General features: G+C 46.0%; 51 protein-coding genes (1 of these 51 running past the window's edge). 24 read left to right on the forward strand and 27 right to left on the reverse strand.

The genetic code is table 11. The annotated features are described in order from the left end of the window. The 12 genes from B9N89_RS18480 to B9N89_RS18535 form a co-directional block, all read left to right on the forward strand. A partial coding sequence (locus tag B9N89_RS18480; protein WP_143478215.1) for a phage tail tape measure protein occupies window positions 1-1,605 on the forward strand: 1,605 nt, incomplete at its 5' end. After that, a complete protein-coding gene (locus tag B9N89_RS18485; RefSeq protein ID WP_132319604.1) occupies window positions 1,560-1,760 on the forward strand; it encodes a hypothetical protein in 201 nt (66 codons plus the stop codon). The genes B9N89_RS18480 and B9N89_RS18485, both read left to right, overlap by 46 nt. After that, window positions 1,761-2,171, forward strand: a complete 411-nt coding sequence (locus B9N89_RS18490; protein ID WP_132319606.1) for a phage tail protein — start codon at window positions 1,761-1,763, stop codon at window positions 2,169-2,171. After that, on the forward strand, window positions 2,164-2,391 hold the full coding sequence (locus B9N89_RS18495; RefSeq protein WP_159455474.1) for a tail protein X: 228 nt from the start codon (window positions 2,164-2,166) through the stop codon (window positions 2,389-2,391). Before B9N89_RS18490 ends, B9N89_RS18495 begins: the two co-directional genes overlap by 8 nt. After that, entirely contained in the window at window positions 2,388-3,347 is a 960-nt protein-coding gene (locus B9N89_RS18500; RefSeq protein ID WP_132319610.1) for a phage late control D family protein, read from the forward strand. Before B9N89_RS18495 ends, B9N89_RS18500 begins: the two co-directional genes overlap by 4 nt. Then, entirely contained in the window at window positions 3,344-4,348 is a 1,005-nt protein-coding gene (locus B9N89_RS18505; RefSeq protein WP_132319612.1) for a collagen-like domain-containing protein, read from the forward strand. Before B9N89_RS18500 ends, B9N89_RS18505 begins: the two co-directional genes overlap by 4 nt. 330 nt (window positions 4,349-4,678) lie before the next feature. Beyond that, window positions 4,679-5,062, forward strand: coding sequence for a YcbK family protein (locus B9N89_RS18510; protein ID WP_268808819.1), 384 nt, complete (start codon window positions 4,679-4,681; stop codon window positions 5,060-5,062). 194 nt (window positions 5,063-5,256) lie between these two features. Then, a complete protein-coding gene (locus B9N89_RS18515) occupies window positions 5,257-7,548 on the forward strand; it encodes a TonB-dependent receptor plug domain-containing protein (RefSeq protein ID WP_132319616.1) in 2,292 nt (763 codons plus the stop codon). 217 nt (window positions 7,549-7,765) lie between these two features. Next, window positions 7,766-10,600, forward strand: a complete 2,835-nt coding sequence (locus B9N89_RS18520; protein WP_132319618.1) for a 7TM diverse intracellular signaling domain-containing protein — start codon at window positions 7,766-7,768, stop codon at window positions 10,598-10,600. Between the two features lie 378 nt (window positions 10,601-10,978). After that, window positions 10,979-11,278, forward strand: a complete 300-nt coding sequence (locus B9N89_RS18525; RefSeq protein WP_132319620.1) for a TonB-dependent receptor — start codon at window positions 10,979-10,981, stop codon at window positions 11,276-11,278. Window positions 11,279-11,551: 273 nt separating this feature from the next. After that, window positions 11,552-13,165: a protein-arginine deiminase family protein gene (locus B9N89_RS18530; protein WP_159455475.1), complete on the forward strand. Its 1,614-nt coding sequence runs from the start codon at window positions 11,552-11,554 to the stop codon at window positions 13,163-13,165. Window positions 13,166-13,224: 59 nt separating this feature from the next. Further along, window positions 13,225-14,142 (forward strand): HEAT repeat domain-containing protein, encoded by a 918-nt coding sequence (locus B9N89_RS18535; RefSeq protein WP_132319624.1) that lies wholly within the window; start codon window positions 13,225-13,227, stop codon window positions 14,140-14,142. A gap of 475 nt (window positions 14,143-14,617) precedes the next feature. Here B9N89_RS18535 and B9N89_RS18540 read toward each other — a convergent pair whose 3' ends face one another. Further along, window positions 14,618-15,016, reverse strand: coding sequence for a BP74-related protein (locus tag B9N89_RS18540; RefSeq protein ID WP_200820748.1), 399 nt, complete (start codon window positions 15,014-15,016; stop codon window positions 14,618-14,620). Between the two features lie 562 nt (window positions 15,017-15,578). On the opposite strand from B9N89_RS18540, the gene B9N89_RS18545 reads away from it, so the two are divergent. From B9N89_RS18545 to B9N89_RS18555, 3 genes are all read left to right on the forward strand, one after another. Next, on the forward strand, window positions 15,579-15,986 hold the full coding sequence (locus B9N89_RS18545) for a type II secretion system protein GspG (RefSeq protein ID WP_132319626.1): 408 nt from the start codon (window positions 15,579-15,581) through the stop codon (window positions 15,984-15,986). Window positions 15,987-16,153: 167 nt separating this feature from the next. Next, on the forward strand, window positions 16,154-16,813 hold the full coding sequence (locus B9N89_RS18550) for a hypothetical protein (protein WP_132319628.1): 660 nt from the start codon (window positions 16,154-16,156) through the stop codon (window positions 16,811-16,813). 24 nt (window positions 16,814-16,837) lie between these two features. After that, window positions 16,838-17,665: a hypothetical protein gene (locus B9N89_RS18555; protein ID WP_132319630.1), complete on the forward strand. Its 828-nt coding sequence runs from the start codon at window positions 16,838-16,840 to the stop codon at window positions 17,663-17,665. A 62-nt stretch (window positions 17,666-17,727) separates the two neighbouring features. On the opposite strand, the gene B9N89_RS18560 is transcribed toward B9N89_RS18555, so the two are convergent. The 10 genes from B9N89_RS18560 to B9N89_RS18600 form a co-directional block, all read right to left on the reverse strand. Continuing rightward, window positions 17,728-18,087 carry a hypothetical protein gene (locus tag B9N89_RS18560; RefSeq protein WP_132319632.1) on the reverse strand — a complete coding sequence of 120 codons (360 nt, stop codon included), beginning with the start codon at window positions 18,085-18,087 and terminating at the stop codon, window positions 17,728-17,730. A 648-nt stretch (window positions 18,088-18,735) separates the two neighbouring features. Continuing rightward, window positions 18,736-19,605: a hypothetical protein gene (locus B9N89_RS18565; RefSeq protein ID WP_132319634.1), complete on the reverse strand. Its 870-nt coding sequence runs from the start codon at window positions 19,603-19,605 to the stop codon at window positions 18,736-18,738. A gap of 518 nt (window positions 19,606-20,123) precedes the next feature. Beyond that, window positions 20,124-20,429, reverse strand: a complete 306-nt coding sequence (locus B9N89_RS18570) for a hypothetical protein (RefSeq protein ID WP_132319636.1) — start codon at window positions 20,427-20,429, stop codon at window positions 20,124-20,126. A gap of 34 nt (window positions 20,430-20,463) precedes the next feature. Then, the gene (locus tag B9N89_RS18575; RefSeq protein WP_159455476.1) at window positions 20,464-21,309 is read right to left on the reverse strand and encodes an IS1096 element passenger TnpR family protein; all 846 of its coding nucleotides are present in this window, start codon (window positions 21,307-21,309) and stop codon (window positions 20,464-20,466) included. Beyond that, on the reverse strand, window positions 21,287-21,553 hold the full coding sequence (locus B9N89_RS31445; RefSeq protein WP_159455477.1) for a hypothetical protein: 267 nt from the start codon (window positions 21,551-21,553) through the stop codon (window positions 21,287-21,289). The genes B9N89_RS18575 and B9N89_RS31445 overlap by 23 nt, the downstream gene beginning before the upstream one ends. Before the next feature lie 610 nt (window positions 21,554-22,163). After that, window positions 22,164-23,915: a hypothetical protein gene (locus B9N89_RS18580; RefSeq protein WP_132319640.1), complete on the reverse strand. Its 1,752-nt coding sequence runs from the start codon at window positions 23,913-23,915 to the stop codon at window positions 22,164-22,166. 99 nt (window positions 23,916-24,014) lie between these two features. Then, the gene (locus B9N89_RS18585; protein WP_132319642.1) at window positions 24,015-24,857 is read right to left on the reverse strand and encodes a hypothetical protein; all 843 of its coding nucleotides are present in this window, start codon (window positions 24,855-24,857) and stop codon (window positions 24,015-24,017) included. Window positions 24,858-25,008: 151 nt separating this feature from the next. Next, on the reverse strand, window positions 25,009-27,792 hold the full coding sequence (locus B9N89_RS18590; protein WP_132319644.1) for an alpha-amylase family glycosyl hydrolase: 2,784 nt from the start codon (window positions 27,790-27,792) through the stop codon (window positions 25,009-25,011). A gap of 335 nt (window positions 27,793-28,127) precedes the next feature. Continuing rightward, entirely contained in the window at window positions 28,128-29,198 is a 1,071-nt protein-coding gene (locus B9N89_RS18595) for a tRNA-queuosine alpha-mannosyltransferase domain-containing protein (RefSeq protein WP_132319646.1), read from the reverse strand. Window positions 29,199-29,255: 57 nt separating this feature from the next. Next, window positions 29,256-29,603, reverse strand: coding sequence for a hypothetical protein (locus B9N89_RS18600; RefSeq protein ID WP_132319648.1), 348 nt, complete (start codon window positions 29,601-29,603; stop codon window positions 29,256-29,258). Window positions 29,604-29,958: 355 nt separating this feature from the next. Here B9N89_RS18600 and B9N89_RS18605 point away from each other — a divergent pair, with 355 nt between their 5' ends. After that, window positions 29,959-30,555: an adenine nucleotide alpha hydrolase family protein gene (locus B9N89_RS18605; protein ID WP_132319650.1), complete on the forward strand. Its 597-nt coding sequence runs from the start codon at window positions 29,959-29,961 to the stop codon at window positions 30,553-30,555. Further along, window positions 30,497-30,811: a hypothetical protein gene (locus B9N89_RS18610; protein WP_132319652.1), complete on the forward strand. Its 315-nt coding sequence runs from the start codon at window positions 30,497-30,499 to the stop codon at window positions 30,809-30,811. Before B9N89_RS18605 ends, B9N89_RS18610 begins: the two co-directional genes overlap by 59 nt. Here the strand turns inward: B9N89_RS18610 and B9N89_RS18615 are convergent. From B9N89_RS18615 to B9N89_RS18680, 14 genes are all read right to left on the reverse strand, one after another. Further along, window positions 30,808-31,401, reverse strand: coding sequence for a 3-isopropylmalate dehydratase small subunit (locus tag B9N89_RS18615; RefSeq protein WP_132319654.1), 594 nt, complete (start codon window positions 31,399-31,401; stop codon window positions 30,808-30,810). The two genes, B9N89_RS18610 and B9N89_RS18615, sit on opposite strands and share 4 nt — an antisense overlap. Continuing rightward, window positions 31,398-32,780 carry a 3-isopropylmalate dehydratase large subunit gene (leuC, locus tag B9N89_RS18620; RefSeq protein ID WP_132319656.1) on the reverse strand — a complete coding sequence of 461 codons (1,383 nt, stop codon included), beginning with the start codon at window positions 32,778-32,780 and terminating at the stop codon, window positions 31,398-31,400. Before leuC ends, B9N89_RS18615 begins: the two co-directional genes overlap by 4 nt. Next, on the reverse strand, window positions 32,761-33,894 hold the full coding sequence (gene leuB, locus B9N89_RS18625) for a 3-isopropylmalate dehydrogenase (protein ID WP_132319658.1): 1,134 nt from the start codon (window positions 33,892-33,894) through the stop codon (window positions 32,761-32,763). Before leuB ends, leuC begins: the two co-directional genes overlap by 20 nt. Before the next feature lie 29 nt (window positions 33,895-33,923). After that, complete coding sequence (gene leuA / locus B9N89_RS18630; RefSeq protein WP_132319660.1) at window positions 33,924-35,495, reverse strand: 2-isopropylmalate synthase; 1,572 nt, start codon at window positions 35,493-35,495, stop codon at window positions 33,924-33,926. Between the two features lie 27 nt (window positions 35,496-35,522). Then, window positions 35,523-36,548, reverse strand: a complete 1,026-nt coding sequence (gene ilvC, locus B9N89_RS18635; protein ID WP_132319662.1) for a ketol-acid reductoisomerase — start codon at window positions 36,546-36,548, stop codon at window positions 35,523-35,525. Next, a complete protein-coding gene (gene ilvN / locus B9N89_RS18640) occupies window positions 36,545-37,111 on the reverse strand; it encodes an acetolactate synthase small subunit (protein WP_132319664.1) in 567 nt (188 codons plus the stop codon). The genes ilvC and ilvN overlap by 4 nt, the downstream gene beginning before the upstream one ends. After that, window positions 37,111-38,835 (reverse strand): biosynthetic-type acetolactate synthase large subunit, encoded by a 1,725-nt coding sequence (ilvB, locus tag B9N89_RS18645; RefSeq protein ID WP_132319666.1) that lies wholly within the window; start codon window positions 38,833-38,835, stop codon window positions 37,111-37,113. Before ilvB ends, ilvN begins: the two co-directional genes overlap by 1 nt. A 418-nt stretch (window positions 38,836-39,253) precedes the next feature. Then, window positions 39,254-40,420 carry a molybdopterin-synthase adenylyltransferase MoeB gene (moeB, locus tag B9N89_RS18650; RefSeq protein ID WP_132319668.1) on the reverse strand — a complete coding sequence of 389 codons (1,167 nt, stop codon included), beginning with the start codon at window positions 40,418-40,420 and terminating at the stop codon, window positions 39,254-39,256. A 493-nt stretch (window positions 40,421-40,913) separates the two neighbouring features. Then, window positions 40,914-41,708: an acetylglutamate kinase gene (gene argB, locus B9N89_RS18655; RefSeq protein ID WP_132319670.1), complete on the reverse strand. Its 795-nt coding sequence runs from the start codon at window positions 41,706-41,708 to the stop codon at window positions 40,914-40,916. After that, the gene (locus tag B9N89_RS18660; protein ID WP_132319672.1) at window positions 41,705-42,667 is read right to left on the reverse strand and encodes an N-acetylornithine carbamoyltransferase; all 963 of its coding nucleotides are present in this window, start codon (window positions 42,665-42,667) and stop codon (window positions 41,705-41,707) included. The genes argB and B9N89_RS18660 overlap by 4 nt, the downstream gene beginning before the upstream one ends. A 10-nt stretch (window positions 42,668-42,677) precedes the next feature. Continuing rightward, a complete protein-coding gene (locus B9N89_RS18665; protein WP_132319674.1) occupies window positions 42,678-43,817 on the reverse strand; it encodes an aspartate aminotransferase family protein in 1,140 nt (379 codons plus the stop codon). A 13-nt stretch (window positions 43,818-43,830) separates the two neighbouring features. After that, on the reverse strand, window positions 43,831-44,793 hold the full coding sequence (gene argC / locus B9N89_RS18670) for an N-acetyl-gamma-glutamyl-phosphate reductase (RefSeq protein ID WP_132319676.1): 963 nt from the start codon (window positions 44,791-44,793) through the stop codon (window positions 43,831-43,833). Then, on the reverse strand, window positions 44,787-45,398 hold the full coding sequence (locus tag B9N89_RS18675) for a GNAT family N-acetyltransferase (RefSeq protein WP_132319678.1): 612 nt from the start codon (window positions 45,396-45,398) through the stop codon (window positions 44,787-44,789). The genes argC and B9N89_RS18675 overlap by 7 nt, the downstream gene beginning before the upstream one ends. 321 nt (window positions 45,399-45,719) lie before the next feature. Then, a complete protein-coding gene (locus tag B9N89_RS18680; RefSeq protein WP_132319680.1) occupies window positions 45,720-46,457 on the reverse strand; it encodes a response regulator in 738 nt (245 codons plus the stop codon). Between the two features lie 280 nt (window positions 46,458-46,737). On the opposite strand from B9N89_RS18680, the gene B9N89_RS18685 reads away from it, so the two are divergent. The 4 genes from B9N89_RS18685 (at window position 46,738) to B9N89_RS18700 (ending at window position 50,711) form a co-directional block, all read left to right on the forward strand. Next, window positions 46,738-48,126, forward strand: a complete 1,389-nt coding sequence (locus B9N89_RS18685; protein WP_132319682.1) for a response regulator — start codon at window positions 46,738-46,740, stop codon at window positions 48,124-48,126. Window positions 48,127-48,288: 162 nt separating this feature from the next. Further along, a complete protein-coding gene (locus tag B9N89_RS18690) occupies window positions 48,289-49,632 on the forward strand; it encodes a tetratricopeptide repeat protein (protein ID WP_132319684.1) in 1,344 nt (447 codons plus the stop codon). An 80-nt stretch (window positions 49,633-49,712) separates the two neighbouring features. Beyond that, window positions 49,713-50,153 (forward strand): hypothetical protein, encoded by a 441-nt coding sequence (locus B9N89_RS18695; RefSeq protein ID WP_132319686.1) that lies wholly within the window; start codon window positions 49,713-49,715, stop codon window positions 50,151-50,153. Between the two features lie 180 nt (window positions 50,154-50,333). After that, a complete protein-coding gene (locus tag B9N89_RS18700; RefSeq protein WP_132319688.1) occupies window positions 50,334-50,711 on the forward strand; it encodes a response regulator in 378 nt (125 codons plus the stop codon). A 29-nt stretch (window positions 50,712-50,740) separates the two neighbouring features. Here the strand turns inward: B9N89_RS18700 and B9N89_RS18705 are convergent, their stop codons facing one another. Further along, on the reverse strand, window positions 50,741-51,703 hold the full coding sequence (locus B9N89_RS18705; protein ID WP_132319690.1) for a CPBP family intramembrane glutamic endopeptidase: 963 nt from the start codon (window positions 51,701-51,703) through the stop codon (window positions 50,741-50,743). Between the two features lie 12 nt (window positions 51,704-51,715). Then, entirely contained in the window at window positions 51,716-52,657 is a 942-nt protein-coding gene (locus B9N89_RS18710) for an AEC family transporter (RefSeq protein WP_132319692.1), read from the reverse strand. Between the two features lie 93 nt (window positions 52,658-52,750). On the opposite strand from B9N89_RS18710, the gene hemH reads away from it, so the two are divergent. The 3 genes from hemH to B9N89_RS18725 form a co-directional block, all read left to right on the forward strand. Continuing rightward, complete coding sequence (gene hemH, locus B9N89_RS18715) at window positions 52,751-53,827, forward strand: ferrochelatase (RefSeq protein ID WP_132319694.1); 1,077 nt, start codon at window positions 52,751-52,753, stop codon at window positions 53,825-53,827. A 223-nt stretch (window positions 53,828-54,050) separates the two neighbouring features. Continuing rightward, a complete protein-coding gene (locus B9N89_RS18720) occupies window positions 54,051-56,042 on the forward strand; it encodes a methyl-accepting chemotaxis protein (RefSeq protein WP_132319696.1) in 1,992 nt (663 codons plus the stop codon). 9 nt (window positions 56,043-56,051) lie between these two features. Continuing rightward, a protein-coding gene (locus B9N89_RS18725; protein ID WP_132319698.1) for a chemotaxis protein CheA crosses the window boundary here: on the forward strand, window positions 56,052-57,671 show its 5' portion. It continues 102 nt past the right edge of the window; 1,620 of the gene's 1,722 nt are visible here — the first part of the coding sequence; the start codon lies at window positions 56,052-56,054; its stop codon lies off the right edge, out of view.

A 57,671-nucleotide genomic window follows, 5' to 3' on the forward strand; every position in this document is an offset into this window, starting at 1 on the left:
GTTCCAGCCATAAGCTTTGAAGATAAGATGGCCAATGTTGCCGCTGTGACCAGCGCAGACGAAAAGCAGATGGCCTCTTTTAAGACAAAGATCGAAGAGCTCACCCGCTCAAAGGCGGCCCTATTTAGAGCGGGAGAAATCGCTGATGCTGGGGCCTTTCTTGGGATGGCTGGCTTTAGTCCTGAAAAGATCAATGCCTCTATCAAAGGTGTCTTAGACCTCGCCGCGGCCGGTAGGATGGAGCTCGCCCAGACAGCTGAAATATCGTCAAACATTCTTTCAGGCTTCAGCCTTCCTGCTGAAGAGATGGCGCGAGCAGCGAATACCCTATCGGCGACGATGACCTCATCCAACGTTGACCTAGAGATGCTGGGCGAGACCATGAAGTATGTGGCGCCCATTGGCTCTACCGTCTCGGCCTCCCTTGAAGAAGTGGCTGCGGCGGCAGGCCTTTTAGGAGACGTTGGTATTCAGGGCTCTATGGCTGGTACCGCTCTTAGGGCCATGACGACACGGCTTGCAGCACCGCCCAAGATGGCAAGAGAGGCCCTTGATATGCTGGGCGTCACAGCCAAAGACCTTGTGACGGGGGATCTTCGGCCCATGGCTGATGTCCTTCAAGACATTTTCAAGAAGACTGAAGACATGGGAGATGGCGCCAAGCTTGGCTACATCAAAAAGATCTTTGGCGAGGAAGCTGCAGCTGGAGCTTCAGAACTTATAAAACAGGCTGGCCGGGGACAGCTTCAAGAAAAGATTGCCGTCCTTGAGCTTGCGCCAGCCTATCGGCAGCTCATCCGTGAGCTTAAAAATCTAGGTCCTGAGTTAGCCGATGCCATGACGATAGATCAGGGGGCCTCTGGAAAGAAGTTAATTTCTGGCTTCATCGAAGGACTAAGAGGTCTTAATCGGAAACAGCTAGAGAAAAGGTTAAGTAAACTTGGCATCACCGACCAAGGGGCGATCGTTAAACTGACGAGCCGCTTTGAGGGTGAGGGGTTTGACGACTTTCTAGGAGAGCTAGATAAGGTCAAGTCGGCAGAAGACCTTGCGATTGAGAGGAACGGCAAGACAAGCCTTGCTCTAAAGCGGGTCGGGGTTGCTGCCAGCGAAACGGCGATTGCCATCGGATCGGTTTTCCTTCCGGCAATCGCTGAAATCGCAAGTAAAATTGCAGACACTGCCCTTGATCTAACACGGTTTGTGGAAAAAAACACCGAGCTTGTGAGGGCTCTAGGCATTGGCGCAGCAGCCTTTCTTAGTGCCAGGACTGCGGCTCTTGCTTACGAGATCGTAAAGCTCGGCCTTAAAAAGGCCATCCAAGGGGCAACCATCGCCCAACGGATCTTCAACGCTGCAAGTAGGGCTAATATATTCGGCGCCATCATCACGGGCATCGTCCTTGTCATCAGCTACTGGGATGAACTGAGCGAAATGATCGATAAGATTGCTGAGCAGCTGAAGGAGTTTTGGAACGAAAATATTGAGCTCATCAACTCGGTCGCAAATAAGCTCCTAGACCTCGCTCAATTCATCCCTGGGGGAGCTTTGCCATCAATATGCTTGGTCTTGACCAAGGAGTCGATCTTAGAATTCCCGACCTAAAGCCAAGGCAAAGCCAAGGCCCTGTCATCAATCAGACCATCAACGTGAATGAGGCTGAACGCCCGGAAGTCGCAGCAAGAAAGATCAAAGAAGAGACCCTTAATCTTTTCAAGAACTCAGGCAACTATCCCCTCTTTGATCCGGTGGGGGTGTAGATGGCGCTTCCCATTATTAGAAAGACCTACCTTTTAAAGCTCGGCGACTTTGTTTTTGAGGCAGATACGGCACCCTTTTCAAAGCTCAGCCGGAGCAGCGATTTTCGCTGGAAGTCTCTTGAGATCTTTGGCGAAGCGCCCCGCTATCAATACCTAGGTCCCGGTGAGGATAGGTTCACTATTTCAGGCGCCTACTACCCCTTCCACAGAGGCGGCATGGAACCCATGGAGCGGCTTAGAGAAAAGGCAGGGATGGGAGAGCCACACCGCCTTATCTACACCAATAAGAAGGTAGGCGAGAATATGGGCCTTTGGATCATTCTATCCATCAAGGAAACGAGGACTCATTTTCTACCGGATGGCTCGCCGAGAAAGATTGAGTTTCAGATCGAGATCAAACGCTATGGCTAAGCTCTACCGCCTAAAAGACGGCGATGAGATCGATGCCCTTATTTATGAGGAGTATGGCTTTACCGCGGGAGCCTTTGAAGAGGTCCTCCGCGCCAACCAAAAGATCTTAGGGCTTTTTCCCCGCGGCAGATACGAGCTAGGCCAAGGGGTAGATTACCTTCTCCTTCCAGACCTTAAACAAGCAACTCAGAAGAAAAAGATTGTGAGGCTATTTACTTGAAAGCAAGCTACCGCATTGAATCGCCAAGGGGCGATATCACTCCAGAAATCAGATCACGGCTTATTGAGCTTACCATCACCGATGAATCAGGGGGCATGAGCGATGCCTGCTCCCTGGTCCTTTCGGATGAGCCAGAGCTTATCGAGCGGCCACGGGCTGGCGATACCCTTAAGGTGGCTCTTGGCTATGAAGAAGTCCTCATTGAGATGGGGCGGTTCACCCTAAAGCCTATCGAGGCTAAGGGCTATCCTAGTCAGCTTAAACTCACTGCCACAGCCATCGCTGGAGCAAAGAGCCTTCTTAGCAAAAAGGAGAGGTCTTGGAACAATCAAAGCATCGGCGATATAGCTCGCGAGATCGCAGCGGAGAATGGCCTTACGGCAGCGGTTTCAAGCTACTTTGATGGCATAAAGATCAAACACATCGACCAGCATGAAAGTGATAGCTCATTTCTAAGCCGAATCGCTGAGATCTATGACGGGGTCTATAAGCCCTTTGAAGATAGGCTCATCCTCATCAAAAAAGGGGAATCAGAAACGGCATCTGGCCGAAAGATCGAACCCATAACGATCAGCCGAGTCAAAGATTATTCGCTGAGCACTTCCACAGAAAAGGCTTATACGGGCGTTAAAGCCTTCTACTGGGATGAACGGCTAGCCGAACGAAAGGAAGTCCTTGAAGGGGCGGATGAGAGCGTCTTTGAAATCGACTTTCTTATGACTGATAAGGCCATGGCAAAGAGTATTGCAGCCTCCAAACTAAAAAAGCTTGAGCGGGAAAGCTCAAGGCTAACCCTAACAGTGACAGGAAACCAAGAGCTTTTCGCTGAGCGAAAGGCTGAGATATCTGGCGTACGGCCTGATGTTGATGGCACCTGGCTCATTACAAAAGTAACCCACACGCTTAATGCGAGCGGATATATTTCTAAAGTCGAACTTGAAAGGACTAGCGAATGAAAAAACTAATTGGATTAACGCTGCTATCGACAGCAGCACTTGGAAGTGATTTTCCAAAAGACTCGGGCTACATCGAAGGAGGGAGAAGCCTTGGCGAGTACTCTGATATCGTCAACTACTATCCTGGCGAGGGGGTTGTAGTCAGGCGAAAGCCAAGCGACATGAGAGAATGCACAAATGGCGATGACTGCCCGGCTGTCGTGATCATTGATCCCGATACAGGCCGCATCAATCTACTGGGAGATGTGAACATGCGCTCCCTTTACATCGGTGAAAGTCCCATCGTTAATAGCCAAGGGGATTGGCTTGGTAATATCGGAAACCTTAAAGGCGAGAAGGGCGACAAAGGCAATACTGGCCCCAAGGGAAATCCTGGACGTGATGCCGAGCCTTGTAAAGTACTCGCCGATCGCATTAGCTGCGGGACTACAGAGGTTTTACTCTCTTCCCTTAAGGGTCCCCAAGGGAAACAAGGTCCCAGAGGACCAGCCGGAGCTCAGGGACCACAAGGGCCAAAGGGAGAAAAGGGTGATAAAGGTGACACCGGAGCCAAAGGTGATCCCGGACCACAGGGCAAAGTAGGGCCCCAGGGACCAGCTGGACCAAGTGGTGGTGCCGGATCGAAAGGTCCGAAAGGTGACAAAGGTGATAGCTGCTACTTCGATATGTCAGCCCGAAAAATTAGATGTGGTTCCACTTCAATCAACCTTAGCGAGATCACGGGTCCCAAGGGTCCAAAAGGTGACAAGGGGGATCCTGGAGCTCCAGGGTCGAAAGGACCAAAGGGTGCTCAAGGTCCTGCCGGTCCCACAGGCCCTAAAGGCGATAAGGGAGATAAAGGGGATAAAGGTGACCAGGGCATTCCCGGCAAAAAGGGCGAGTGGGGTCTGCCCGGTAAAAAGGGTGATAAAGGGGATAAGGGTGACACTGGACCAGCCGGTGAAAGTTGTGTCCGAGGTCTTCGATTTATCCGAAATGTACCGAAGCTCTGGCTGATCTAGTTTCCCTAAAGGCCTATAAACAAGTTGGTTCTCCGACCACATGCATAGGAAGTACTGGCAAGATTAGATTCTTTTGTGGAGAAAGAGAGCAACTTCTCTGGGCATTCTGCGGATCGCAAAGCAGAAACTTCAAGCCCTTCTTGCTCACGGTCAGCTCCAATAGGAACTACGGCGAATGCTCATTCAGTGAATCTAGCCAATGTAGAAACGAAAGGCTTAGCATCGAGTATGTTTGCAGCCGAATCCCGGTTAAATGATAAACAACTTCTTCTGAAAAATTACTAAACATGATATTGGGGCCCCAAAGGGTCCCTAGCCAGGAGTATACCCATCGAAGAAAAACGTGAGAACTTAACTGATAACTTCAAGCTAGAAGAGATCTCGTGTCCGTGTGGCAACTGCGAAGCCAGAATTGATAACCGTTATTTGTTCAAGATGCAAGCCCTTCGCGACATCATCGGCAAGCCCTTTAAGATCAATAGCTGGTTTCGCTGTCTGGCTTATAATAGAACCCTAGCTGGAAGCTCTCAAAAATCGCAGCACATCCTTGGTAAGGCGACCGACATTTCAACGCGGGGATGGTCTGATAATGAGATCATGAGTCTTATCTCTAAGGCTTATCTGTTGGGGTTTAAGGGGATAGGAATCTATCCGACTTTTGTTCATCTTGATTCGCGGGAGGGGGAATTTGGAATGTGGTGCGTAGGGAGCTAACTTAAGTCGTGTGAGCCGTGTGCTCAACCTACGGATCTGTAAGCAGTTTGAGCGGGCAACTTCTCATCCTGACCCAACATGCAAGTCCCATTAAGTTTCCAATAAGTTTCAAAATCAGTAAAAAAACTTATACCGCTGAACCACTAAGTTGATAAACTTATCAATGTCACTCATCCTTCTTAGCGGAGCAGTCGATGAAATACATCGCTTTGATAATAATACTTATCAACCCTCTAAAATCTCTTGCCGATAGTGCATCTATAGACATGTCGTTGAGTGATATCCTTAGCCTTGAGGTCGAAACAGCTTCATCGAACAAAGAATCCATCATGGACGCACCTGCGTCGATAATAGTTATTACTGAAGATGACATCATAAATCGAGGTTATGAAAACCTGATGGAGATACTATCTGATCTCCCTGGTTTCGATGTTATAGGAACATCTGCATGGGACATTGCCTACCAGCGTGGTTACAGAACCCCTTTTCTACAAAGAACCCTCGTCATGATTGATGGACAGACCATCAATAACCTATGGACACATAACCCCGATATAAATCATATTCTACCGATTGAAAGCTTTAGTAGAATTGAGATACTCTATGGTCCTACATCTGCAGTATACGGACCAAACGCATTTCTTGGAATTATCAACTTTATAAGCAAAAAGCCCTCTAATCTCGCGCAGGGTGAACTAGAAAACTATGCAAAGATATCTTTTGGCACGAAAAACACCAATATCCTAGATGCACGATCCTCTGGGAATCTGGGTACCATAGCCTACTCGATAGATGGTAAATACTATCGAAGTGAGGGCTTTGATTGGACTTGGGACGAAAAATCCTACACTGGCTTCTATGATAATAGAGACGTGTGGGGCCCGATTGTTGATCATCCGTCCAACTCTTTCACCGGCAATATTGGCGATAGCATCAACCCTAAAGAGAATAAATATATCTCAATCGCCGTTGAGTCCGGTGGGTTTTCCATGGGTGTCGAATATAGAGATCGGCAACAGGCTTACGGACCATTTTACTCATCAGTAAAAGCACAAGCAAATACTCCTTGGGGAGGAGGGTCCTCTAGAATATTCACCAAGTATAACTTCACTGGCAGCAGCTTCAATTCGAAGACATTCCTTCAATACAGAGAAAGCTCAACATATGGAGACTGGGCTGAAGCATACTATCACCCGTCTCAAGAAGGAAGTGAAGACGCATATAAAGGCATAACGTTAACTCACTGGAGATCCGATAGCTGGGCAGCTCTCTTAACTCAAGATTTCGAAACAAATCTTTCATCAAGCCTGACTTTACTAGGTGGAGTAAAAGTTGAGCGAAAGAACTTACAGAAAGCGTACATCATACCCGGTTACTGGTGCACCAACGATTCGGAAGGGAACCCGATACCAGCTGCAAACAACGGAACAAAAACAGTTCTTGGAGTTAATTGCGGTGATAGCGTTCAGTCAGCCGAGGACTCCGAAGTTGTTTCAACGCCAATCCCTGACCCTTGGACCCACTCCGGATCAAGTAACCGAACATACACAACTGATGCTGGTATCTATGCACTCGCTATATATAAACCAAATGAAAACTGGACCTACAACACCGGAATTCGATATGACGAAAACACATCCTATGGGGCTAGCACAAATCCAAGGTTTTCGGTGATCTATAAACCGGAGAAAACAATGGCAGTCAAATTTATTTTGGGTACGGCCTTTCAAGAACCTGCTCCTCTGCAGGTATATGGTGGCTGGAACGGTCGAGCAGGAAATGAAGATCTTAAACCAGAGAAAGTCCAGAATGCAGAACTCGTGCTCACTCACGTATTTGGTAAGGTATTCCATGAGGTAGGTTCGTTTTTCTCGACTTATAAAGATGTTGTCAAGGAAGAGGCAGAGAATGCGGGTGAAAGAGAGATTTTGGGGCTCGAATATAAGCTAAACTATTCTTTCTTAAGCCCCTTGTCTAGTAGAGAAGCGGAAGTCGATTTTAACTACACATATACGATTTCAAAGTCCAGCATTACCTATGATCATGGCACTTTTGTCAAGGGTGATAACGCATCCACAGAAGAAGGGGCTGGTTGGGTCGACAGTGACAGTATGGTAGACCTTGGTGACATTGCTCCTCATAAGGCAAATATAATTTTGAACTTGCCTACTGCAAACCACTTCAACATGAATTATGCCTTAAACTTTGTTTCATCTAGAGACCTCTATTTGAGAAACCCGTTGAGGCGTGATAATGAAGAGCTTGAAGGCTATTTGAATTTCGATACAACACTTGCCTATAGACCCACCAAAGAGTACTCATTGACTTTAAAGGTGCAAAACGTTTTTGATAACGAATATTATCATCCAGGTGGTGAACAAGCTGACTCAGGAATCAATAGGAGCCAACCAGCCGCTGGCTTCAGAAACTCATTGATTCCACAAGCTAAAAGAACGTTTCTAGTTGGACTCAAGGCAAAATTCTGATTTCGATCAAAATCGAACATTAACTTTAATGCATGATGAACGAGTGAGAAACTCACTCTTCGTTAAATCGATGTTTCTCAGGCATGCTTCAACTAGCAACTATGACATCTTATTCAGGCAGTTATGGGACCTCATCTAAGTAAATCATAAAGTAGTAGTAGTGAAACATATTATCAAAAGTCTTTTCCTAGTTCATTGCCTCTATTTTCCTTTGATAATGGATTCCACACCTTGTAACGCGGCAGATTTGGTTCGACCTTCAATAGTTGATAGCACCAGCACGATAGAATCAAAGTACCTTTCGGTGTTTATTGAGTCTTATGATGGAACAACAATATTTGATGATGAGGAACTCCACAGGGCTCTTAGAAATAAAAAAAGTGAGCCTTTTCAAACATTTATTGATCACCTTGATGCAAAATATGTCGATAGGCTTGGTATTCAAGATATAGTTAAGAAGTATAAATCACAGGAGTTTGAAAGCCTCGCACATCATAGCTTAAATTTTGGTAACACACCTAACTTTCATTGGTATCACTTCAAAGCCGAAGTTCCTAAAATCATTACGGAAAACCTCATGCTAAAGCTGTCTGGATACTACTTTGATGCAAGAGTTTGGATATTCGATGAAGATGGCAAAATAGTTTCACAGTTCAGAGATAGTATCGCCTTTCCTAGTAGTAACTCATTTACGCTAAAAAATGGAACGGTGATTGCATTTCCGCTAGAACTAAAAAGCAGAAGCATCTATGATTTCTACATTCGAGTTGACACCTCCTACGAGCCCCACACTGCAAATTTCTCGTTTGTAAAGAAGCTTGATCTTGAAGCACAGCTTGAGTTAAACGCCTACATTGATTCTGGATATGCTGGGATCATTGTTTCATTATTTCTCTATAATCTATTTATATATGTCTTCACACGAGACTCTGTATATCTCTATTATTGTTTATATGTAGCTTCTCTAGCCCATTTATGCCTATTCCTAAAAGGGGTCTACTATCCAGTACAAAATGTAGTCGAATCCTATCAGGTTCATGTTTTCGGTTCACTAGCAGTTACTTCATTAATGGGGCAACTGTTTGCCAAGAAGTTTCTCGGTGTAAAGAGGTTTATATCAGGAAAGTTGATTACCAATTTTAAGGTATTCTACTCCATCTGGATTTTCAATATGTTGGGCTCGATTTTCCTGCCCTCTAAGTTCATGGTCTACTCTTCACTTGTTGCAACCATATTTGCTCTTGTGACATTGACAGTAATGACAGCTTTGGCGATACGTAATGGGTATATAGAAGGCTATACCTTTGCCGTCGCATTTTTGGCTCTATTTATTGGAAGCTTTGCGAAGGTATTCGAATCTTTTGCAATAATACCTAAAGTGATCTCAACTTGGTTTTCGATTCAACTTGGCTCGGCTCTTGAGTTGATTTTACTATCAGTTTCTATGGGGACGAAAATACGAATATTAGCAGACACACTAAGATCTAAGAATAAACAGATTATGACCTTTGCAAATCATATGGAGGATCTTGTTAATGAAAAAACAGCTGAAATTAGAGTAATTCACGACAGTATTCCTCAAGGCCTTTTTACAGTTTCGGATCCTGTTAAGCTTCATGTGGAAAATGGCTACTCTGCTAAACTGGAATCGATAGTCGATCAGGACAAACTAGAGTCCAAGTCCATTAATGATATTCTGCTAAGAAAATCGACCCTAGATAAAGACCAAATAAACATTATCATAACCTGCCTATCATCCTCCCTTGGTGCTGATGATCTTAACTTTGAGCTGAATTCGCATAATCTACCAAGGGAAATCGAGATTGAAGTTAATGACAATCAAAAAGTACTAGAAGTCGACTGGATACCAGTTAAAAAAGATGAAAGTATTCATAAGATTCTTGTGAGCTTGCGTGATGTGACTGATAGTAGAGCGATGGAATTAACAATCAAGAGACAAGAGATAGAAGCAGCGATCTGTTTGGAGCTAGTAGATACTGATCCAGAACTGTGCGAAAAATTCTTTACATCCACTAGGTTCCTAGTAAAAAAATCTCTTGACTTCATCGACAGCGGTGATCTTGATGCTACAAGCCTTCATCGGGAGATCTTCATTAACGTGCATACTATAAAGGGAAATGCCAGATCTCTGAACTTGCGGTACCTAGCTACCCAGGTCCATGTTTTTGAGGATATTCTGGAAAAGAATGAAGAATTCGGACGGCATGAATTACTTAATAAGTTTAGTAGAGTTATCGATACAATAAAAAAATATGAAAGTATAAATAATGTCACTTTGAATAGGCTAACTCGACCATCTAATCAATACTCAATCAGCAATCAAACGATTGAAGAAATCTTAGATATTCTCGACGAAAAGAAACAATTTAACGAAAGTAAAAAGCTCCAGCTGCTATTGGAATTAGAAAGAATGAGAAGCGTATCTCTAGCAGATGTTTTATCTGATCTAAAAGAGATGCTAATCTCCATAGCCCATGAATTAGGAAAAGAGATTCCAAGTCTTCGATTGACGGGTAATCTATATATGGACACTAATATTTCTATTTTCTTCACCAATATTCTAACTCATTTGTTAAGAAATTCAATTGATCATGGGATAGAAAAGAGGGCAATCCGAGAGGATCTATCCAAACCAGCTAATGGCCAGATATTCATTAGAGTCGAGGAACGAACTGACAAAGAAAGTATTGTAATCTCGATCAGTGATGATGGAAAAGGTTTAGACCTAAAAAAGCTTGAGAAAATGGGAATAGAGAAAGGTCTTCTGCCGAAGAATGGTAACACAAGCAGTCAAATAGCAGATATAGTTTTTTCGGCGGGTCTATCCACTGCGAATAAGATCTCCGAAATTTCGGGGCGTGGCGTAGGTTTAAACTCAGTAAAATCATATGTTGAGAGTCATGACTCATGTATTAGTATAGCGCTTAAGAAACCCAATAACCAAGGCAATTGGGAATTTTCAATTGATATCGAAGCTCCTAGATTGCTATTTGCTGATGTTGTACTACATGAGACTACTAGCTCGATATAGATGTCACTAATCTGGACTGTCTTGATAGGCCCTTAGTAGTTACTTTCACCAGTAGAAATTCAAAAATCGATTTCCCTCTCATAGCCTGATCTGCGATAATCTCCTGATTTCATAGAATTACCCAAGACTTCGAGGACTCAAGGGTGAACCTCCGGTCTCAGCTATGGCGATCTACGGATTCACTTGAACCTATAAAACAAGCTACTCTTCTGCTATCCTGATATCATTGGGAATGGTGGTGTGCGTTCTGATTTCTAGTTGAGTGCTAAGTTCGGATCAAAAACTAGCAGCGTATCGAGACCCCACCCCTGATCAATTGAAAACAGATTTTTCTCAAGTTTCCCGATCAAAAGTGGAATTTCTATTGGTGAATCTCAGATGAATTATGCCTTAAACTTTGTTTCATCTAGAGACCTCTATTTGAGAAACCCGTTGAGGCGTGATAATGAAGAGCTTGAAGGCTATTTGAATTTCGATACAACACTTGCCTATAGACCCACCAAAGAGTACTCATTGACTTTAAAGGTGCAAAACGTTTTTGATAACGAATATTATCATCCAGGTGGTGAACAAGCTGACTCAGGAATCAATAGGAGCCAACCAGCCGCTGGCTTCAGAAACTCATTGATTCCACAAGCTAAAAGAACGTTTCTAGTTGGACTCAAGGCAAAATTCTGATTTCGATCAAAATCGAACATTAAGTTTAAGAATCACTACTTATAAGTTCATTGCTTATTTTCAGTGAATTGCACAGCATGGCCGGTGCCAAAAGATCTCAATTAACCCAGTAAATCTAAAGCATTAAACCTACAAAGTTTCCTTCAAGCCTGTTACTATGTTTACCTAATGTTAGGACACCCATCCGCCAATATCTCTAATTCATTGTCAAAAATCCATGGCTCAGCACTTGCTCTTCAATTTGGTATACGCCTTTGCTGTGAGGAGACCACGATGAAAGCAATGCGAGCGGCTCTCGATGTACTAGTGCTAATTCCTCTATTACTAAGTTGTGATAACACTTTTGTCGACAACAGAGGCAAACAGGAGCAAAGCCAAGCTCCCCTTCTTCCTAAGGGGATAGAATTTTCTGTTGAACTGATTGGTTTGGCTAACCTAGACAACGATAGTGGAGGTGGCATCGACTTCGAGAACCCGATCACAGAAGCCGAAGATGAACTGGTTCGCTGGGAACTAACTCCTGATCAGCTGTCGCTCATCGAAACTGATCATCTATTGGAATTGAAACTAGAGTCTACTGACCCTAGTATTAGGGTCTGGAAGAATGGAACTTTAATACTGGGAAAAGGATCGAAACCATCTCATTCCATCAAATACGATGAGATCGGCGGAATTGACGTTGAATTTGGAGAATTCAATACCAAGGAAGTGATTAGCATAAGCCACCTGAATGCAAATGGTGAATCTATTGGCAAGGGAAGCTTGACTCTTCGCTCGGCACCCTTAATTCTAAACCACCACCTTCAACCATCTGAACATGTCTATGCACTGGAAACTGAGGGCAACGAAGCACTCATCGAGGCATATAAGAGTGTTTTAAAGACTAAGTTCACACCTCTTTCTGGCACACGCTATCAAGACGATGTGTGGGTTCAAGATGAGATTGAATTCGCCACTAGTATCGACCCTAGTGGTAAGAGGCAAGATATTATTGTTGATTCTATCCGAGACCGAGGGCTTGCTCCCCTAGCAAAAGATATATCGACTAAGCAAACTGTTGTCCGCACCTGGGGTCTACCTTCAACAGCGACTACCTTCGACTCTTTTGGCAATCTAGAGGCAAGCCCTCCAGTTACTGTTGATGGTGTCAATTATCCTTTTGGCAGGATTTACTATGGTGCCAACGACAACCCTTCTGAAAGCTTGAGTGAGTTACTCGCTGAAGCCTTAAGTGCCCAAGTTGTCCAAAAGCCTTTTGCCATAGATACCAGTTGGCTATGTGTAGGACACGTTGACGAGTTTTCTACATTTGTTCCTGATACAAACTCCCCTAAAGGATTCAAGCTCCTAATTTCTGATATAAATGAAGCCTATAAACTATTAGAAGCTATGTCGGCAGATACCATGCTACCTCAGTATGCTCGTGACTTTGGTTATGAGAATGTCGAAGCTATTCTGGACGATCAAGCTCTACGAACCCTCAACGAGAATTTACAAGAAAATATCTTGGATCAAATCGTCGGAACATTTAAAAAAGAACTAGGGCTTGATGATACAGATATAATAAAAGTCCCCAGTCTCTTTGAAGATGAATTATGTGGTGATGGGGCTCATGGTGCATTGATACCAGGAATGGTTAATCTTGTAGTAGCAGATGATGAGGAGGGGGCGACAAACCTCTTTATTCCGGATCCTTTTATCCGAGCTGAGCTAACAGACCAGGCTAGCGATCCGTTCATAAAAGACTTAACTGAAAAGCTACCATCTGACTTAGATCTGCATTTTGTAGATGACTGGACAGTCTATCATATGGGGATGGGTGAGATCCATTGCGGCACTAATGTAAAACGAACACCAATGCAGAATAGTGGAGTACCGAGAACCTAATCCGCACAGGTGGATGAGATCTTGTCATCGCCATTCTCGGAATGAATGAGGAGTCCGATTTGAGATACCAATGCTTGGCAAAGCACCGCTTCCTAGGCTCTATTGTATTGTTAGCTGTCACAGCTTGTGAGCCAGATAAATCAGATAAAGCCCAAGATCAACCGTTCAACCCAAGTGCAGATATACATTCGAATGCAGGAATCACTGAGCCTCGAATGGTAGAAACCCGTACAGACCTCAATGATGATAAACAGCTTTCGAATAGCTGGAAATCTAGGATGCATTCCGAGTTACAAAGATATCAAATGGAACAACCAGATGCCTACCAACACCTTCTCAACCTTCAACCTCGAAAGACAAGGGCAAGAAAATTTCGGTTTATAGATAACAGATTCAAAGATCCAGAATCTACAGCGGTCCTACTGTATCGTTTAGCTGAACAGAAAAATACACCTGAAGTAAGAGAGGCTTTGGTAGAAGCAATGTCTCGAACAAACGGTCAATATGAGGACGCCCTACTCGACCTAATCGCCAAAGAACCATCGCCGAAGGTCAAAGGAAGACTCATTACTGCTTCTCGCAGATCTAAGCCTTCAGTTGCCAAACAAGCAGTTTTGTTGGGGCTTCGAGATAGCTCGTCATTTGTAAAAGCTTCAGCGGCTAGAACAGCCGCAAAAATACCAGCGGACTCTGATATTACTGACCAACTCATCAGGCTATTGGATGACTCAGAGGTAAAGACTCAAATAGCTGTCATCCGTTCCATCAGGGTCCTGAAGCCTACGGACGCTAGGGAGAAACTATTAAGGCTCACTCACTCGCCTAATTCTACTATCCGGCTAGAAGCACTCTATAGTATCACTCAGATTGCACCTCATCTACTTGATCAAGTAAGCCACTTAGAAAGGGATAAGGTCCTTGAGGTTTCAAGGGCTGCTATGAGGTTACGTAGCTCTATGCCCCATACAGACAGATGAAGTGGCATGGTTAAAATCTTTGCAGAAAATTATCCTTGAATTTATAGCTAGGCGCATTGAATGTTGCTTTCGGCATATATGTGACTTTCGGCAGTAGAAATTCAAAAATCGATTTCCCTCTCATAGCCTGATCTACGATAATCTCCCAGTTTCATATAAATACCCAAGATTATGAGGATTCAAGGATGAACCTCCTATCTCTGATTTCAGCCTTCGGCAAGGAAGCTATTGCGATCTACGGATTCACTTGAACCTATAAAACAAGCTACTTTTCTGCTATCCTGATATCATCGGGAGTTGTGTTGTGCGCTCTGATTTCTAGTTGAGTGCTAAGTTCGGATCAAAAACTAGCAGCGTATCGAGACCCCGCCCCTGATCGATTGAAAACAGATTTATTCTCAAGCTTCTCGATCAAAAGTGGAGTTTCTATTAGCAAAACTCAGGATAAGAGTCCCGATTTATTTCAATAGTAGTACTAGAGAAGCACCTCCTGGATGAGCTGAGAGTCCCAGGGGCACCACCAACCATCTGGCAAGAAATGCCCTCCTACTTCACTAAGATTACTTTCAACGTAAGAGATAGTTGCGTCGCAAACTTCGACTGCGGCGAATGAAAACTCAATGGTGTCACTCTTAAGATAGAAACTCCAAGGCTTGTTGTACTCTATTGGTTCGGAAACGATTTTTCCGATCACTAACCTTTTAGCATCCTCAGCAATAATTTTGCGAGCCTGCGCAATTTTAGTTTCATCGGTTAGTTTGATTACAAAGCGGTCTTCAGATCCATCAGTCATTTCAAAATACGCCGATTCACTTTTCCCAATGTTTGCCCAAGTTAAGCTTACTACCACAATCGATTTCACTAGAGTATTCATGTTCAGCTCCATAAATTTAAGTGTCACATAGAGTGATTGAAATTCAAAAAAATCACTCGCAAATAATTCTACATATTTGAGTATCCTGCAATTGACCAATGTCACTTATTTGTAAAGCTCTCATTTCTGCGCCAACTGATCAGCTGGCAATGCCACTAGATTTAACTCTTGATCAACATCTATTTCCTCATCTGCCCTTAGTATTTTGTGATCACAAGTACCAGAGTTTAAAGTTACTTTCGGCAGTTGAAATTCAGAAAACGATTTCCCTCTCATAGCCTGATCTGCGATAATCCATCAATTTCAAAATGTCACCCAAGATATCGAGGATTCAAGGATGAACCTCCGGTCTCAACTATGGCAATCTACGGATTCACTTGAGTCTATAAAAAAAGGGAATATTCTGCTACCCTGATATCATCGGGATTGGTGATGTGCGCTCAGATTTTTAGTTGAGTACTAATTTCGGATCAAAAACTAGCAGCGTATCGAGACCCCACCCCTGATCAATTGAAAACAGATTTTTTCTCAAGTTTACCGATCAAAAGTGGAATTTCTATTGGTGAATCTCAGATTGATGGGTACTGTGATGGCTTTGCTAGTTTCCAATCTAACAGGAACCCAAGAAGAAGCAAACGTGGATCTTACCAAGCTCTCTATTGGTAAGGTTGAAAAGTCGCTCAAGCTCTATCGAGTTCATATGCTAAGGTACCCACGCGAGGCGGAAGGGTTAAATGCGCTCGTCAATTCAGATCAACGGCGATGGAGGGGACCTTATGCAACAGAGGAGTCATTGCTCGACCCTTTCGGAAACCCCCTCGAATACAGGCTTGAGAACGGAAAGCCTATAGTATGGTCTGTGGGGATTGACGGAACAGTTGATACTAAAGATGACATTTTCAAAGATGACCATAAAACTGAAGATGAACCAATATCTTTCGAGCTTGAAATACCCCCCCTCTGGAAATAAATCCCACTAAAAGAGGCTATCGTTGGTAGCGGCCTAAGACCGCAAAATCTTTTTTGAAATATCTAATATTAGCGTATCACTAAGGTTATAAAACTATTGCATATTAAAAATAGCCATAGTAGGTCAATCCCTTGATATTAGAAGGCTCCGATACTGGGAGATCATTTTTGAAAGATACGTTAAAAATACTTATAGCGTTAATTTTTGTAGCAATTTTTTACGTGATACTGACCAGGGATGAACCCTCCGAAAAAATTGAGATTCAAAGCAAGTCTCAAAGTGAATCACGTCAGAAAAATCTATCAGACACAACGGTAACCGAATCCGTTAAGCCCCTCTCCGATAAGAAAGTTACTTCTAGAAATGAAGGAATTTCTCAAGAGGATTTGAAAGATGAGCTTAAAAGAAAACTGGATGAAACTACAGAATTTAATCAAGAGGATGTAGATCATATAGTTGAAAACCTTTTCTCGGAAAGCTCAGACTCTTGGTTCGTCAATTTACTGTCTAATTTTGGGTTTGACCCATTCGACAACCCGATTATGAATGGAGTTTTTGGCCTTCTTCCTCCGGTGGAGCCGGATAAGTGGCAATCATGCATAGTGGAGCGTTCTCAGGCAATCGACGCACGGGAGGGATCAGATGCATGCCTCACCGCCATCTCCGAGGAATTTCTAGAAGTCTTTCTAATAGAAAACGATGATCAAATTACATACGAAACTACCGTAAATAGCGATATTATTTCTGATTATGCCTTAAAAGCAAGAAATAGATGTAAGCTCGATTTCGTTGAAGTTCTGCATTTGTACACAAGTGATTGTATTTAACTCTTTAAAATAGGAAAACACATTATGTTACGTGCCTGCCTAACGATCGCTGCGGTTATGCTTATCTCACAAAGCATATTTGGATTAGAAAGATGTGATTTTACTGACCCAAATTCTCACGCCTGTAATCTTCGTTATCCTGAACCTAAACCTAGATATAAGGGGTTTAAGAGCCTAGAGGCGTTCTTAAATGGTGTAGATAACGTCATGTTCTGCTTTAGTGGCTCAAAAGATACTTCCGACAGACGATATCAGTCTTGCTTAGTCTTTGCAAATAACGGTGTTTCTCTGCTGCATAGCAAGGGCACGAACTATTTCGATAAGCTCGGCATGAAATTCCACCCACTACTCAATAAGAGAATCTCGGAAGAGATGTATAACTTTGATTTTTCAAGCAACTATAAAAGCTTACCAGCTTATAAAGTGAAAGATGTTTGGACTCTCAAAAAGGTGACAAAAGAAGCCGGCGATGACCCCGATTGGTATATTAAAGAATTGGGTAAGTGTGAGGGAAGCTATATGGCTTGCAGGAAAAACGCTGATAAGTTTGCTGATTGGTTTGGCTGGTTCGCCTACATGATCTCTCAGAAAATGTACACAGCCTGTGAAACTGGGAAGCCACTTTGCATAAAGCGAATCGAAAATCTGAAGAAAATTAGTGACGAGATGATTCGATCAAAAATGGGTGAACCGACTGGATCTGGCGGCGGTGGTTCCCTCAGCTCTGGTGGAAATGGTTCAGGTGGCAGCGGTATAGCAACTGGCGGCTCGCGCTGCTATGGTTTTAACTATGTTTGTTATAATGGTCGTGAATGCACTAGACGCTGGCAAGAGCAGATATGTGGCCGCTAACCCGTCAAAACCCTTAGCTCGCAGAGGCACTTAGGTACTAAACTCTAAGTGCCACATAGCTATCATACGTTCAAACCTTGAAGCTGCCCTGTAATTCCCGAATAACCAAAATGGTTGTCATTGATTCCAAAGGCATTCAAAATCGATACTAAAACATTGTTGTGCGGCGCGTGGAGGGCAAGCTTGTCGCTACCGCTGCATTTTTCCTGAGCGAAAAAGTAGGTACAATCATATTCAGGGTCCTGGGAAAGCTTATACCATGCTCCCATATCTAGTTTGCCCTGAGCACCTCCTAAAAGAAGCCACGGTACGTTCATGTTGCCATGAATGCCGCTATTGCCAAGTTCATTGACCCACAAGATAACTGTATTATCGAGAAGAGTTGAGCCGTCAGCCTCAGTTCTTGAAGCTAGAGCGCTCATCAATCTTTCAACCTTCTGAGCTAAGTAGTTGTGATACGCAATCGATGGAGTAGATAACGTATTAAGAGTTGTGCACATTTGGAACTAAGCGAAAAGGCATAGAAAAGCCCTCAATCTGATAAAATTAGGAATACAAGTTACTTTCGGCAGTTGAAATTCAGAAAACGATTTCCCTCTCATAGCCTGATCTGCGATAATCTCCCGATTTCATAGAATTACCCAAGATATCGAGGATTCAAGGATGAACCCTCCGGTCTCAACCATGGCGATCTACGGATTCACTTGAACCTATAAAACAAGCTACTTTTCTGCTATCCTGATATCATTGGGAATGGTTTTGTGCGTTCTGATTTCTTAGATGAGTGCTAATTTCGGATCAAAAACTAGCAGCGTATCGAGACCCCACCCCTGATCAATTGAAAACAGATTTTTTCTCAAGTTTCTCGATCAAAAGTGGAATTTCTATTGGTGAAACTCAGAAGAAAGGGCGAACCATCAAACTAATTCAACGCATAATCAGGTCAAAACCTAGATTGTTTGCCCATTGGAGATGGACACCGATGTACTAACAGGAGCCGTATGAGCCGAGAGGCTCACGTACGGGTCTGTGAGCAGTTCGAGGGGAAGTTCCTCTTACTGACTCGACTTTTATTTGGGACAAATAATTGCAACACGTATTTCACACTTCTCACGATGACATTTCCATCGTTTGGTATCAGCTCGACACTCTGAATAGGTTCCCTCGCTGAACTGCGCGACCGAAACAGGTCTCCCTAGGTCGTCTTCAAAGGTTATCCCTGAACTTTTTAGTTCAGTTGGCGACATATCTAGGATGTATTCGGATATTGCGATATCAAGCTTTAACTTTTTCCGCTCAATATCGCGCCATCTAGCGTTCCATTTCGAGCAGGATATACCAGCAGTTAGACATGACATTCCTAGGCCCACCGAAACAGTAAGTTGACCAGTTAGAACCGAAGCAACTGTCCCAACGCAAGCACCTATACCGGCAAAGCATAGTAGATCGTCTTTACTAGCATTCGAGAATGCATCGCTATAGGAATCTAACTCATACTGTATAATTTGATCACGGGTTCGTGCATCGATTGTTAGGAGATTAGAACTTTTAGCCAGGTACTCTTTCAACAATGGATAATTGGTATATTTATAAGTTAATTCACCCGTTCGAACATGAACCCCAAAGATATGCCTTTTGGGTTTAGCATTAGCTTTCCATTTCTTATTAGTGACACTAAAAGCACTCATTTTACCGTTTAAGATACCAACCGCAGTTAGTGTGCAGTGAGAACCGTCACAAACCTCTGTAGCATTAAGAATACGGCTAAAGGATGCATTGGTTTTCATGGCACCGAGTTCACGTTCCTGATCGCTCGGTTTGTTGTCGTTGCCAGGTGGTGGCAAATTACAGGCATGTGACCAAGGCTTATCAATCTCGCACATTTCACCGGCAAAAGCTGTTCCTGATAATAGGATTAATAAAATTGATATTGTTTTCATTTGATTCCTCTATTACTTACAAATGCTAATAGATTGAAAAAAAACATGATGAGAAAAATCACTGTGTATGTAGAAAAATCACTGCCCATGGTGAAATAGCACAGCAATATAAGAGCAAAGGCATAGATCACATTATAGACCTTGTCTCTAATGAAAAAAGTACCGAACGCAGCAATGCTAAGTATGGCGATCAAATATGGATCGTTCATCCAAGCGACATGGTCGGATCTATAGTTCAGCAAAGGCAAAGCTAACGATGCAAGCATGATTGAAAAGCAGTTAGCAATAGCATGAGGGTTTTTTATGCCCATTAAATTTCTCATTTCAAGTCATATTCCTTTTTTTTATTCAGTTAGACGCCCTCTCTAGCACGTGCTAGAGCAGTTGTAACGATAATTTTTCTTTAGACAATAAAAGTATGTTACTTTCACCATATATGGATACGCCGCTGTTATAAGCGAATTCGTTGAAGGGGGGTACTATCTACCATATATCCGACGATCCAAGTGTTTTTGAGGCTACCATTCAAGATCGAAGTCATGACTAGCAATTCTTTTGTAGTTTGCATCCAAGTCAATTTCCCAGCCTCCTCGAACAGATGATTCGACGATATCATAATAGGTATCTTCGATCTTACTCGGATATAGGTCTTCCAACGAGACCTCGGGCTTCATAAGAATAACTTCTTGAGCGAGGGCGAACCATTCAAAATGTTTCTCTTCATCAAAATCGAGAATTTTTAAAACTTTGAGGCCAAGAACATCTAACCTTGCCATGATGCGTCTTTCAAAACGCCTCTGCTCCTTGATTGCTTTTTGTCCCATAATCTTTCTCTTGGTTGTTAAACGTTACCTCAGCCTACAGAATTTCCATCTTAAAGATTTTGGAAAGATTCTCTCTAGAAATAGTCAAATATGACTTTCCAGCTTCGGGAGCTGGCAAAACAAAACTCTGCTCATGTAGAAACCTGTCCAAAGTTTGCTCCATACCAGCTTCTTTAAAAAGCAGTTTCAACCGATCTTTGGTCCGATTATAGAATAAGAGTATCTTGTCATCGGTAAACTCTAAATCCGTTTCCTCGGCAATAACTTTGGATAGTTTTCGCCACCCCCAGTTCATGGGCACTGGGTCTAGGTAAAGGTAGACCTTGTCAGTTTCAGGTAGCTTAGGAATTAGAGAGTCTAAGAAGAATTCTGATACCTCAACGAAAGTCCCTTCGCAGTCTAAATCAGGGTATTGTACAGGCCTTTTCCCTGATCGAGATACAACTTTATACTTACTTTTCGAAAGCTCTCCTGGCTGAGAAGACACTCTTCGAATTTCGGCTAACCAACCATCTCCAAAGTCAAAGTGGTAATAAAGGGAATGCGCCTTAGGCAAGGGGAAAACTTCATTTAAAGAAATATCGTTGAACCCCTCCATTGAGAAGTCATCACTATTGTCATCAGGCCGATATTCCATTACCCGTGACCTGGGTGTTCTTCCGCTAGTAAACGAGAAAAGGTGATCATCTTCAAATTTTAACTCGCGCTGAATGACAGTATGTAAATCCATAAGTGATGCATCAAATCTAATATCTAGTTGAAAGCTGTACGGTTCTTCCCAATACATTCCAGCAATGATTTCGACCTTCAGTCGAATAACTTTGTCGTTTCCACAAAAACGGTCATCGCCTTCCGGCTTAACGATCTTTAGATGACTCATTATAGCCCTCCAGCTCCAGTTTTTTTCGGCACATTTCACCAAGCTTTTCTTCGACCTGCCATATTTTCTGCCTAGCAGACCACAGCGCATCTTTATCATCGACTTCTTGGTATAGGCGCGCAAGCACTCCAAGCGTGAACGCAAGCCTCTCATCAGTCGACCAAGTGCTCTGCTGTAGCTCGTCAAAGCATCTGAGGCCTTGCTGAAACTCCGGCATTTGATTCAAGGTTCTCTGGTTCTTCATAGAACACCCTACGATAGCTACGGTAAAAGGCTTTTTTACCAGTGGTTAGAGCAAACGTGAAGCTATAGATGGATCACTGATTCACTATTTTGACACATGTTCGCTTCTCATCTATAAGTAAAAATATTCAGATCACTAAACAGTAGTTTTTTGTCCACCCAAAAAACCAAATATTATCAAACACTTATGCATAAGAAAAAGAACGAGCAAGCCACGTGATTTCAGTAGGTTACGGCTAGCGCCAATTGCTTAAAAATCAAGCAACTTGCTCAATGCCGGTTTCCTAGTATTCACAAAAAAATCCTATAAAAACCTAATAATATTCTGACTATTGATATTTCACCCCCGGGGGTAAAGTGGATAGAATCGAACTTATAGCAGCAGCCAACCAAACCAGATTCGAACCAGAAAGCTAACCCAAGCGCAGCTCGCTGAGCAAGATGGGCTCTCGCAACAGTGGTTCTCGTGCCTAAATTTCTTGGCAGGGCAGATCTCAGAACAAGAAGCCTGCTCAGCCCATGAGCAAGTCCATCATCAAACGGCTCGTGAATTTCGTTCGAGGCAAAAACAAAGGCTGAAGCCTCAAGTCCAAACTCGCCCCTACGCGCCTTTAGTGAGACGCGAGCGCCTCTTCGATCTTTTGACTGATGGCGGGATTGGTTTCAAGGGCGAGAATATCATTCAGCAGATTGCGATCGACCTTGCTGAATTCCTTATGACCAATAATCTTAGTCAGTAGCTGGGAGCGAACCTTAGGCGCAGGGATCGCCGCCCATTGCTTAAAAATCTCTTGAAGCTGATTTGCTGAATTGAGCTGAAACCCGAGGGCTCGTCCTGCTTGCGAGCTGATGTGGCTATCTTCGCTTTGCAGCTTTTGCATGAGGGCCGGATAGGCTTCTGGAAAGAAACGCATGCCAAATATCGCATCACCGCGCACTTGTCGAGACGGGTGGTCTAAGTAGCGTTGCATCACGGCAAGGGAGCTGGGAGTTTTCATATTACCGATCGATCGCAGATATACAATCAGATCTTGGTCGCTAGCCTTGTCTAGTTTGTCTTCAAAAAACTCCTGGATTTGATCTTGCCGAGGGCTTTGATTTGCCATAATTCCTAGGCTATACGAAGCTGAGCGACCTAGTCCCTTTGGGCCATGGGTTTCGATCGTTGTTTTAAGAAAGCTTTCTGATTCAAGGCTAGGTTGAGTCGTCCCGGCGAGGGCTACAAGGGCATAGCGTGACGCTTCGTTCAGACCGTTTTGAGCTTTGATGAAGTCCACTAGAGTGGCCTGTGCTGCATCACTTCCGGCCTTGCTTAAGGCCTTGAGCCACATCTTGCTTTGTTTGCCAAATGCTTCGCTAAAGAGTTTATTCTTGAGTGTGTCTAGATATGAGGGGTTGAGCTGGAGCCAGGACACCATTTTCAAGAAGTGGTTGCCATTGGGTTCCGCCACTTGCCAAAGTGTTTCCAGATCATCTGAACCAAGAATTTTCTGCTGGCGTTCCCGTACCTCTTGAGTTGTGCGTACGCGATCTTGACGAAAGATAACCAGGCTGGCGGCTTCAGAGTCTGTGATCAGGGCAAGGCGATCTTCGGTGTTCAAGGGTGAATGACCATCCAAGTTTACTTGAATTCGGACTGACCCCAGGTAACTGGCAAGGCCTTGGGTCTGTGTCTGGCCAATCACCATGCTATGAGATTTCGGTTCGATTTTGAGTGTGACCTCATTAAAACTGGCGAAATGATCCTGCCAGGAGTACTGTTTTGTTAGAATCTCACCACTTTTCAAATATCGAGCCTCAAAATCCCCCTTGGGGCTGGACTCATGACAAGACCAGGAAATCGAGCTACGAGCCGCTGGTGCGATACATTTGAAAGACATCATGGCTAGATCAAACCACTGATTGTTTGCTGCTAATCTTGCTCTATTGAGGCTGTATATTTCGAACGAATGAGAGTGGTATCGGATAAAAATACCATCCATGAGAGCCTTGCGAACCTCATGGCGATCTTTTTCTTGTAAAATATTATCTTGCCAGTTAGTGATTGTAAGCTTCAAGAACACCAAGGATTCATCTTGGGAATCGCTAAGGCAAGCTTCGGTTAGCTGACCATCCCAAGTAAGTTCCGTCTGTGCGCTTTGTTGATCCTGATCGCTTTTGAAGCTAAGTGTGCCTTGCGACTCGTAATCAACTGAGAACTTGCGAGTATGTCCTTCTTGGCAACGATGGACAAGAGAGCCTATTGATCGAGGTAAGTCTTTCGTAGCGTTAAGACCATCATTTTTCGGGGAATCATTGCCTACGATAAACGTTACTAAAGCGGCTACAACTAGGGCGAAACCTGCAATTAAAGCACGAAACATTCAGGAACTCCAAAGGACAATCCCCAGCCTGATGGCTGGGGCAAGACCCGCTATCACGATCTTGCCGCTACCACAAGCTGGGAACTTATCTAATAGACGTTAAAGAGCTATTGGATAATCTAGCTCAACGCGGAAAGCCTCATCCTGGCGAGCATAGCCATTCCAGTTAACGAGGTCTTGATTGTATGTACGCTCGAAGCCAATAACCTTGGTCTTAGCTGTCATTGCAATCCGACCATCAAGCGCATTAAGTTGATTCCAGCCGTAGGCATCGAAGTAAATCTTATCGAAGTTCACTTGATCGAGGGCCAAGCTAAACTGGTTGCGGAAGGTGTCATTGATGAGAGTGACCTCTCCGTATGCCTTAACTTCTGCTATAAGAATGTCGAGACCGGTGGCAGCAAAAACCTTAGACTCAACATAAGGCGTTGCATCGAGGTCGATCGCGCCCACAGAAAGAGTTGCGTTATAATTTAACCCACCCTCACCAACTAGGCCGTAATCCACTGCCACAGGAACCGGGCCTACCATAAAGGTTTGGCTATCATCTAGCTCTAGCGGAAACGCTAAACGATCACCGATGCTAATTGATGTTTGCTCAGTGTAACGAAAATCATCTACCACATAACCAAGAACAGTTACATCGCCTTCTAGAATAATTGCGCGACGGTTTTGTAATGTGGCACTCGCCTTAGCTTCCACTAGATCTGCGCTGATGCCATAAAGGGTTCCCGTAGAGCCTGCTTTAGCTTCCGCCATGATAGACGTGCAGGATCGCTCAAGATAAAGATCTGCGTAAAATAGAATCTCGCTGTTTTCTCCTCCCTGTTTGACTTCAAACGGCCAGAAGTCGCTTGCTTTTTCACAAGGTCGTGCCATTGACCCTACCGATAACATCAATCCTACGCTCGCACAGATGCCTGTGACAAGAGTGTTCGCCATGACCAACTCCTCAAAGAATAGTAGAAATTTGCAACAGCATAGGAGAAGAAAATCCAGAGCGCAAGAATTCGATATGTAAATTTCGTGAAAATAAAGTGAAGGGCTGGGAAAGAAAAAGGCCCTTGGGAAAGGGCCAGATGATTCATTACATTTATAGTCGGCTGATTTTGAAAAAGCTCAAATCAAGCTTGCTGTTCTTTAAATGCTCTTTGGGAATATGGATCAGCTCAAAGCGATAGGTTCCCTTTTGATTTTCGTCGAGGAGAAGCTTCAGGTTGCCACTACCACCTGATTTTTGCAGACCTTCTTCCGAGCTAATCGGTGCACCGAAGTTCGCTTGGGCTGTCCATGACTTGTCAGCAAACTTATACTCCATCAAGCCTGAGCTAAGTTCTACGCTGGTTGCATAGGTGAAGTTGCCCAAGTACTCTAATGGGGTTGTGGCTTGCCAGGCATTCATTCCACCGCGAACGTAGAGTGTTTCTTGGCCGAAAGGTGCTTTAGCCTTGGGAGAATATGGTAGGGTGGCCGGATTCTTGGAGCTGTCGGAAAATGGTTTATCACTGATCTCGTGTTGATTGTTCACATAAATATGGGCCACGATATCGGTGTCGCTGGCCTTTAGCTTGTTGATCACGTCATTCTTAAAGTCAATATAGATTGGCTGATCGAATGTACTCAAACCCTTCTCTCGGCTTGAGAACAAGAGCATGGCTCCTGCTACACCATTGGGCCATGAGAATCGATAGCTACCATTGTCGCCAACTTTCTGGCTAAAGGAACTAAGGCCATTGCTCAGGACATGAAACGCTTCGCTACGCTTATTACCATTTTCGTAGTGAACGAAAACAGTGGGGGTGCGGCCGTCAACAGTTGTTTCCCGTTCCAAGGTAAACGAAGAGCCACCTTCCGGTGTGATCTCAGCACGGAGACGTATCTTGCTACCTGCTGGAATGTCTTTTGAATCGATATAGGCTCGGTAAGGGCGATTGTGATCCACGATCAGCGGCGTTTCTGCATTTGTCTTGAGGTTTACCATGGAAAATTTAACTGTATGATAGCCATTCCCTGGAATTTGAACTTCAAATGGAAACAGACCGGATACTCGTGCATCCTCTTCGGGAAGCGAGACCTTGGCTTTGTTTTTGTTGCTCAATCGGGCTGATTCTTTAGGAGCCTTCACAATGGTGAAGTCTTGCGGAGCAATAATGATATTCTTGCCCTGAATCTTACCTTGGAAGACATCGCTAATCTTCTGGCGAGACCATTTCAAGCGAGCAGGCTTTGCCCCTAGGTTAAACGCAACCAGATACTCGTCATCCAATTCTGGAAGGGTTCGGATGAAGGCAAATACCCCATCTTGATCGCTAGCAAGGTTGTGCTGCTCGCCGTTGCGGAGCACAGGGTGGCTCTTGTAGATTTCCGAAAACTTGGCGATGTCTCGGTAAAGAGGGTGCTTAGGATCAAAGTTTTCATCCTTAGTAGTTTTCTTAGTTCCGAGAAGTTTGTTGTCATTGTAATCATCCACTTGGCTCGGGAACATATTTTCCCGTGCATCTTTGTCACCACCATCACCGGTAAAGCCTTGCTCGTCACCATAGTAAATGACAGGAACACCGCGAGCAAAGAACATGAAGCTGTGGGCCAAGCGCACTTGTCTTAGTGGGTCCAGTTTGAATTTGCCTTTATTCTTGGCTTCAAGAATAAAGTGCCCCAGACGCCCGATATCGTGATTCGATATGAAAGTTAACATGTGGTTGGGGTGGCTGCTGATCCGATGGAGGTCGTCGGCATTGAAGATATTCGCAAACTTGTCTAGGTTTTGTTGATCTGCAAAGATGTCTTTGGCTGAGCCCTGGAAGGCAAAATCTAGAACCGAATCAAGGCGCCCATCACGAGTATACTTGGAAAGTATCTTTGGTTCGGCAGAAAACACCTCGCCAAACATAAAAAAGTGTGGAATCCCTTGTTCCTTAGCATAATCACGAATCGCCGGTACGAATTGCTGCCAAAATTCAATATTCACGTGCTTGACTGTATCGATTCGGAAACCGTCGATCTTATACTTGCGAATCCACTCCTTATAAATGTCGATCATACCTTCCACAACCCGGGGATGCTCGGTAAATAGATCGTCAAGCCCGAAAAAGTCGCCGTAGAGCGAGTTTTCTCCGGAGAATGTGGAGTTACCGCGGTTGTGATAATAGATCACATCGTTGAGCCAAGCAGGTTTTTTGATTTCGCCGGGCTCATCGCGGACATATGGTGAGTATGCAAAGTTTGGATCTGTTAACTTTGCGAAGTTTTCCTTTGATAAGTCACCGTCTACAAAGCCTTGGTTTAGGGTCTTGCCGCGCTTATTGGTGACATAAGGATAGTCAGCGCGACTACGATAGGGGCAATCGCCACAACCGTGATAGCTGATGATATCCGCAGTGTGATTAGTGATCACATCGATAAAAACTTTCATGCCTCGTTTATGAGCTTCGTCCACCAGTTGCTTGAAGTCCTCTTCGGTACCCAGATGAGGGTCAACGGTTGTGAAATCAGTAATCCAATAACCATGATATCCGGCAGATGAGCCTCCAATGCTACCGTCTCCTTGCACTGGCTGGTTCTTTTGGATTGGGGATAACCACAGAGACGTCACTCCTAAGCCTTGGATGTAGTCCAAGCGCTTGATGATGCCTTTGAAGTCACCACCATGATAGAAGCCTTTGTCTGTGGGAAGGTATCCATGGCGCATGATATCGCGAAGGGAGTCTTGATCATTGTACGGTTTCCGATCAAAGCCCTTGTCATTCTGACGATCGCCGTTTTCAAAGCGATCGGTCATGATAAAATAGAAAACCTCGTCCGTGATGGGCCGATTCAGGGGGGTTCCCTGGGCGAACAAGGGTATTAAAAACAATAATGACATCCATAACAACTTCATTTGAGACTGCCTCCTCTTAAATTAGTATCTGCAACTTATCTTAAAATACCGCGAACCTTCAATCACTATGCCCGGCTCATCAAGGGTTTCCTTGAAATCCTTATGAAAAAAACACTGCACTAGGGCATCAGACTCGTAAAATTCCGACATATTTTATGTGCAGATAAGGCGTAGTTATTAAGGTAGCAAAACCTACGATACTTCGTTTGCCTAAAAAAGACTCGTCACTCTACGATTTGTATTATCTCCTCGCATTTTTTAACCAGGCCTTGTCTCAGAGGTTTTGCCCTCCTCAATAGTGGGTGTAGTTAGGGGTAGTTTCTTGGGTCTGGAACCTACGAAGGAATGAAAGATTGTAGCCATGTTTTGTAGCGAGGGAGGAGTGTGGCAGCCAATATATCGTTGAGACCAGGCGCTGCCGGTACCATTTGCTGCAGGTTTTGCAAAGTTGCGACTGCATTGCTGGCCGATTGAACCCGATCTGACGTGACAGGATAGGTAAATTGCGGACTAAAAAATTCGGGATAGGCGAGAGCTCTTGGTAGAATGGGCAGGCAGCCTCGCAAGCAAGCTTCTAAAACCGCCAAACCTTGAAAATCGTGGTGCGCAGTGGATAAGATATAGCTTGCTGAATCTAAAATAGCTTCATATTCTCGCCTATCCTCAATAAAGCCCCAGTTACAGATGGAGTTTGCAAACTCATGACGGATTTTGTTGAAAGCTGGTGGGATCTGGCGAAACTGCTGGCCAATGATGGAGAATCGGAGATCCGGCTGAGCATCAAGGGCAAGTTTAATAAATTCATACAGTCGTTCAGGGCCTTTATCGTGCTCCCAGCGATGGTTCCAAACTACATGCAACGGATCCTTTGCAATGGAGTTGTCTGGGCAGGGAGAGGCAAGCGGAACGGGAATGACCCAAGATTTCTTCTTAAGTTGATAAGGAATGTCTTTAGGGCAAAAATCGGGCATAGAGCCCAGTAGGTTGGTGACACCCTGTAAGAAAGTATCTCGGTTGTAGCTCGAATTAAATGCTAGGCCATCAGCAGCCAAGGCACTATAGATACTTGTAATTTGAATGTCCAAAAGCCCCTTTTGATTTTGGGAAGGGTAGGCAAACTGATTCTCATGAAAATAGAGTAAGCAGGGTTTATTGCTTAGTTCCCCAAAAATCCCTTTCATGCTAGCGAGATCTACCATAGAGGTAGCGAGAATCAAATCATAGCGAGAGATGTCGATGTCTTTATTCAAAAAAGAAAGCGGGTTGCCTCGCGCACGCCACGCATAATAGCGAGGAGGTAGGGAACTAAGGGTCCAATCCCATGGGATTTTTTCAATTTGCTGATACCAGTAGTCATGGCTGGTGGCATGATAGGCGGATAATACAAGGATTTTCGGAGTGTTCATCAGGGTCTCCTAAAAGTGCAAAAGTACCCTAATGAAAATAGGAAGCTCTCGCAAGGCTCAGGAGCTAGGCTTCTCCTTGATCCCCATATTTTGCAAAACCCCAGTGGCGGCTTTGCCGTAGAGGCCGAAAATCTTGGAAACAATGCGCCGTGAATTCTGATATTCCATAGGCTGTTCGAGCAACTCTAAAACATGGGGCTTGAAAGTCTCCTGCTCAAGTTGTTTGCGAAGATGCTCTAAGCTTGATTCTGCCAGGATATCGTTCATCCTAAACTGGGTGAGCAACTGGCTGCGACTACATGAAAAATTTCCCGATTCGATCTTATTGATAAGATCGGTAATCCCATTGCGATTCAGAGGAATGGGATAGCTCCGTTTTGAACCGCCTTGTTTGTTGTCGCTCATAATGGGTACCTCTTTTTGTTGCTCCCGAGAATCCTACCTCGGATTGAAAGAGTTTCATCTTGAGTCTAGCTACTTTGTCCACTAATTCTCATAGTTTTAAAAGCTAAGAATTCTGACCTCACAATAGTCGGAAAAAATAGAACTTCTCGTGGGACCTACTCCCTTATAATATGTAATAATTAAGTATATTAATATTAAATATGCGAATATTTTGCTAATTGGTACCAAGATGTTGGAATCTGGCCGCTTGGTCAATTTTCTTGTGGTCGCCGAGTTGACAATCGATACAGATATTCTATCTTGAAAAGAGAAGATCATGGTCCAGCAAGGGATTGCGAGAAAAAAGGGGGTAAATATGCCTATGTGGAAGTCGTCTGAGCTATTTGAACCACGTTGGCTAGAGGGGCAAGTCTTAGGCTTAAACGAAATATTTTCATCGGATAAGCCAGAGCAAATCCTTGACTGGGCTCGCGAAAATTTCGCTCCATCGCTCTACTATGAGTGTCGCTTTAGCAGCAAGGATGCTGTGATGATCCACCTTTGTGAAATCATAAATTTCAAACCCAAACTATTCACCTTTGCTGAGAACAAGCAAGGCCAAGTGAATGAACTTTCCCAGCGCGGTTTTAAAATCGATTTGATCTCTAGAAAGAGACGAGCAGGTCAGGACGATGATCGAGAGTTTGCCAAGTTGAGGCAAGATGTGCTTTCGGAAGCCAGCGGATGGTTATGCGGGAGTCGGACACAGAGTGCTAAGTCGCCGGAGATTCTATCGATCGATGGTGTTCATGGTGGAATACTAAAAATCGATCCCACTGCTCACTGGAGTGCGCAAGGCATTCGGGACTATTGCCAAGAACATAGGCTTCCCCATTGGCCCGAAGCAGGCTCTTATGGCGAGCAGTCTCCTGGCTCCCGCAGCTCGTCGTCTCTACTTCGTCGCTCGTCGTGAGCGAGCAGGTCTCTTTGCGCGTACTGGGATAGAACGCATTACCGGCTTGTTAAGATTTGCTAACGTAGCCAAACTTGCAATACCCCAGGCACCTAAGATTGGAGTGGTTAGAGTTGGTTCTGCACTCATGATCAGTGCAGAGCCTATCAGTGCCGCTATTAGTAACAAAGTCATCATCCAGCCCCTCATGCGAAAATTGCGTCTCGTTTACTCTATGGAATTCTACATGAGAAACCGGTGTGAATCGATGATCTAGCGGTTGCAGCTAGGGATGGGTAGTTCTGTTTTGCAGTGAATCTGCTCAGCTAGATCAGCGTTTTTCATCAGGTTTTCGAGAGGGTCATAAGTGCCCGCGAGCAAGTCATCCTGGAATCTTTGCGTCAAAAATACTGCTTTTGATCTTCCGCCCCAGCTCACTTGCAGAGATTCTAAGCAAATCTCAAGGTGTCTAGGAAAAACACACTGCTTCAGCTCATTATGAACCTCTGGGCTCAAGGTTAAACATGGGATTCCTAGCTGCTGACAGTTAGTTTGGAATATCGGCCCAAAGGAAAGCGCAAGAATCGCCTCAATACCATACTTCTTTAAGGCCTGTGGAGCGTGTTCTCGGCTAGAGCCACAGCCAAAATTTTCATCAGCAACGATAATGCTAGGCTTTGGCCTGTGATTTAATGGGTGAGAGCGTTCCGTTCCAGGGCTGCTAAACCGTTGATCAAAAAAAAGCTGGTCACCAAGGTGATCGAAGGTGATCTGCTTCAAAAATCGAGCTGGAATAATCTGATCAGTATCGATATCTGAACCTGGCAGATGACAACTAAGACCTCGGACTGATGTGATAGCATTCATATTTTAAAAACCTCCCTTGGGTCGGAAACTTTTCCAGTCACAGCAGCCGCAGCCACAGCCAAAGGGCTCATGAGCAGGGTGCGGCCTTCGGGAGATCCCTGGCGGCCTTTGAAATTACGATTTGAACTTGAGGCGCAGATCTCGTTGCCAAGCAGACGATCGGGGTTCATAGCGAGGCACATGGAACAGCCGGGCTGTCGCCACTCAAAGCCCGCATCGCGAAAAATATCCGCAATCCCGCTCTCTTCAGCTCGCCTAGCAACTTCTGAAGAGCCGGGAACTGCTAGGGCTCTCTTGATCGAGCTTGCCACCTTGTGACCCTTAATAGCTTGGCTGACAAGTAGAAAGTCTTCGAATCGGCCGTTGGTACAGCTGCCAATAAAGGCAACATCCACTGGAGTTCCTGCGATGGGTTGATTGTCTTGCCAGCCCATGTAACTCTTTGCGTCGCCGAGAGAGATGCTATTTGGTATGCGACCCTTAAAGCTGACAGACTGATCCGGGGATGTTCCCCAGGTTAGCATTGGCTCAATCCGATTGCCGTCAACTGTAATACGATCATCGTAATGGGCGTCGCTGTCGCTTGCGTAGCTGAGCCAGCGTTCTTGGAGCGCTTCTATAGAGTCGATTGGTGTGAAAGCCCTTCCAGCAAGGTATCTTAGGGTAACCAAATCAGGGTTTACGTATCCGCAACGAGCGCCGCCTTCGATCGACATATTGCAAAGAGTCATTCGCTCAGTCATTGTCATCTTGGTAATTGCAGAGCCTCCATATTCATAGGCGAAGCCAACGCCTCCTTTTGCTCCCAACCGACCAATGATGTGAAGGATTAGATCCTTGGCCGTAACCCCGGCTCTAAGCCGACCTGTGACCTCAATCCGGCGAACCTTGAGCTTCGGCATAAGCAAAGTCTGGCTCGCAAGAACGTCTCGCACCTGGCTAGTGCCGATGCCAAAGGCAATGGCACCAAAAGCGCCATGAGTAGATGTGTGACTGTCTCCACAGGCCACTGTCATACCTGGGCGAATGAGCCCCTGTTCCGGAGCCATTACATGAACAATGCCTTGCTCTGGGCTGCCGATAGGAAAGTAGCGAATCTGGTGCTCGTCAACGTTGCTTTCCAAAGCTTGAAGCATAGCTTCTGCTTCGGGGTCCTGGAAGGGGCGACTCACATTATCGGTCGGGATAATATGATCTACGGTGGCAATAGTTCGTTCTGGGTAACGAACGGGAAGCCCACGATCCCGCAACATGCTGAAAGCTTGGGGGCTCGTGACCTCATGGATTAGGTGAGTATCAATAAATATTTGATCGAGTTGCCCTTCTCCTGATTGCACAAGGTGTTCTTGCCAAACTTTCTCATAGAGTGTTTGCCCCATGGTGGACCTCCTTTGCCCATACATTACGGAGATAGCTTAAAATATGCTCTCCCACTTGCTCTGTTGTTGCATAGCTCTCACTTTTCGAAACGAGGTCTTTTGTGTAGACACCATCCCGAAGTGTTTTTTGGATAGCGTTTCGAATCCCATCGGCGATGTCTCGGCGTTCAAACGAGTATTGAAACATCATGGCTAAGGACAAAACTTGGGCAATGGGATTGGCAATACCAAGGCCAGCAATGTCTGGAGCTGATCCCCCCGCTGGTTCGTAGAGGCCAAACTTAGAACTGTTGATTGAAGCAGAGGGTAGAAGACCTAGAGAGCCGGTTAGCATCGCACATTGATCGCTAACAATATCTCCGAACAGATTCGGGCAAAGTAGAACATCGAAGTCCTGGGGACGCTTCATCAATTGCATCACTGCATTGTCCACGTAAAGGTGCTCCACTTCGACTCCCGAGTAGTCCCTAGAAACTTCTTCAACCACCTCGCGCCATAGGATCATGCTCATGAGAACATTGGCTTTATCTATAGAAGTGACCTTGCCGCGGCGGATATTGGCAAAGTCAAAGGCTAGGCGTGCAATGCGTTCAATCTCCTTACGACTATAGACCATCGTATCGAGGCCGTATTCGTCAGGGCCATGGCCCTGACGAAGGCTAGGCTTGCCAAAGTAGACGCCGCCAGTCAACTCGCGAACCGTGAGGATGTCAAAGCCCTTGCTAGCGATTGCTGGGTGTAGTGGAGAGAAGCTTGCCAGCTCGGGAAAAAGTGGACTTGGTCTCAGATTACAAAATAAATCGAATGTTTTGCGCAGGGGCAAAAGAGACCCTCGTTCAGGTTGCTGGCCCGATGGCAAGTGGCTCCATTTGGGTCCACCGACGCTGCCAAACAATATCGCATCAGATTGTTTGCAGAGTGCAAGAGTTTCTTCTGGGAGTGGTTTACCCAACTGATCGATGGCATCCCCACCAACCGCAGCAACCTGATAGTTGATGGTGAGGTCCCAGAATTCAGTGACTAGATCGAGGATCTTCAAAGCGATGACCATGACCTCGGGGCCAATGCCATCACCAGGGAGCACCGCAATATTAAACTTGTCTTTTACTCTCATAGATCATTCCTCAGGTGAAAAACTCGGTCTTAGGCACTCGGCTCAGCAGATCGTGCCGTGTCCCCGGTGGCCGCCTTTCGCGATACATGACTTACATGCTGTGCTTTCATGCAAGTATTGAGGGCATCGAGATAGGCCTGGGCTGAACCCTCGACAATATCTGTGGAGTAAGACAGGCCATGGAAGCGTCGACCATCAAAACTAGTCACAATATTGACCTGACCTAAAGCGTCTCGACCTGCACCCTGAGAGTGAATATGATAGTCTTCAAGCTTCATCTTAATTCCTGAAATGCTATCAATAGCATGAAATACTGCCTCCACAGGGCCATTGCCCGTTGCAGCAGAAATATATTCTTTACCGTTCAACTGAAGACAAACTGTTGCTGATGGTTTGCTTCCGGAACCAGAGATCACATTGAGCTGCTCCAATTCGTAGCCAACTCCTCGATGATCGGGTAAAAATATCAATGCTTCCAGATCGTAATCGTAAATGCTGCCCTTTTTATCAGCGAGCACCAAGAAGCGTTCGTAGATATCGTCTAGGTGATAATCTTGTCCATCTTGATACCCAAGTTCAGATAGGCGATGACGAATCACATGACGACCGCTGCGTGATGTGAGGTGAAGGTGGGAACTTGGGATCCCAATGGACTCTGGTGCAAGAATCTCATAGGTATTCTTGGATTTTAATACACCGTCTTGGTGGATTCCTGAAGAATGAGAAAAGGCGTTGTCCCCGACGATGGCCTTGTTGGGCTGAACCATCACATTGCAGCGCTGGCGAATGATTTTAGAAGCGTAGTAGATTTCTTCGGTCTTCACATTTGTTCTGAAGGGAAGTTGATCTTGCCTGGTCTTCAAAATCGCAACAATTTCTTCCAGCGCACAATTTCCCGCTCGCTCTCCAAGACCGTTAATGGTTCCTTCGATCTGACGAGCGCCTTGTTCCACCGCAGCGATGGAATTAGCCACCGACATTCCTAAATCATCGTGGCAATGGACAGAAAGCACCGCTCGATCGATGTTAGGCACCTGATTGCGAATATCCGCAATGATGCCTCCGAATTCCGATGGTATAGTGTAGCCAACCGTATCGGGAATATTGATGGTTGTCGCTCCCGCATTGATGGCTGCTTCAATAATGGTAAAGAGATGCTCCCTGGGGGTGCGACCAGCATCTTCACACGAGAACTCGATATCATCAGTGTAGCGTGCAGCTCGCTTGATACTCGCGCAAGCCATATCGACAACAGACTGGAAGTCTTTGCGAAGCTTCTTTTCAACATGGATCGGAGAGGTCGCTATAAATGTATGAATCCGACCTCGCTCAGCACGCTGAATCGCCTCGCCAGCGACGTCGATATCCTTGTCCAAGGCCCTTGCTAAGGCACACACCCCAGCACCTTTTACAGCGCTAGCTATGGCAGACACGGCCTGAAAATCCCCTGGAGAAGAGACTGGAAAGCCAGCTTCGATATAGTCAACGCCGAGGCGTTCCAGGGCACGGGCAATATGGAGCTTTGCCTCCGTATTCAGACTCGCTTTGAGAGACTGCTCTCCATCCCTGAGGGTTGTATCGAAGATGACAATCTGTTCCATGACTCTCTCCTTTAAACTTAGTCAGCGTTAATTGCGGCTTCTGTCAACAAGCTTTCCCTCTGAGGGGAATGTGATCTTGTCACGTAGCTCTTGACCAATTTTCTCAATGGGGTGCTCGGCTTCGTTGCGACGGGTTTGAAGGAAGTTCTTGCTTCCCCCACGATATTCCGCGAGCCACTTATCAGCGAATACACCAGACTGAATTTCTTGAAGGACATCTTTCATTCGATCCTTAACTGAATCGTCGATGATTCGCGGACCGCTGGTGTAATCTCCATACTCGGCAGTATTAGAGATCGAGTAGCGCATGTTAGCAATGCCGCCCTCGAACAGAAGGTCGGTAATGAGCTTGATCTCATGCAGACATTCGAAGTAGGCCATCTCGGGCTTGTAACCAGCTTCCACAAGGGTTTCGTAGCCAGCTTTAATCAATGACGTGAGGCCACCACAGAGCACAGCTTGTTCACCGAATAAGTCGGTTTCAGTCTCATCTTTAAAGCTGGTTTCGATGATGCCTGCTCGGCTAGAGCCTATAGCCTTGCCATAGGATAGAGCCAATTCCTTAGCTTGACCTGAGGCATCTTGAGCAATTGCAATCAAACCGGGAACTCCAGAACCTCGAACAAACTCTCGCCGGACCGTATGTCCAGGGCCTTTAGGGGCAACCATAAAGACGTCGACTGACTCCGGTGGAACGATCTTTTTGAAGTGGATATTGAATCCATGGGCGAAAGCCAGACTGTTGCCACTGCTGAGGTGTGGTTCAACCGCAGCATGATAGAGATCAGCCATGGACTCATCCGGTACCAGCATCATAACAATGTCGGCCCAGCTTGCGGCTTCATCCACCGCAGCAACTTTAAGCCCAGCTTGCTCCGCCTTCTCTCGTGATGGGCTTTCAGGAGAGCGAACTCCAACCATCACATCAACACCACTGTCCTTCAGGTTAAGAGCATGGGCGTGACCTTGACTGCCGTAGCCGATCACAGCCACTTTCTTACTCTTTACTAAATCTAGGTTGGCATCGTCATCGTAGAATAAAGCTAGACTCATCCTCGTTCTCCTCCTGCTTTTTGGGTATCGATGGGCTCTAGAGTGATTTTCTCTAGCTTCCCATAGTGTTGAATCATCTCTAAAAATGTAATGTCGTGACTTTTTTGTGCCGAACCCTGGATGATCAGGGACTCGTCGTCAAAGTCAATAATATGTAAGTTTGAATCTTCAATGATTCGTAAGACTACGGGCTTGCTCTGAGAGGAGCAGAAAACTTGATAAAACGTGAGGGCGTTCTCTGACCCAAGAAGCGGTGACTCAGGGGTCTGCAGGTGGACATGGATCACATCGATAATCTTCCTGGTTTGCTTCATAATATCATCAAGTAATTCCTCATGACCTTCGGTTGTGATCGTGATTCTGGAATACTGCCGATCTAAGGTATGAGTCACCGTGAGAGATTCAATGTTGTAGCCACGTCGTGAGAAAACAAGAGCAATACGACCTAAAACACCGGGCTTATTGGCAACCAAGAGGTTCATCGTGAACTGCTGTAGATCCGCAAGTACCGATTTGGTGATGATGTTATATTGCTTACGCTCAAAAAAACTCTGCTTTTCCATTAGGTACTCCCTGTCGGCCGCTCCATGGGAGCTCTCGGTTTCTGAAGAATAATTTTATCAGCTGGTTGCCCGGCAGGAATCATTGGAAATACATTGGATTCTTTTTCTACACGAGCATGAATGATGATTGGTCCGGTACGATCGCCTTTTATCTCTTCCAGCGATCGATATAGAGATTCCGGAGAGTCAACGTAGAATCCACGAATGCCATAAGCTGCCCCTAGAGCAACAAAGTCTGGGTTTCCCTCCAAGTCTATGCCGCTGTACCTTTCATCGAAGAACAGCTCTTGCCACTGGCGCACCATTCCTAGGCATTGGTTATCAATGATCAGAATACGAACTGGGAGCTTGTGAATGGCAGCAGTCGCGAGCTCAGATTGGGTCATTTGAAAACCTCCGTCACCCACGATAGCTAAAACCTCTCGATTGGGATGAGCAAACTGCGCTCCAAGTGCTGCTGGAAAGCCGAAGCCCATGGTGCCAGCTCCACCGGATGATAGCCAACAGTGAGGGTGGTTCGATAGGCAAAATTGAGCAGCCCACATCTGATGCTGGCCGACATCAGTCGTGATAATGGCATTTTCGTCCATCGTCTTATAAACGCGATCGATGGCAAAAGCAGCTGTGAAAGGCTTTCCCTCGCCTGAATCCAAAGGATGCCGCTCGCGATAAGTGGCAAGCTCAGCCAGCCAAGGCTGGGTATCTTGGGGTGATTCTATGTGAGGTATGAGATCTTGCAAGGTGGTCTTGGCATCGCCGCATATGTGAGCGTCCGTACTCACCAATTTACCAATCTCTGAAGCATCAACATCGATATGAAGGATTTTGGCCTGGGGGCAAAACTTTTTACTGTCTCCGTTGATTCGGTCATCAAATCGGCTTCCAATGGAAAGGATAAGGTCACATCGGGTCAGCGCGTAATTCGCATAGGCTGTGCCATGCATACCAAGCATGCCAAGAGACTGAGGATGGCTTTCAGGAAAGACTCCCTTGCCAAGAAGAGTGTTGGTCACTGGAGCTTTCATGGTTGCTGCCAAGTGGCGAACCTCTTGCCAAGCACCACTAATCTGTGCACCGTGCCCCACTAGAATGAGTGGTCGATGAGATGCTTCTAGGAGCTCTGCCATCAATCTGAGCTGTCGCTGTTGATGCTTGAGCTGACCACTATAGTCTAGTTTGTAGCCAGGCAGTTGCGGTGCAGGATTGAATTCGTATGGCACAATTTGCCCAGAGATGTCTTTAGGAATATCAATGACGACGGGTCCAGGGCGACCAGTGTTAGCAATATAGAGAGCTTCGTGGACAGATCGCACAAGGTCGGCACCGTCAAGTATCAAGTAGCTGTGCTTCACCAGAGGCATGGTTACGCCGAAGACGTCCGCTTCTTGAAAGGCATCTTTTCCCAAGTTCTCTTTTAGAGTTTGTCCGGTGATCACTAGCAGTGGCACGGAATCCATTTTGGCTGTTACCAAGCCTGTAACTGTGTTGAGAGCACCGGGGCCGCTCGTAACAAGTACGACTCCTGTTTTCCCTGATGCTCGCGCATAACCATCGGCCATGTGAATGGCGCCTTGCTCATGCCGGGCGAGTATGAATTGGATTTTTGAATCCACGAGTGCATCAAAAATATTGATGGCTGCTCCACCAGGGTGTCCAAAGATAAACTCAACATTTTTTTCTTCCAGCACTTTAACCAGTGCTTGGGCTCCAGTAAGCGACGCCATAGCAAGCCTCTTCTATATAAAGTTTCTTTGCAGAGCACGAACCTGCAAGACTCCTCTCAAAATTAGAAGTCGATTTCCATTTTTTATGTCTTTTGACAAGACGGCTTTAGTTTTGACTCTTGTATCGAAGACTCATCACGCAAGAGTCAAGAGCGTAGGGTTACTACTTTCAGGTATATAGAGAATAGGTGACCATTTCAAATTTTTTATGGAAGAATTTATAACAAATACGCGAGCCAGCTTAAGATCCAGCAGGAATGTAGGATTCTGAAATAGTGTCGCGAGAAACTTGGTAAGCGGTGAAGTGAAAAAAGGGAGTGAATTATCAAATTTGCTAAAGATTTCTGCTTTCATTTGAATGTCCTTGTGCTTCTCTCACATCACATGCGAGAGAAGCGAAGTCGAGTGCTGTTGAGCACTATTGAGTTCGACAAAACTCCTGGTAATCCATATAACCAGGGAATTCCTTGTGTGGGTCGCAGTACCGACAATCCGGATCACGATGGAGGCGCAATTCTCGGAACTGAGTGTCCAAACCGTTAAATAGGAGAAGCCTTCCAACTAAAGGTTGGCCAATCTCAAGAATCAATTTCAATGCTTCCAGGGCTTGAAGCAACCCAATCACCCCAGGCAATGCTCCGATGACTCCCGCTTCAGCACAGGATGGGGCTTGCTCTGGAGGGGGAGGCTCGGGAAAAAGGCAGCGATAGCATGGGCTTTCGACTCCTTCTTGGCGAGGTCGGAACACGCTTACTTGACCCTCGAATCGGAAGATCGAGCCGTGCACCTGGGGAAGCCCGAGTTTGATACAGGCGTCATTAATTAAGTAGCGAGTGGCAAAATTATCACTGCCATCCACAATGATGTCATATCCGGAAAAAATTTCTTCCACATTGTTGGAACTTAAACGAAGCTGATATTCATTGACACTTGTCTCTGGGTTCAAGTTTTGGATCGCGGATTTCGCTGACGTGGTCTTAGCCTCCCCGACACTTCGATCTTGGTGGATGATCTGTCGCTGAAGATTGCTACGATCCACTCGGTCGTCGTCGACTAGGCCGATCGTTCCGACTCCAGCTGCGGCGAGATAGAGCGCAATTGGGCTTCCTAGGCCACCAGCTCCCACCAGTAGAACCTTACTTTCCTTGAGCCTTAGCTGCCCTTCTTCGCCAATTTCCGGGAGCAGCAGGTGGCGGCTGTAGCGTTCTTTTTCAGCGATGCTTAAAGTTTTTACCTGCTCGAAGGGAAAGCCAGAGGTTTTCCAGCCGTTGAAGCCACCAGCGATAGACTTGACGTTTTGATAGCCAAGGTCTTTTAAAGATTTGGCAGCCATCAATGATCGCGTCCCACCAGCGCAATATACTAAAACAGTCTGACCCTTGTCAGGAACCTGTTTCTCTATGCGTAGTTCTAAGAAGCCACGGCCGAGACGCAAGGCGTTAGCGATGATGCCAGATGAATACTCATCAAGTTCTCTGACATCGATCAATGCAGCGGAGCCCTTACTTAGTATGTCTGCAGCTTGCTGAACGCTCACTTCTTCGATCTCTTGCCTTAAGGTTTCTAAATAGTTCTGCACTGTCATGATTATTGACCTCTATATTCTCATCCCTGGATTTGCCGCTTCATGGCGGGCTTTCGTTGGCGCAACGAGACGCAACGAAGACTTCATCGTTACTAGCAAATCCTGACGCTTTGGTCACGATAAGCCCCGGAGAGAGCCACGAAATGAATCACATAGGCCAATATGACTATGTAAGGTCTTTGGCTTTCTGCGCTAGGAAATGAGATTTTTTTCTTGAAGTTTTGATGGGTTCAGCCGAAGACGAACCCTAAATAATGCTGAGGACAGCCAGGACGGAAATCAGGACAGAAGCAGGTCTTGTGGATGTGTTGAACTTGGCTTTACCTGGTTTTTGGGGTGTCGTGAACTGATTCATCGAATGCCTCTTGATTACATAGATGCCAGTTGATGTTCCTTGGCTATGGCTTAGGTCTATACTAATTCTTGAGCTTTGAAAAGCCTATACTTAGCAACAAATAAATTTTTAAACAGACCTCACCCCAGGGATGGGGATCTAAAGCACGATCTCAGTTCCGCAAGCCATCGTTGGATCTGTCAGATCTCTAGACTTCTGCCAATGACCAATGGCGACTCGCACCGCGCCACTGCGTTTAGCGACAAAGCAGTTATCCAACTTGGGCAGCATGCCGTCACTCACAACTCCAGTTTGGTGGAGGGTCTTGGCTAGGTCTTGGTCAATTCTAGGGATAAGGCTTGCAGCGTCACGGGGATCTTCCATGACCCCAGCAAGGTTTGTCATGTAAAGCAGGGTTACCTTATAGCCTAACTGGCACATAGCACTTGCAACGGCTGACGCAATGGTATCGCCGTTGGTATTTAGTATTTGTCCGGTTTCATCGCAGCTCAATGGAGCTAGTACTGGAGTCAGCCCTCCTTGGAGCAGATGATTGAGAAATTCGTGATTGACTCCCGTAACATCGCCGACGAAACCAAAATCAATGGGCTCGTTTGGTCGGCGCTTCGCTTTTACAAGAAAGTTGTCGGCTCCACACAAGCCAATGGCTGGGATGAGGCGTCTATTAAGTTGTGCTGCAATAGTTTTATTGATTTTTCCAGCATAAACCATGGTCACAACATCGATGGTTTTCTGGCAAGTAACTCGCCGACCATCGATCATATTCACGGGGATTCCAAGAAGCTCTGCGAGCTGACTAGCCATGACTCCACCCCCATGAACCAAGATCTTAGGGCCTTCAATAGCTGCGAATTGGTCCAGAAATGCCTCAAACTTAGCCTGATCTTCAATAACTTTACCACCAACCTTAACGATGGTGAGCGGCTTGCTCATGAGCCTACTCCTTGTTGGGTTTCTAGGATGTTTTTTAAAACAGCTTGGGCTGCAAAAATACGGTTGTGAGCCTGCTGAATGACTACGGATTGATTGCTATCCAAAACATCGTCAGCGGCTACGAGATTGCGTCTGATTGGAAGGCAATGCATGAACTTAGCTTGATTTGTACGCTTCATCTTATCAAGAGTGATCATCCAATCACGATGATTGCCGATGATCTTGCCATAGCTTGTGTAGCTAGACCAATTTTTACAATAGATAAAGTCGGCGTTTTCAAAGGCTTGATCCTGATTGTAGCAAACGGGGGCCAGGCTTGAAAACTCGCCAGCCAGCTCATAGCCCTTTGGGTGGGTGATGGTTAGATCGCAGTCAAAAGCTGTGGCCCACTCGACAAATGAGTTGGCAACGGCTTGTGGGAGTGGTTTCGCATGGGGTGCCCAAGAGAGAACAACTTTCGGTTTAGGGTTGGTGCCTCGACACTCCTCGATTGTCATCATGTCGGCTAAGGACTGCAAGGGGTGTCGCGTGCATGACTCAAGGCTGATAACGGGGCGACCGCTATATTCAATAAATTGCCCAATCAACTCATCTCGATAGTCTTCACTAGCATCCTGAAGCCCCGGGAAGCATCGAATTCCGACGATATCACAGTATTGACCCATGACTTGTGCTGCTTCCTTCACATGTTCGCTCGCTCCTTGGTCCATGACCATTCCATTCCCCAGTTCCAGGTTCCACCCGTCTTGGCTGAGGTTCATCACCATGGTATTCAACCCTAACTGCGCCGCAGCTTTTTGGGTTGAAAGTCGCGTTCGAAGGCTCGGGTTTAGAAATAGAAGGCCCAAAGTCTTGCGTTTGCCTAGACTTTCATAGGCCCATGGTTGGGCTTTTAGCTGAAGGGCTTGCTGAACTAGATCCTTGGGCTGGCAGCTTTGAACTGATAAAAAATGCTTCATCTCTCGATTCTCACTCGGCTTGTTTGATTGAATCCTCGAGTGCTTCAAGAAAGTGTCCGCACTGAGTTTTATTGATTGTAAGAGGTGGCAAAAGGCGAATCGTCTCCGGAGACTTAGCACTTCCACAGAGAATATGGTGATTTTCAAGTAGGTAGCTTCGTAGGCTAGCTGTTGCATTGCGATCGAAGTCAATTCCGATCATAAGCCCATGGCCGCGAACCTCTTTTACCTGGGGTATTTGCTGGAGCTCCTTTTTCAAGAACTCTCCTAGCTCCCAACTATTTGCCATCAGGTCGTGGTCTCCGATGTATTCGGCGACCGATTGAGCCGCTCGACAGGCTACGGGGTTGCCGCCGAAGGTACTGCCTAGGTCGCCTTTTTTTAGAGTAATTTCTGGTTTGATAAACGTAGCCCCAACAGGAAAACCATTGCCCATTCCTTTTGCACACGTGAAGATGTCAGGCTCAATTCCAGCATGTTGGAACGCTAAGAACTTACCGGAGCGGCCAAAGCCGGATTGGACCTCGTCTAAAATAAGAACTGCTCCTGTATCGTGGCACTTTTTTTGTAGCCACTGCAAGAACTCGGGGTTGGGGCAGTGGATGCCACCAATTCCTTGGATACCTTCGATGATTACAGCAGCAACCTGTTCGTTGATAGCTTCGTCCGCTTGTTCGAAGTTATTTAAATCAACAAAACTTACGGGTACATCCTGATTCAAGCTGGATAGCAGCTTGGGGTTGTCGGTGCATTGAACGGCCAGGGATGTTCGACCATGGAAGCCATTGCGGAATGCTACGATTTTCCTTCGATTGTTGGTAAAGGCTGCCGCTTTTAAGGCGTTTTCATTTGCCTCTGCTCCGGAATTGGAAAAGAAAACTTGATAATCAGACTCCAAGCAACTCACTTCTTGGAAGGCACGTAGTGCTTCGCTCTGCTGATCGAGATGGACTGCATTGGAGTAATAACTAAGAGCGTTCATTTGCTCTTGAAGTTTCTCCGTGAAAAAAGGGTTTTGATGGCCGATAGAGATAACCCCATGACCACTATAAAAATCGAGAATTTGCCGATCTTTATCAGTCCAAAGATAGCAATCTTTGGCTCTGCGAATGGTTATAGGGTATTTATGGTAGACGTCGGCGAGCTGCATATGAAATCCTTTGTTAGTGAGTTGAAGGTTTCAAGGTTAAGCCAGACATTTCGTTAAAGCCGTTCATGAGATTCATATTTTGAATGGCTTGCCCAGAGGCACCTTTTATCAAGTTGTCAATAACAGAGACGATATGAATTTGATCTCCATGCTTTCGAATGCTTAAGAAGCAGAAATTGGTATTGACCACTTGCTTGAGGTCTGGCTCATCATCAACCACATGGACAAACGGATGGGGCTCATAGTAGCTATGAAAAACTTCAGATAATTCGGATTGGGAGATATCGGAAGTTAAGGTGACCGACGCAAGAATCCCCCGGGTAAACGGCCCCCGTACCGGCACAAAATGAATGGGCGGGCAAGTGTCTCCCTGAGCAATTTGGAGTGTCTGCTCGATCTCGGTCAAGTGCTGATGCTGGAATGACTTGTAGACGCTTACATTATTTTGTCGCCAGCTAAAGTGGCTCGTGGGGCTAGGCTTTTGACCTGCACCGGTGGAGCCTGTTATGGCTGTAATGGTTGGTGATGAACTCAGGGACTTGTGAGCTGCCAATGGGAGTAGGGCTAGCTGAATGGCTGTTGCAAAACAGCCCGGATTAGCAATTCGCTGGGCTTTGGAAACGGATTCGCGAAAGGCTTCAGGCAAACCATATTGGAAATTATGCCCCCCTTGTAAGCGAAAGTCGTGACTCAAGTCGATCACTTGGAGAGTGGAGGGTATCTGGTGCTCGCTCATAAATGCCTTGCCTTGGCCGTGGCCAGCACAGACAAAAACTAAATCAATATCTGTAAGTGAGCCCTGTTTTACAAAGTCTTTGTTCAGGTACGGGGCGAGGTTACGGTGAACTTTGCTGATTGCACCTGTTTGACTTTGGCTTTGGGCGAATACTATTTGGACCTGTGGGTGTTGGCAAAGAAGGTGAAGCATCTCTCCACCTGTATATCCGGCTGCTCCAATCACGCCTACTTTTAACATTTGCTTGGCTCCTCTTCTCTACGAACTTCAATGGTCGGGTGGTCTTCCAAGGTCATCTTTTTTTCTTTTTTTTCAGGGTCGAATAACATCGCAGTGCAAAAACAATTCTTGCGATCTTTGGCCCGTAAAGTTGCGTAATTCACGCAGCTGCGACAACCAGCCCAGAACTCCTCATCGTCCGTGAGGTTTTCATAGGTCACCGGACGATAACCTAAATCAGAATTGATACTCATCACCGCTATGCTTGTGGTTAAGCCAAAGAGCTTGGCACTAGGAAAGCGACGACGAGACTCAGTGAATGCGAAGTGTTTCAGGCGGCTAGCCAAGCCGAATCGCCTATATTCTGGGAAAATAATTAAGCCTGAGTTGGCGATGTAGCGGCCATGACTCCAAGACTCGATATAGCAGAAACCTGCTATCTGCAATGTCTCTGAGTCTAAGGCAACAAAGGCATCGCCCTTGGACATCTTTTCACGAATGTAATCGACGGATCGTCGGGCAATACCAGTGCCCCGAGCTTTGGCGCTCTCTTCCATCTCCCTACATATCTGTGGTGCGAACTCAGATTCATCAGGCCCTGAGGCCTTGATTACAAACTTTTTCATATGCAATTTCCATGAATGAAAAAATGTGACCTGCATAATATGCTTATAATATGCATAAACAAGCCATTAATACGTATAGTATCAGCATTATGCAGCGGTGGCAAGTGCTTCCCTCGACAATGACGCTCCTTCCAAAAGGCGTCCTTCCAAGGTGTATGAGATTCATGGGTATCATAGAGGATGGAATTGAAATGAAAACAGGGAACTTGTAGCGAAGTCTTTGAAATCCTTCGCTACTGTGGTGAAACCTAAGGATAAGGGATGCTTCACCAAAACTTCACTGAAATTTTAGAAACGAAGCAGCTTGCTTAGTCTTCAAGCCTAGGACTTGTGTGAAGGTAACGCCCCGATGCGTCCCCAATAGCTCACGATCCCATGCATCACCTGCTTGAGCTGTTGGTAACCACCAGGCTTTGTCACATAGGAGTTGCCACCTAGTGCGTAAATGTTGGAAACATCGGCCTGGGTTGAGGATGATGTGAAAACCACAACAGGGATTTCGTTGAGCTGGGGATCAGTTTTGAGGCGTTCCAAAGCTTGGAATCCATTCATCTTTGGCATGTTTAAATCCAGAAGGATAATATGCGGTCTTTTGCATGAAGGGTCGTTGCGCTTGGTTCCTTCTAAATATTCGATCATTTGGTGCCCGTCGCTCACATGGCGAAACTTGATATCGCTACCTATCGCGGACTCAGAAGCCTTGCGCACCAAGTCTACGTAGCTATCGTCATCGTCAGCGATGAGAATCAATAGGTCAGTTTCAGTCACCTCTTCACTACCGATCTCTCTCTGCTGGATGACGAACTCGATAAACTTACCAAGCAGCTCGGACTTTGATGTTGTTCCCACCTTAGTGTTGATATTTTTCAAATGAATACGCACAGTGTTGCGGCTGATCCCAAGGTGTTCAGATATATTTTCAGCACTCACGACTTGGTGAACCAAGAGGGCTAAGACATCATGCTCACGTTTCGACAGGCCGTGTTTGGCAACGAAAGCTTCCAAAGGTTCTTTTAGCTCGTCGAGACCTTTAAGGTCCATCACTGGGGCAGTGCTCATAGTATACTCTCTTTCTAGTCATGATGGGCTAGAAACCAACGATATTGTCGCCATCGGCAATCGCTGGCCCGGCTTTAATACATACGGCTTAGCTTTAGTTATTTTAGTAACTTAGCGATCTAGCTGGGGAACATTTAAGGCTTCAAGACTGAGGGACTTATAAGCCTACCGGACCCTTTGGAGCGAATTCGGGGACTTCGAGAGCGGGCTACGCTCGCAATCGCTCAGGAAAGGCGAAGGTTTGACCGATGAGTAAGGAAGCGAAGGGAGCAAAGAATTTATGAAGTTTGGGGTTTTCAACAGGAAGCGGACGGCAAAATTTCAATCAGTTGCCATTATTGAGACCGATCTTCACTTTCAGAATACGATAGCTGAATACTGTCGTGATTTTGGTATTGAGAATATCTCTCGCTACGACAACTGCGAAGATGCTTGGAAAACTCTCCATGAAGAGCCAGCAGATCTAATTATCATCGACTGGTTTACCAAAGGTAAACTCACACCAATTGGTTTATTCAATCGTATTAAGAACAATAATCAATCGGTTTTCACGCCAATGATTGTCACTAGCGGTTTCACGGAGCAGCATGATTTTCGTTTACTGCGAGAATTCCCTTCTGTCGCCCTAATCGAGAAGCCCTTTACCTCGGGGGTGGTCTACGAAGCCTTTGAACAACTACAGGCTGAATTTCGATGGTACAGTGGTAATTTGCGAAAGCTAAATCAGATGCTAGAGGCCGACAAGCCGCAAAAATCCCTGAAGAAGCATATGGAATTTATTCTGGATAACTCTCCAAATCCAGCTCCTATGGCTGCTATGTATGGGCGTATTTTAAGGCTCAAGCAGTTTCACAAAGAGGCGGAGGAGGTGCTGCGCTGGGCTTTAGGAGTTAACCCGAATCATGTAGCGCTTCTCAATGAAATTGGAAAGCTTTATCATGTTACAGGGCGCCATGGCGAATCCCTGAAGTATTTAAGGCGGGCTGGCTCGCTTTCTCCTGATAACACCAAAAGGCTTTGTCTGATTGGTGAGCTTGAGCTAGGCGAGAAAAATCTTGATGATGCTCGCAAATCATTCGATTCTGCCTTGCAGTACGATCCCTATTACGAGCGAGCGAAGGAAGGCACTTGGTTAGTGCAATCCGCCCAGGATTTTCTTGGTGAAAGCCCAGGAGATGCAACGACCAATACAAGCTTTGCTAGTTTGATGAATACTATTGGCATAAACAAGGTCAGGAGCGGCAGGCTTGATGATGGAATCAAGCACTACCGAACTGCTCTGAACTTTATCGAAGATCCGCACACCAAAGCAAAAGTGATGTTTAATATCGCCTTGGGGTTTTTGCGCCACAATCGAATCAAGGACGCCCTTCTGTGGTTTATGAGATCATCGCGAACCGGGCTCGGCTTTTATGATAAGGCGGATGCCTACGTCCAGCGCTTGAGTAGTGTCTTTGTACTAACTGATGATGGTGGTGAGAGGCAAGCGGAGTATCAGGTTCAAGTTGTTGACGAAAGTCTCCATTATGAGCCAGCGGAACTCAAGGGTGACGATTTAGACGAGCTAAATTACGACGACTTCCAGGAAGATCTTGGGGAGCTGGCCTTTTCTGAAGCTGAAGGTGACGATTTGCTCAACGTCGTGGGCGAAGAAACATTAGTAGGTTAGAAGACTTTTCACCGAGAATGCATACCCATTGAAAGTTTAGCCACTTAGCCAGTTACAAGCATTCCTTTTTTGAAAAAATTTCCTTAAGCTTTCGTAACGCCATCGCCGACTGGGTTTATATAGGCACCTAGTGGGGAATGAGAACGGAAAAAAGGCTGGAATATGGAAAACGCGGAGAGCAATCATCAGGATATAGATACCTTCCATGAGGCTATCGTGGCAGTGACCCGAGAATCTCTGCGAATGAATATCACAGCTGAACTAAAGAAACATGGTACGAGCCATATCGTTACAACTGATACGGTCAAGGACATCACGCGATCACTGTCTGAGTTTCCCAATGCGATTCTCGTGATTGACTTTGAGATTGGGCACGATGCGGTGGTGCAGGTCCTTGAAAAAGCACGGTGCCCCTATAAGGCTGATGTTAGACCAATGTATCTTATCTGCAAGTCTTTGGAACGGGATGTGGTCGCTCTTGCTACTGACTATCACGTCTTAAGACTGAGGGCCGGAGAAATCACTGGGGATGACATCCATAAAGACATTCATGATATCTATGTGTACGAACACATGAGTGAAGATAGCCGCATGATGCTTCATCAGGTTTCCGAGCTGCGAGAAAAGGGTAAGTGGGAAGAAGCCGGTGTGAAATTGATGCAAAGCCTGGAAAAAGATGCGAGCAACGTCAAGCTCAAAGTGGAGCTTGCTGAGAATCTGATCTTTACGAACGAGCACAAGGCTGCCCTCAAGTTACTTGATGAGATTCTTGCAGAGCGACCCAAGCACATCCGGGCTCTGAGCCTAAAAGCTAGGATTCAAATGAAGCAAGGTAATTTTGATGATGCTGCCGCAATGTTGCAGGAGGTTCAGCTATTCAATCCAGATAACGTGGAACGGCTTGTTGATTTAGGGCAATGCCTTCTGAACCTCGATCGCGTGAAGGAAGCCAACGGTTTTTTTGATCAGGCCTTAAAAATCGACGAAGATAGCGTTCAGGCAGCTCGTGGCAAAGGTCAGGTATCTCTCCTTCAGGGAGATTTGGAAGCTGCATTGGGCTTCTTCAAGAGCTCAACGGAAGAGGAAATCGCTGCCTTGTTCAATAACACAGCGATCATGTGTATGCGTAAGGGACGCTTTGAGCAAGGTTTAAAGCTTTATCATACCGCGCTCACGCAAGTTGTGAAGAAGCCTGAGACTTTGGCTCGGGTGGTATTTAATATGGGTCTCGGCTATCTTAAGTGGGAGAAGCCAGACCATGCTTGCAAGGCATTTAAGCAGGCTACAAGTCTTGACCCTCAGTTTGAAAAGGCCAGTCACAACCTAAGGATTCTGCAGAAGAGAACGAAGCCGCAAGTTGCTGAAACCAGTGCAGATATTATCGATATGGGAGAGTCTGTTGGTGCGGGCAATGAAGGCGACGCTATCGGTGAGGATATTGCAGAAATGTTTGGCTCAGGGCTAGAGCTTGACGATTCGCTTTTTGAAAGCTTAGCTCAGGGCTAGAAATAGCCTATCAGGCTGTGGAAAAACGAGAGCATCGGTGGTAGATATTCTACTGAACTTTGTGAGGTAGGAGCCCACCGATGTTAAAAGATTATGCTAAGTTAGCGATATTTTTGGTTATAGCTAGTGCCTGCGGAGGGGGCGATGGGTCCGATATAGGAGTTACCACACGGGTGGTGACTGTAAGTGGTGATATCTCGTTTACTCCTAGTGCGAATCAATTCGAAGTGACTTCGGAAACGGTCACAGATCAGGCGGAAGATCTTTTTGAATGCCAGATCACTTTAGAGAAATCAACTGTGATAGAATACCAGCTTCAGAGTGAGGACGAGCTGACTCTCAGAGGGCAGCAACTGACTCGTGTGGCGTCCTATGAAGGGGCAGACTCCGTGAGTGGCGTAGACTCTAACCTTTTCGGAACTTGGACTTTTGGCGAGGACTCTGTGAACGGGGTCAGTATTGAGATTCAAGTGACCATCACCCCCGAAGAGTTAACCTATACGAATACATGTAGGATCTAATGTTTTCGAGAAAACGCCGTATCAAGCAGCTGTTTATGGTTATCTGGCTCGTCGTCGCCTTAGTCTCTATTTTTAAGAGTTTATGATTCGCTCGCTAATCGATGACTCCAGCCAATATCCTGTGTTATCTTAGAGAATGAGCCAAAGACGTAGTTAGATTTGCTTAAAGAGGACTATGAGATGACAGGCCCACTAGGCACAGTGCTAATCGTTGATGACGAAGTCGATTTATGTGAGTCCGTGCGGTTTATTTTTGATGATGGCGGTTATCAAACCTATCTTGCTCATAATGTGAAACAGGCAATGTCTGTCATTGAGTCTGAGGACATTGACTTCGTCGTGTCGGATATTCGGATGCCAGGGGAAAGTGGCGTCGACTTACTCCGTAAGATAAAGGCCCGTGATCCTGAGAAGCCTCGTGTGATCCTGGTAACAGGCTATGCTGACCTTACAGTTGAAGAAGGCAAAAAAGCGGGTGCTGAAGCCATGATTCGTAAACCCGTCAAGCTCGAAGAGCTTTTTGATACGGTGGAACGGCTTCGCGAATCAAAATCTTAAGCCACCCAATCAAGGATTGGCTTTGAAAATCAAAATGCAAGCCTGAGGGGAGGTAGCCAGATCGCTGCGGCTTCTTTCTTGCGCGTGGAAAACTGCATTGCGAACGCAAAAACATCCCACCAAGTGTGAATAAAGATACTTTCTGCAATCGTCCACTGATTTTCTTTTGTGAGCCAGCCCAGGTAGTAGCCCAGGCCAAGCTGGATGATGGGGACTTCCGTTTGATTGATGTGCGCTAGGGAAAAAAGGCCCGATTGGATCACATTCGCAAGAAAGTAAGAGTCCGTGTACTCATAGGCATAGGGCATGAGCCATCCCCGAAAAATAGCCTCTTCGTTTGTGCCGGCATTGAATGATAAGCCCATGATAAATCCACCATCGGATAAGTTTAGAGGGGCGGATTCATAGCCCTCAGGCTTATTATTGACACTAAGAATCGCTAAACCAGCAACCACGGCCAAAGGGGCTAGAGTGGTCTTGCGAGTTAAAAACTCAAATTGAAAGGGTGCTAAGGCAATGTCAAGAGGTGTCTCTTCTAAGGACCGCTTCAAAAATTTATACTGACCACTATGACGACGACTTTCCACAGAGGTTCGAAAGGCATGATAGGCACTCATCCCCTGTGCTACGAAGGGGATCTGGTTGGCGAGGGTTGATTCTTGGTAGACGCTCCTTTGGGTTTTAAAATTTTCTTGCTCATCGCGGCTAGCGAAGCGATATAAGGTGGAATCTTCGAATTTATCAATGTTGTCATCGGCTCGCTTTGCCCATTCATAGCCGATCAGGTAAAGCCCTGTGTAGCCGAGGCCTGCTCCATAATGCCCTGCGGAGTACTGATCGAATCCCGGCAGAAGGAAGGATACCGTGGGTCGCCATAAGTCGCCGCGGTTTTCATCATGAGCCGAGTCGGCTTTAAAGTAGGATGGCTCCGCGCGGCCTGAGCCTTCGAAAGCCATAGAAACAAGAAAGACAGCAGCAAGCAGGAGATGCATGAAGTCCTCATCTTACGAAAGAAAGTTGAGACCATAGTATAACCAGAAGGTGATGGTCAGGACAGACAAAAGATGAGCGAACATGACTTGTTCAGCGGCTAAGCGAGGATTGCCGTTGTAGATTTCAGACATGATCACACTGGCAACTGCTGGTGGCATGGTGGAGACCAAAAAAAGCACTTGCTGGTGCAAGATTGGCAACGAGCTAAGCCTTAATAGGACTATGGATACCAAGGGAATCAGCAGCAATCGAAAGGCTGCTATGGTCCAGTGAGACCCCTGGCTGAGAGGTAGAGTTGTCCTTCCAAAGTGGCAACCTAAAAGGAATAGGGACACTGGTACGCATGCCTGCCCGATCTGGGTCATAACAGGGGCTAGGTCCATCAGAGCTTGAGCAGATTGAGGTTTACCAGCCAAAACTAAGCCTAGGGACGCCCCAAGGGCGAACATGGGTGGTGTTAATAAGTTGCGGATCTTGCCTCTTTGGCCACCGAGAAGGGGAACGGCAATCAGCCATAACATGACTTCCGACCCTAAGCTTGAAAACACCAATACGGCTACAGCCTCTTCACCCCAAAGCGCCTGGCAGATGGGGAGAGGTAAAAATATATAGTTCGGCATGATGGTCATGAATTGAAATGTGTGCTGATCCTTGACTGGGAAAGTCGTCCAAAAGCGCCGCAGGGGCATACCTAAGACTAATCCCAGAGTGAGGATGGCCATCGCTCCAAAGGGCAGGTGCCAACTCTGCAACAGTGAGTTGCGGCTATATTGTTGAATTATGGATGAGAATATAAGACAAGGGAACAGGAATCGAACCAGACTCTTGGACAAAAATAAAGTCAGAGCTGGCGTAATCAAAGAAGACTTTTGAAGGAAAAAGCCCAAGCCGACGGTGCAAAGATATGCCACAAGCCCTTGGTATTCGTCGACGACGCTGATGATATTCTGCAAATTCTAATCCGCTAATCTTATCGATGATGCTAAGCTACCATAGGCTCGTCTATCTCGAAACAGATTCAGAAGCGTAAAAAGTTGTGAGGACACATGGAACGAAAGATAGGTCTATTGCTGGTCAACTTAGGAACACCTGACTCCACAGAAGTTCGCGATGTGCGGCGTTATTTGCGAGAGTTTCTGATGGACCCTAAGGTGATCAATCTACCAGTAGTATTCCGAGCGATGCTCGTTTATGGCATTATCCTGCCGTTCCGTCCGAAAAAATCCGCAGCTGCCTATAAGGAAGTCTGGACTCCGGAAGGCTCACCCTTGCTGGTCCATGGGCAAGACTTAAAGACAAAGCTGATTCCTCAACTGGGCGATGAGATCTGTGTGGAATTGGCCATGCGCTATGGCAACCCGTCTCTAGAAAAGGGGATTGAGTCGCTTCTGAGCCAAGGGGTGGAGCGCATCGTGGTGTTCCCACTTTACCCGCAGTATGCCGCTGCGACGACGGGGTCGACGGTGGAGAAAGTGTTTGATATTCTCGCCAAGCGCTGGAACGTCCCTCCTGTGACCATTGCCAGCGACTACTTCGATCATCCCTTATTTATTGATGCCTTTGCCAAGGTGGCTAAGCCTCAGATCGACGAGTTTAAACCCGATCATGTCTTGCTGAGCTATCACGGCCTTCCTGAAAGCCATGTTGCCAATACGGACGAGGGTCCTTGCTCCTATCTTAAGGGTGGCAACTGCTGCGATATGATCACGGCAAAGAACCGCTATTGCTATCGGGCGCAGTGTTTCGCAACGAGTCGCGCGCTGGCCGAAGCATTGGGACTCAAAGCAGACAAGCATACCGTGGCCTTTCAATCGCGGCTTGGGCGAGCCGAGTGGATCAAGCCTTACACTGCCGACAAAGTCAAAGAGTTGGCAGACCGGGGAGTCAAGCGCCTGGCTGTGATGTGTCCAGCATTTGTGGCAGATTGCCTGGAGACTCTCGAAGAGATTGGCATGGGGATTCGAGAGGACTTCAAGTCCTATGGTGGTGAGGATTTACGGCTGGTGACCTCGCTCAATAGCGAGGTGGTTTGGGTCCAGGCAGTGACTGAGATATGCCGTGGTTATTTTGGACCACAATCTTCAAGCCTTGAGCCGCAACTTTCCACGAGCCAGGTCCACTGAGTCGTTATTAGCCACAGTGTTGCACCAATAAGTATCTGAAAGCCTATTTATTTAAGCGATTTGCATTCTTGCTCTTGAAGTATAGAATGCAAGTCTTAAAGACCCTCTCCAAAGCTGCCGAATCCTTTCTAAGTGGAAGATACTCTGTCTCAAGGCGTTCCAACTTGACGTCTTTTGGCTTCCCAACATAGATAAAACCCAAGAACCCATGGGGTAGGGATTCATGAAACTGCGTGACTTATCGATCTCCCGGAAGATGATGCTTTTGGTACTAATTCCCGGCATCTCTTACCTAATTTTAGCAAGCCAGTTGATTTTGGACGACGTTGAACAGATGGCATCGTCAGGAGGTTTTCAAGAGCGATTCGAATACATGAAGCTTGCGTCGAAGGCGATTGAAGAAACCCAGGTGGAGCGTGGGTTGTCGGCGGTTTTGCTGAAGGCTCCTAACGAGCAGAGACAGCAAAGGGTGGAAGCTCAGCGGGCTAAAAATGATCCAGGCTGGCAAGCCCTCGTAGATTATGCCAATGGCCATGAAGATATGAAAGAGTATGGCGATGCCAATGGTTTGTATCAGCAGGTGCTCGGCTTGCGAAAAGACGTCGACAGCCGTGCTGTGACTGTTTCTGAAGGAGTCAGTCGCTACACGAAAGTAGTGAGAAGCCTGATCGCCATGCAGAGTAAGCTGGGGCAGCATACTGTGGAAGGCTTTGAAGTCACCTCGGCAAACAATACACTCCTCCAGGAAGCGAGGGAAAATGCGGGTCTCCTAAGGGCGAATTTGGCGAGTACCTTCGCTGCTGACAAGGCAATTGCCACCTCTCAACTGTCAAAAATCCTCAGCCTTCGAACTGGGATGTATGCAAGTCTGAATTCCGAAGTTCTCCAGCTTGACGAAGAAGGTCGCAGTACCCGAGAGAAGTGGTCGAAGGAGGAGCACTGGAGGTACATGGAGCAGTCGGTTAAAATCTTGCTGGAAGGCTATACCAAAGGAGCCTACGGTATCACCGGAGAACAGTCGTTTGCTACATCAACCCTAGTGGTTCAGGACATTTCGCAGCTGATCGACCGTAATTTTAAAAGTGCGGAAACCTTTATCAGCGACTTTGGAGCGCAGGCTTTGCGAGGCCTTGGGGTTCAACTCATTGGTATCTTGGTAAACTTTGCTCTTATCGTAGCGATATCGATCATGTCCATCCGAAGTATTCATCAGAAGATAGACGAGCTGATTGCGGGGTTAAGCAAGGCATCCGATCGCTCCCAGAATTCATCAGCGTCTCTAAGCCGTGCTAGTGCCGGCCTTTCTCGGAGTGCCCAAGATACCGCTGCCGCAATCCAGGAAACGGTAAGTTCCATGTCTGAAATCAATTCCATGGTTAGCAGCACCTTGGAAAAATCAAAGATGACATCGTCGTCATCTCAGGTCGTTTCTAAACTTGTGGATCGCGGGGGAGAGTCCGTTGCTCAGTTGGTTACAGCCATGGGGGAAGTAAAGCAATCGAACGAGCGCCTTCGAGAAGTAAATGATGTCATGCGAGCGATCTCTAAGCAAACAGGGCTGATCAATGACATTGTCTTCAAAACCCAGTTACTTGCAGTTAACGCTTCCATCGAATCGGCTAAGGCTGGTGAGCATGGCAAAGGTTTTGCGGTTGTCTCGGAAGAGGTTAGCAAACTCGCCCAGTCTAGTGGCGAGGCGGCAGAAAAAATCACCGATCTTATTGATACCAGCAATCAGAAAGTGACCGATCTTTTGAACTCGGTGAACGAAAAAATCTTTGCGGGCACTGAATACACTGACGAGGTGCGGCGGCTGTTTGAAGATATCAAAACTGAAGTCAAAGATATCAATTCTCGGGCTGAGGATATGAATCAAGCTGCCAAAGAGCAGAGCCTAGGAGTTGAGCAAATTACAACGGCTGTTACCAATATCGATAGCTCCACTCAAAGTAACTTGCAGCAAATTCAGGATTTTGAATCCCTTACAGATGAGCTGCAAGCTCAAAGTATTGAGATTTTAGATTTGTCGGATCGTCTTGAATATTTAGCCTATGCCGTGAAGCACGAACGAAAGGATGGGTCGAACAATTCCTCAGGAGATGGCGGACTTGTCAGCATTGCGAATGCGCGGAAAAAAACAAAACCTCGCCCCATGGAGACTGTTGAAGATGATATTGCCGATGATCCATCGTTTAGGCCAGCAGCCAATGACTAAGAGGTAGGCATGGATAGTTTTCAAGAAGAGCTTATTGCAACCTTTCGAGAAGAGGCAGAGGAACTTCTATCGAAGTGGGAATCTTGCGCCCTGATTCTGGAATCCAGCTTTGACATCGAAACCATGAAGGAGCTGTTCCGGGTTGCGCACACCCTGAAAGGTTCTTCTAAAACTGTAGGTTTGGACGACTTTGGTAATTTTGTCCACAAAGTAGAAGATCTCATAAAGAAGGAGCAGGGTAACCTTACAGGGGATAAGCGGGAGTTTATCGACTTCATTCTCAAGGCTCAGCAGCTTATGGATCGTTGGCTTCAGGATGGTGAGCCGGATCGGGGAGAGCAAGATGCACTCTTAAAGAAGCTTCAGGTGCTGGAGGGTGAGCTTGGTAGCAGTGAATCCGATGTGCCAGCAGAAACTACGGTTGAGAGTCAGGTTGCGGATGATAAGCAGGCCATGGATGATGGCGAAGTAAAAGACGATGCCGATGAGTCTGATAAAAACAAAAGCAAGGCTAAGATTGCCAACGAGGTGGTTCGGGTCAAGCGTGGTAAGATCGACAAGATGATCAATTTCGTGGGAGAGCTTGGCACCCAGTTGGCGGTTCTTGAACACCAATTTCTAGCTGGAACCCACAGTTCACGGGAATCACAGGAAGCCTTAGAATACTGCCTCAAATACATCAGACAGCTTCAGGAAGATACTATATCCTTGAGCATGCAAGCTATCGATCGTTTTTTACAAAGACTTGAACGGTCCTGTCGGGATGTGGCCCGATCGACAGGAAAACTGATCGAAGTTACCAAGATTGGAACTGCCATTGAATTAGATAAAGCGGTTCTAGATCAGATCGCCGACCCCTTTATACACATCGTTCGTAATGCAGCTGATCATGGGGTTGAGATGCCGGACCAAAGGGAAGCTGCCGGAAAACCCCGTGCTGGTCACATTACCCTCAAGGCAGAGCAGAAAAGCAGCATCGTGGAGATTACTGTTCAAGACGATGGCGGTGGATTGGATAAGGATCGTATTCTTGCCAAGGCTCGTGAGAAGGGCATCGTGAGCCCCGGGGAGCATCTCACCGACGACGATATTTATCAACTTATCATGAGGCCTGGGTTTTCGACTAAGCAGCAGGTCACAGAGATATCTGGTCGCGGAGTAGGCCTTGATGTTGTTGCCGAAGCTTTGAATCGGCTTGGGGGAAACCTTCGTATTGAGAGTAAATTGGGTGCTGGCACGAAATTCATTGTCTCCATCCCCACCAACTTCTCCATGGTGGAGTCCGTGCTGGTTGAAATTTCTGGCAATCGCTATGGAGTGCCACTAAAAGACTTTTCTGAGATCATCGACCTATCAGACTTTAAGATGCAGAAGTCGGATTGCGGTAATCATTTTTTCAAGATGAGAGATGAAATTGTATCGGTGCAGAACATTCAAGACTTTCTTAAGCTGCCAACGCCCGAAGACACAGAGGATGAAAATGTTCGCGATCTGTTTGAACGCCGAGCAGCAGTGATTAATCGCGCGACAACAAGGCCAGTAGCCTTTGAAATCGATCGCCTCTTTGGGCGCATGAATTTATTTGTTAAACCTCTGTCGGGTAAGATGGCGACGATGCCAGGGGTGACG

The sequence above is a fragment of the Pseudobacteriovorax antillogorgiicola genome (assembly GCF_900177345.1).
GTDB classification, from domain to species: domain Bacteria; phylum Bdellovibrionota_B; class Oligoflexia; order Oligoflexales; family Oligoflexaceae; genus Pseudobacteriovorax; species Pseudobacteriovorax antillogorgiicola.

Excerpts from the sequence above, each read along its gene's own strand:
- B9N89_RS18605 (WP_132319650.1), top strand. The coding sequence starts at position 29,959 with ATGCCTATGTGGAAGTCGTCTGAGCTATTTGAACCACGTTGGCTAGAG.
- B9N89_RS18565 (WP_132319634.1), bottom strand. The coding sequence starts at position 19,605 with ATGAAAACAATATCAATTTTATTAATCCTATTATCAGGAACAGCTTTT.
- B9N89_RS18485 (WP_132319604.1), top strand. The coding sequence starts at position 1,560 with ATGCTTGGTCTTGACCAAGGAGTCGATCTTAGAATTCCCGACCTAAAG.
- B9N89_RS18575 (WP_159455476.1), bottom strand. The coding sequence starts at position 21,309 with ATGAGTCATCTAAAGATCGTTAAGCCGGAAGGCGATGACCGTTTTTGT.
- B9N89_RS31445 (WP_159455477.1), bottom strand. The coding sequence starts at position 21,553 with ATGAAGAACCAGAGAACCTTGAATCAAATGCCGGAGTTTCAGCAAGGC.
- B9N89_RS18675 (WP_132319678.1), bottom strand. The coding sequence starts at position 45,398 with ATGAAAAAGTTTGTAATCAAGGCCTCAGGGCCTGATGAATCTGAGTTC.
- leuB (WP_132319658.1), bottom strand. The coding sequence starts at position 33,894 with ATGAGAGTAAAAGACAAGTTTAATATTGCGGTGCTCCCTGGTGATGGC.
- B9N89_RS18660 (WP_132319672.1), bottom strand. The coding sequence starts at position 42,667 with ATGAAGCATTTTTTATCAGTTCAAAGCTGCCAGCCCAAGGATCTAGTT.
- B9N89_RS18610 (WP_132319652.1), top strand. The coding sequence starts at position 30,497 with ATGGCGAGCAGTCTCCTGGCTCCCGCAGCTCGTCGTCTCTACTTCGTC.
- B9N89_RS18495 (WP_159455474.1), top strand. The coding sequence starts at position 2,164 with ATGGCTAAGCTCTACCGCCTAAAAGACGGCGATGAGATCGATGCCCTT.
- B9N89_RS18700 (WP_132319688.1), top strand. The coding sequence starts at position 50,334 with ATGACAGGCCCACTAGGCACAGTGCTAATCGTTGATGACGAAGTCGAT.
- B9N89_RS18540 (WP_200820748.1), bottom strand. The coding sequence starts at position 15,016 with ATGAATACTCTAGTGAAATCGATTGTGGTAGTAAGCTTAACTTGGGCA.
- leuC (WP_132319656.1), bottom strand. The coding sequence starts at position 32,780 with ATGGGGCAAACACTCTATGAGAAAGTTTGGCAAGAACACCTTGTGCAA.
- B9N89_RS18690 (WP_132319684.1), top strand. The coding sequence starts at position 48,289 with ATGGAAAACGCGGAGAGCAATCATCAGGATATAGATACCTTCCATGAG.
- B9N89_RS18585 (WP_132319642.1), bottom strand. The coding sequence starts at position 24,857 with ATGGCGAACACTCTTGTCACAGGCATCTGTGCGAGCGTAGGATTGATG.
- argB (WP_132319670.1), bottom strand. The coding sequence starts at position 41,708 with ATGAGCAAGCCGCTCACCATCGTTAAGGTTGGTGGTAAAGTTATTGAA.
- B9N89_RS18695 (WP_132319686.1), top strand. The coding sequence starts at position 49,713 with ATGTTAAAAGATTATGCTAAGTTAGCGATATTTTTGGTTATAGCTAGT.
- B9N89_RS18490 (WP_132319606.1), top strand. The coding sequence starts at position 1,761 with ATGGCGCTTCCCATTATTAGAAAGACCTACCTTTTAAAGCTCGGCGAC.
- B9N89_RS18515 (WP_132319616.1), top strand. The coding sequence starts at position 5,257 with ATGAAATACATCGCTTTGATAATAATACTTATCAACCCTCTAAAATCT.
- B9N89_RS18555 (WP_132319630.1), top strand. The coding sequence starts at position 16,838 with ATGTTACGTGCCTGCCTAACGATCGCTGCGGTTATGCTTATCTCACAA.
- B9N89_RS18705 (WP_132319690.1), bottom strand. The coding sequence starts at position 51,703 with ATGCATCTCCTGCTTGCTGCTGTCTTTCTTGTTTCTATGGCTTTCGAA.
- ilvC (WP_132319662.1), bottom strand. The coding sequence starts at position 36,548 with ATGAGTCTAGCTTTATTCTACGATGACGATGCCAACCTAGATTTAGTA.
- B9N89_RS18680 (WP_132319680.1), bottom strand. The coding sequence starts at position 46,457 with ATGAGCACTGCCCCAGTGATGGACCTTAAAGGTCTCGACGAGCTAAAA.
- B9N89_RS18505 (WP_132319612.1), top strand. The coding sequence starts at position 3,344 with ATGAAAAAACTAATTGGATTAACGCTGCTATCGACAGCAGCACTTGGA.
- B9N89_RS18525 (WP_132319620.1), top strand. The coding sequence starts at position 10,979 with ATGAATTATGCCTTAAACTTTGTTTCATCTAGAGACCTCTATTTGAGA.
- ilvB (WP_132319666.1), bottom strand. The coding sequence starts at position 38,835 with ATGGCGTCGCTTACTGGAGCCCAAGCACTGGTTAAAGTGCTGGAAGAA.
- moeB (WP_132319668.1), bottom strand. The coding sequence starts at position 40,420 with ATGACAGTGCAGAACTATTTAGAAACCTTAAGGCAAGAGATCGAAGAA.
- B9N89_RS18570 (WP_132319636.1), bottom strand. The coding sequence starts at position 20,429 with ATGGGACAAAAAGCAATCAAGGAGCAGAGGCGTTTTGAAAGACGCATC.
- argC (WP_132319676.1), bottom strand. The coding sequence starts at position 44,793 with ATGTTAAAAGTAGGCGTGATTGGAGCAGCCGGATATACAGGTGGAGAG.
- B9N89_RS18530 (WP_159455475.1), top strand. The coding sequence starts at position 11,552 with ATGAAAGCAATGCGAGCGGCTCTCGATGTACTAGTGCTAATTCCTCTA.
- B9N89_RS18560 (WP_132319632.1), bottom strand. The coding sequence starts at position 18,087 with ATGAGCGCTCTAGCTTCAAGAACTGAGGCTGACGGCTCAACTCTTCTC.
- leuA (WP_132319660.1), bottom strand. The coding sequence starts at position 35,495 with ATGGAACAGATTGTCATCTTCGATACAACCCTCAGGGATGGAGAGCAG.
- B9N89_RS18590 (WP_132319644.1), bottom strand. The coding sequence starts at position 27,792 with ATGAAGTTGTTATGGATGTCATTATTGTTTTTAATACCCTTGTTCGCC.
- B9N89_RS18720 (WP_132319696.1), top strand. The coding sequence starts at position 54,051 with ATGAAACTGCGTGACTTATCGATCTCCCGGAAGATGATGCTTTTGGTA.
- B9N89_RS18580 (WP_132319640.1), bottom strand. The coding sequence starts at position 23,915 with ATGTTTCGTGCTTTAATTGCAGGTTTCGCCCTAGTTGTAGCCGCTTTA.
- B9N89_RS18615 (WP_132319654.1), bottom strand. The coding sequence starts at position 31,401 with ATGAATGCTATCACATCAGTCCGAGGTCTTAGTTGTCATCTGCCAGGT.
- B9N89_RS18595 (WP_132319646.1), bottom strand. The coding sequence starts at position 29,198 with ATGAACACTCCGAAAATCCTTGTATTATCCGCCTATCATGCCACCAGC.
- ilvN (WP_132319664.1), bottom strand. The coding sequence starts at position 37,111 with ATGGAAAAGCAGAGTTTTTTTGAGCGTAAGCAATATAACATCATCACC.
- B9N89_RS18520 (WP_132319618.1), top strand. The coding sequence starts at position 7,766 with ATGGATTCCACACCTTGTAACGCGGCAGATTTGGTTCGACCTTCAATA.
- B9N89_RS18665 (WP_132319674.1), bottom strand. The coding sequence starts at position 43,817 with ATGCAGCTCGCCGACGTCTACCATAAATACCCTATAACCATTCGCAGA.
- hemH (WP_132319694.1), top strand. The coding sequence starts at position 52,751 with ATGGAACGAAAGATAGGTCTATTGCTGGTCAACTTAGGAACACCTGAC.
- B9N89_RS18685 (WP_132319682.1), top strand. The coding sequence starts at position 46,738 with ATGAAGTTTGGGGTTTTCAACAGGAAGCGGACGGCAAAATTTCAATCA.
- B9N89_RS18600 (WP_132319648.1), bottom strand. The coding sequence starts at position 29,603 with ATGAGCGACAACAAACAAGGCGGTTCAAAACGGAGCTATCCCATTCCT.